44 protein-coding genes are annotated in these 56083 nt (G+C 68.1%); 16 read left to right on the plus strand and 28 right to left on the minus strand.

Annotated features, from left to right (window positions below):
• Positions 1-8: 8 nt before the first annotated feature.
• The 8 genes from TSH20_RS12320 to TSH20_RS12355 all read right to left on the minus strand — a co-directional run bounded on the left by TSH20_RS12320 (position 9) and on the right by TSH20_RS12355 (position 9032).
• Entirely contained in the window at positions 9-1034 is a 1026-nt protein-coding gene (locus TSH20_RS12320) for a TRAP transporter substrate-binding protein (RefSeq protein WP_109075014.1), read from the minus strand.
• Positions 1035-1104: 70 nt separating this feature from the next.
• Positions 1105-2133: a Zn-dependent oxidoreductase gene (locus tag TSH20_RS12325; protein WP_109075015.1), complete on the minus strand. Its 1029-nt coding sequence runs from the start codon at positions 2131-2133 to the stop codon at positions 1105-1107.
• 39 nt (positions 2134-2172) lie between these two features.
• Positions 2173-3621, minus strand: coding sequence for a mannitol dehydrogenase family protein (locus TSH20_RS12330; protein ID WP_247874462.1), 1449 nt, complete (start codon positions 3619-3621; stop codon positions 2173-2175).
• A gap of 248 nt (positions 3622-3869) precedes the next feature.
• Entirely contained in the window at positions 3870-4628 is a 759-nt protein-coding gene (locus TSH20_RS12335) for a GntR family transcriptional regulator (RefSeq protein WP_109075017.1), read from the minus strand.
• A 284-nt stretch (positions 4629-4912) separates the two neighbouring features.
• On the minus strand, positions 4913-5746 hold the full coding sequence (locus tag TSH20_RS12340; RefSeq protein WP_109075018.1) for an ABC transporter permease subunit: 834 nt from the start codon (positions 5744-5746) through the stop codon (positions 4913-4915).
• A gap of 12 nt (positions 5747-5758) precedes the next feature.
• Positions 5759-6661, minus strand: coding sequence for a sugar ABC transporter permease (locus TSH20_RS12345; RefSeq protein ID WP_109075019.1), 903 nt, complete (start codon positions 6659-6661; stop codon positions 5759-5761).
• Positions 6658-7740 (minus strand): ABC transporter ATP-binding protein, encoded by a 1083-nt coding sequence (locus tag TSH20_RS12350; protein ID WP_109075055.1) that lies wholly within the window; start codon positions 7738-7740, stop codon positions 6658-6660. The genes TSH20_RS12345 and TSH20_RS12350 overlap by 4 nt, the downstream gene beginning before the upstream one ends.
• A 101-nt stretch (positions 7741-7841) precedes the next feature.
• On the minus strand, positions 7842-9032 hold the full coding sequence (locus TSH20_RS12355) for an extracellular solute-binding protein (RefSeq protein WP_109075020.1): 1191 nt from the start codon (positions 9030-9032) through the stop codon (positions 7842-7844).
• A 464-nt stretch (positions 9033-9496) separates the two neighbouring features.
• On the opposite strand from TSH20_RS12355, the gene ppc reads away from it, so the two are divergent.
• Both ppc and TSH20_RS12365 read left to right on the plus strand, forming a co-directional pair.
• The gene (ppc, locus tag TSH20_RS12360; RefSeq protein ID WP_109075021.1) at positions 9497-12268 is read left to right on the plus strand and encodes a phosphoenolpyruvate carboxylase; all 2772 of its coding nucleotides are present in this window, start codon (positions 9497-9499) and stop codon (positions 12266-12268) included.
• Between the two features lie 282 nt (positions 12269-12550).
• Positions 12551-12748, plus strand: coding sequence for a hypothetical protein (locus TSH20_RS12365; protein WP_109075022.1), 198 nt, complete (start codon positions 12551-12553; stop codon positions 12746-12748).
• A gap of 84 nt (positions 12749-12832) precedes the next feature.
• Here TSH20_RS12365 and TSH20_RS12370 read toward each other — a convergent pair whose 3' ends face one another.
• Positions 12833-15469, minus strand: coding sequence for a methyl-accepting chemotaxis protein (locus TSH20_RS12370; RefSeq protein WP_109075023.1), 2637 nt, complete (start codon positions 15467-15469; stop codon positions 12833-12835).
• A gap of 334 nt (positions 15470-15803) precedes the next feature.
• Here TSH20_RS12370 and TSH20_RS12375 point away from each other — a divergent pair, with 334 nt between their 5' ends.
• From TSH20_RS12375 to TSH20_RS12385, 3 genes are read left to right on the plus strand one after another with little or no spacing between them, the layout of a single operon-like run.
• A complete protein-coding gene (locus TSH20_RS12375; RefSeq protein ID WP_109075024.1) occupies positions 15804-16940 on the plus strand; it encodes an FIST N-terminal domain-containing protein in 1137 nt (378 codons plus the stop codon).
• Between the two features lie 4 nt (positions 16941-16944).
• On the plus strand, positions 16945-20874 hold the full coding sequence (locus TSH20_RS12380) for a PAS domain S-box protein (RefSeq protein WP_109075025.1): 3930 nt from the start codon (positions 16945-16947) through the stop codon (positions 20872-20874).
• Complete coding sequence (locus tag TSH20_RS12385) at positions 20871-22001, plus strand: two-component system response regulator (RefSeq protein ID WP_109075026.1); 1131 nt, start codon at positions 20871-20873, stop codon at positions 21999-22001. Before TSH20_RS12380 ends, TSH20_RS12385 begins: the two co-directional genes overlap by 4 nt.
• Before the next feature lie 15 nt (positions 22002-22016).
• Here the strand turns inward: TSH20_RS12385 and TSH20_RS12390 are convergent, their stop codons facing one another.
• A complete protein-coding gene (locus tag TSH20_RS12390; protein ID WP_109075027.1) occupies positions 22017-22808 on the minus strand; it encodes a DUF2076 domain-containing protein in 792 nt (263 codons plus the stop codon).
• 377 nt (positions 22809-23185) lie between these two features.
• Between TSH20_RS12390 and TSH20_RS12395 the strand changes: the two genes are divergently transcribed.
• From TSH20_RS12395 to TSH20_RS12405, 3 genes are read left to right on the plus strand one after another with little or no spacing between them, the layout of a single operon-like run.
• Positions 23186-23863: a chemotaxis protein CheX gene (locus TSH20_RS12395; RefSeq protein ID WP_247870637.1), complete on the plus strand. Its 678-nt coding sequence runs from the start codon at positions 23186-23188 to the stop codon at positions 23861-23863.
• Positions 23844-25739: a PAS domain S-box protein gene (locus TSH20_RS12400; protein WP_109075029.1), complete on the plus strand. Its 1896-nt coding sequence runs from the start codon at positions 23844-23846 to the stop codon at positions 25737-25739. The genes TSH20_RS12395 and TSH20_RS12400 overlap by 20 nt, the downstream gene beginning before the upstream one ends.
• Complete coding sequence (locus tag TSH20_RS12405) at positions 25736-26137, plus strand: response regulator (RefSeq protein ID WP_109075030.1); 402 nt, start codon at positions 25736-25738, stop codon at positions 26135-26137. The genes TSH20_RS12400 and TSH20_RS12405 overlap by 4 nt, the downstream gene beginning before the upstream one ends.
• A gap of 22 nt (positions 26138-26159) precedes the next feature.
• Here TSH20_RS12405 and TSH20_RS12410 read toward each other — a convergent pair whose 3' ends face one another.
• From TSH20_RS12410 to gloB, 12 genes are all read right to left on the minus strand, one after another.
• Positions 26160-27968, minus strand: a complete 1809-nt coding sequence (locus tag TSH20_RS12410; protein WP_109075031.1) for an ABC transporter ATP-binding protein — start codon at positions 27966-27968, stop codon at positions 26160-26162.
• Between the two features lie 241 nt (positions 27969-28209).
• Positions 28210-30327 (minus strand): YgiQ family radical SAM protein, encoded by a 2118-nt coding sequence (locus TSH20_RS12415; protein ID WP_109075032.1) that lies wholly within the window; start codon positions 30325-30327, stop codon positions 28210-28212.
• A gap of 199 nt (positions 30328-30526) precedes the next feature.
• A complete protein-coding gene (locus TSH20_RS12420; RefSeq protein WP_109075033.1) occupies positions 30527-31774 on the minus strand; it encodes a TCR/Tet family MFS transporter in 1248 nt (415 codons plus the stop codon).
• A gap of 234 nt (positions 31775-32008) precedes the next feature.
• A complete protein-coding gene (locus TSH20_RS12425; RefSeq protein ID WP_109075034.1) occupies positions 32009-32584 on the minus strand; it encodes a TMEM175 family protein in 576 nt (191 codons plus the stop codon).
• Between the two features lie 17 nt (positions 32585-32601).
• Positions 32602-33318 (minus strand): YoaK family protein, encoded by a 717-nt coding sequence (locus tag TSH20_RS12430; protein ID WP_109075035.1) that lies wholly within the window; start codon positions 33316-33318, stop codon positions 32602-32604.
• A 453-nt stretch (positions 33319-33771) separates the two neighbouring features.
• Positions 33772-34635 carry a phosphate ABC transporter ATP-binding protein PstB gene (gene pstB / locus TSH20_RS12435; RefSeq protein WP_282183496.1) on the minus strand — a complete coding sequence of 288 codons (864 nt, stop codon included), beginning with the start codon at positions 34633-34635 and terminating at the stop codon, positions 33772-33774.
• Between the two features lie 2 nt (positions 34636-34637).
• Positions 34638-35519, minus strand: coding sequence for a phosphate ABC transporter permease PstA (gene pstA / locus TSH20_RS12440; protein ID WP_109075036.1), 882 nt, complete (start codon positions 35517-35519; stop codon positions 34638-34640).
• Positions 35520-35524: 5 nt separating this feature from the next.
• Complete coding sequence (gene pstC / locus TSH20_RS12445) at positions 35525-36508, minus strand: phosphate ABC transporter permease subunit PstC (RefSeq protein WP_109075037.1); 984 nt, start codon at positions 36506-36508, stop codon at positions 35525-35527.
• Between the two features lie 108 nt (positions 36509-36616).
• A complete protein-coding gene (gene pstS, locus TSH20_RS12450) occupies positions 36617-37684 on the minus strand; it encodes a phosphate ABC transporter substrate-binding protein PstS (RefSeq protein ID WP_109075038.1) in 1068 nt (355 codons plus the stop codon).
• A 186-nt stretch (positions 37685-37870) separates the two neighbouring features.
• Positions 37871-40480 carry a methyl-accepting chemotaxis protein gene (locus tag TSH20_RS12455; RefSeq protein ID WP_247871603.1) on the minus strand — a complete coding sequence of 870 codons (2610 nt, stop codon included), beginning with the start codon at positions 40478-40480 and terminating at the stop codon, positions 37871-37873.
• Positions 40481-40763: 283 nt separating this feature from the next.
• Positions 40764-41369 (minus strand): glutathione S-transferase N-terminal domain-containing protein, encoded by a 606-nt coding sequence (locus TSH20_RS12460; protein WP_199232105.1) that lies wholly within the window; start codon positions 41367-41369, stop codon positions 40764-40766.
• Between the two features lie 95 nt (positions 41370-41464).
• Positions 41465-42232: a hydroxyacylglutathione hydrolase gene (gene gloB, locus TSH20_RS12465; RefSeq protein WP_109075040.1), complete on the minus strand. Its 768-nt coding sequence runs from the start codon at positions 42230-42232 to the stop codon at positions 41465-41467.
• A gap of 54 nt (positions 42233-42286) precedes the next feature.
• Between gloB and TSH20_RS12470 the strand changes: the two genes are divergently transcribed.
• Entirely contained in the window at positions 42287-43111 is an 825-nt protein-coding gene (locus tag TSH20_RS12470; RefSeq protein WP_109075041.1) for a methyltransferase domain-containing protein, read from the plus strand.
• Here the strand turns inward: TSH20_RS12470 and TSH20_RS12475 are convergent.
• Complete coding sequence (locus tag TSH20_RS12475) at positions 43096-44322, minus strand: methyl-accepting chemotaxis protein (RefSeq protein WP_109075042.1); 1227 nt, start codon at positions 44320-44322, stop codon at positions 43096-43098. The two genes, TSH20_RS12470 and TSH20_RS12475, sit on opposite strands and share 16 nt — an antisense overlap.
• 199 nt (positions 44323-44521) lie before the next feature.
• On the opposite strand from TSH20_RS12475, the gene TSH20_RS12480 reads away from it, so the two are divergent.
• Complete coding sequence (locus TSH20_RS12480) at positions 44522-45070, plus strand: alpha/beta hydrolase (RefSeq protein WP_109075043.1); 549 nt, start codon at positions 44522-44524, stop codon at positions 45068-45070.
• Positions 45071-45161: 91 nt separating this feature from the next.
• The gene (locus tag TSH20_RS12485) at positions 45162-46214 is read left to right on the plus strand and encodes a 4-(cytidine 5'-diphospho)-2-C-methyl-D-erythritol kinase (protein ID WP_109075044.1); all 1053 of its coding nucleotides are present in this window, start codon (positions 45162-45164) and stop codon (positions 46212-46214) included.
• 7 nt (positions 46215-46221) lie between these two features.
• Here the strand turns inward: TSH20_RS12485 and TSH20_RS12490 are convergent, their stop codons facing one another.
• From TSH20_RS12490 to TSH20_RS12500, 3 genes are all read right to left on the minus strand, one after another.
• Positions 46222-46524 carry a hypothetical protein gene (locus tag TSH20_RS12490; RefSeq protein WP_247871385.1) on the minus strand — a complete coding sequence of 101 codons (303 nt, stop codon included), beginning with the start codon at positions 46522-46524 and terminating at the stop codon, positions 46222-46224.
• Positions 46525-46529: 5 nt separating this feature from the next.
• A complete protein-coding gene (locus tag TSH20_RS12495; RefSeq protein ID WP_109075046.1) occupies positions 46530-47603 on the minus strand; it encodes an ABC transporter substrate-binding protein in 1074 nt (357 codons plus the stop codon).
• Positions 47604-47708: 105 nt separating this feature from the next.
• The gene (locus TSH20_RS12500; RefSeq protein WP_109075047.1) at positions 47709-48941 is read right to left on the minus strand and encodes a Bcr/CflA family multidrug efflux MFS transporter; all 1233 of its coding nucleotides are present in this window, start codon (positions 48939-48941) and stop codon (positions 47709-47711) included.
• A gap of 336 nt (positions 48942-49277) precedes the next feature.
• Here TSH20_RS12500 and TSH20_RS12505 point away from each other — a divergent pair, with 336 nt between their 5' ends.
• Positions 49278-50273: a BMP family ABC transporter substrate-binding protein gene (locus TSH20_RS12505; RefSeq protein ID WP_109075048.1), complete on the plus strand. Its 996-nt coding sequence runs from the start codon at positions 49278-49280 to the stop codon at positions 50271-50273.
• A 21-nt stretch (positions 50274-50294) separates the two neighbouring features.
• Here the strand turns inward: TSH20_RS12505 and TSH20_RS12510 are convergent, their stop codons facing one another.
• A complete protein-coding gene (locus TSH20_RS12510) occupies positions 50295-51488 on the minus strand; it encodes a pentapeptide repeat-containing protein (protein ID WP_109075049.1) in 1194 nt (397 codons plus the stop codon).
• Between the two features lie 291 nt (positions 51489-51779).
• Here TSH20_RS12510 and msrB point away from each other — a divergent pair, with 291 nt between their 5' ends.
• The 3 genes from msrB to TSH20_RS12525 all read left to right on the plus strand — a co-directional run bounded on the left by msrB (position 51780) and on the right by TSH20_RS12525 (position 53685).
• Positions 51780-52211: a peptide-methionine (R)-S-oxide reductase MsrB gene (msrB, locus tag TSH20_RS12515; RefSeq protein WP_109075050.1), complete on the plus strand. Its 432-nt coding sequence runs from the start codon at positions 51780-51782 to the stop codon at positions 52209-52211.
• Positions 52212-52452: 241 nt separating this feature from the next.
• Positions 52453-53016, plus strand: a complete 564-nt coding sequence (locus TSH20_RS12520) for a hypothetical protein (RefSeq protein ID WP_109075051.1) — start codon at positions 52453-52455, stop codon at positions 53014-53016.
• A 42-nt stretch (positions 53017-53058) separates the two neighbouring features.
• Positions 53059-53685, plus strand: coding sequence for a hypothetical protein (locus TSH20_RS12525; RefSeq protein WP_109075052.1), 627 nt, complete (start codon positions 53059-53061; stop codon positions 53683-53685).
• Between the two features lie 7 nt (positions 53686-53692).
• Here TSH20_RS12525 and TSH20_RS12530 read toward each other — a convergent pair whose 3' ends face one another.
• Complete coding sequence (locus tag TSH20_RS12530; protein ID WP_109075053.1) at positions 53693-54388, minus strand: response regulator; 696 nt, start codon at positions 54386-54388, stop codon at positions 53693-53695.
• A gap of 204 nt (positions 54389-54592) precedes the next feature.
• On the opposite strand from TSH20_RS12530, the gene TSH20_RS12535 reads away from it, so the two are divergent.
• The gene (locus TSH20_RS12535; protein WP_109075054.1) at positions 54593-55999 is read left to right on the plus strand and encodes a PLP-dependent aminotransferase family protein; all 1407 of its coding nucleotides are present in this window, start codon (positions 54593-54595) and stop codon (positions 55997-55999) included.
• The last annotated feature ends 84 nt before the right edge of the window (positions 56000-56083 follow it).

Here is a 56083-nt window from a genome sequence, read left to right on the forward strand (position 1 = left end):
TCTCCCCCTCACTTCACCGCGAGGATTTCGTCGTAGATCGGCTTGATCTCCGGCGACAGCGCGGCGACGACGGCCGGGCGGCCCTTCTCGGCGAAGGCGGCCTTGTCGACGGTGATGAACTCCATGCCCTTGGCCTTCAGGTCGGCCGCCAGCTTGGTCTCGTCCTCGATGAACAGCTTGCGCTCGGCGGCCTGGGCGGCCTTGGCGGCTTCCATGATCGCGGCGCGCTGCTCGGCCGGCATCTTGTTCAGCTTCTTCGACCCGCCGACCAGATAGATCCAGCTGATGACGTGCTCCGTCAGGTTCACGTATTTCTGGACCTCGTAGAAGCTCGCCGACTTGATGAGGGCCAGCGGGTTCTCCTGCGCCTCGATGGTGTCGTTCTGCAGGCCGGTGAAGACCTCCGAGAAGGCCATCGGCGTCGGCTTGGCGCCCAGCCCCTGCCAGAAGGACACGAACAGCGGCACGTTGGGGACGCGCATCTTCAGGCCGTTCAACTCGTCCGGCGACTTGATCGGGCGCTTGCTGGTCAGGTTGCGCGGGCCGCGGGCGAAGTAGGTCAGCGGGACCAGCTGGGTCTTCTGCTCGATGGCGTCGGCGATCTTCTTGCCCGGCTCGCCGGTGACGACCTTGTCGAGATGGTCGAGATCGCGGATGGCGTAGGGAACCGCCAGCAGCGCCGCGGCCGGCGCCCAGTTCTGCAGCGACTCACCGGTGATGGTGAAATCGATGGTGCCGAGCTGGATGCCCTTGATCAGGTCGGTTTCCTTGCCGAGCTGCTCGTTGGGGAACACCTTGACCTCGACCGCGCCGTTGGTGCGCTTGGCGACTTCCTCGGCGAAGACCAGCGAGGCCTTGTGCCAGACATTGTCCTCGTTGGCGAGGTGCCCGAGCTTCAGCGTCGTCTTGGCCTGGGCGCGGACGATGGCCGGCGCGGCGATGCCGCCCAGCAGCGTCGCACCGGCGGCGATGCCGGCGCCGAGGCCGATGCTTTTCGCCAGCGTGCGGCGGGAGATCGGGGTCTTGCTGTTCATCCTGGTGTTCCTCCGTTATGGGCGGCTCCGGTCCGCCATTGTTCGCTGGTGGATGCCGTTTGCCCGGCGGTCAGCTTTCGAAGTCGAGCTGGACCTTGATCGTGCTGGACGGGTCGGTCTCGATCAGGGCGAAGGCGCTCGCCGCGTCGGCGATCGGGAAGACCTGGGTGATCATCGCCGCCGGCTGCAGCTTGCCGCTCTCCAGCCAGTCGATCACCTGGGGCAGCAGGCGGCGGTTCAGGCGGGAACCGACCAGGGTCAGCTCCTTCTTCACGATCTCCTGCTGGCTGATGTTGCAGGGGGCGGGTGAGAAGCCCAGCAGGCCGATGCGCGCCGCCGGGCTGGCAAGGCGGCAGGCCTCCTCCAGCAGGGACGGGACGCCGGCGCCGTCGATCACCACCGTGGGCCCAAGCCCCTCATTCTCGTCGCGCACCGCGTCGGGCACCGACACGCGCGACGAGTTGAGGACCACGTCGGCGCCGAACTCCTTCGCCCGCTCCAGCCGCTTATCGTCCAGGTCGGCGACGATACAGCGGGCGCCGTGCAGCTTGGCGACCTGCACCACCGTCAGCCCGACTGTCCCGGCGCCATAGACCAGCAGCGTGTCGTCGGCGCCGATGCCGGTGCGCGACAGCACGTTCGCGGCGATGGACAGCGGCTCCGCCAGTGCGGCAAGCGAGAAGGGCAGGTCGGAGCGCACCTTGATGGCGTTGGCCGCCGGCACCACGACATGGTTGCGGAACCCGCCGTCGCGATGGACGCCGAACACCTCCAGATTGGCGCAGACATTGGTCCGCCCGGCGCGGCAGGCATAGCAGCGGCCGCAGGACACCACCGGATCGACCACCACATGGTCGCCGACCGCGACGTTGCCCACGCCGTCGCCCACCGCCTCGATCGTGCCGGCGAACTCGTGGCCGATGACGCGGGGATAGACCGCGAAGGGGTTGGAGCCGTGGTAGATGTGCAGGTCAGACCCGCAGATCCCGGCGCGCCGGACGCGGACCAGCACCTCGCCGGCCTTGACCGGCCCGGCATCCGGGGCGTTTTCGGGGCGGAGCGCCAGCACATGCGGCTTTTCGACGGTCAGGGCAACCACGGGAACACTCCCTAAAGAAGATGTCGCTGTGAAGCGGGGTCAGGCGGTGGCGGCGACCACGGCGCGGGCGCCCTCGGCGAACAGGCGCTTGAGCGCAGCGGTGACCGGTCCGGTGAAGCGCGGGTCGCGCGGCAGATCCTCGCCAAACACTGCGGTCAAACCGAACAGAGCCTCGGCCAGCCGGTTGGGGTTGCCGGCGGTGGAGGCAGCGATTTCCGCCAGACGGGTCGCCAGCGGGTCGCGCACGTCGATGGGCTTGCCGGCCTCGTCGGTGCCGGCGACGTAGCGCATCCAGGCGGCGACCGCCAAGGCCAGCCGGTCGATCGGCTGATCGGCGGCCAGCCGGTCGCGGATCGGATTCAGCAGGCGCTGCGGCAGCTTCTGCGTGCCGTCCATGGCGATCTGCCAGGTGCGGTGGCGCAGCGCCGGATTGCGGAAGCGGGCGATCAGCGCGTCCTTGTACTGCTCCATATCCGCACCGGCAGGCATGTGCAGCGTCGGCCCGGTCTCCCGGTCCATCAGGTTGCGGACCAGCGTGGCGAAGGCGGGATCCGCCATGGTGTCCGACACCGTCTCATAGCCCGCCAGATAGCCCAGATAGGCGATGGTGGAGTGGCTGCCGTTCAGCAGCCGCAGCTTCATCGTCTCATAGGGGTGGACGTCGGCGACCAGTTCGACCCCCACCGTCTCCCAGGCCGGGCGGCCGGCGGGGAAGCGGTCCTCGACCACCCACTGGGTGAAGGGCTCGGTTACCACCGGCCATGCATCCTGCACGCCCAGCGACTGCGACACGCGGGCACGGTCGGCCTCGGTGGTGGCCGGAACGATGCGGTCGACCATGCTGTTGGGGCAGGCGACGGACTCCGCCACCCAGGCGCCGAAATCGGCACCGCGCAGCTCGGCGAAGCGGCACAGGATGCGGGCGACGGTGTCACCGTTGCTCGGCAGGTTGTCGCAGCTCAGCACGGTGAAGGGTGGCAGCCCGGCGGCGCGGCGGCGGGACAGCGCTTCGGCCAGGAAGCCGATGGCGGTGCGCGGCTTGGCCGGATTGTCCAGGTCGTGGCGGATGTCGGGATGGTCCTCGTTCAGCGCACCGGTCGCCGGGTCGTGGCAATAGCCCTTCTCCGTCACCGTCAGGGTGACGATGCGCACCGACGGGCGGCACATCCGCTCCAGCACCGCTTCCGGATTCTCATGCGCCACCAGCAGTTCCAGCAGGCAGCCGATCACCCGCAGCCGCTCCCCCTCCGCGTCGCGCACGGCGACGGTGTAGAGCCCATCCTGTGGCTCCAGTGCATCGCGGGTGTCGGGGCTGCGCAGGCTGACCCCGGCGATGCCCCACGCCCCGAACTGCGTCTCCAGCAGCGCGTCGGTGTAGGCCGCCTGATGGGCGCGCTGGAAAGCGCCGACGCCGAGATGGACGATGCCGATCTCCAGATCCCTGCGGTCGTAACCGGGCCGCGCCACCGTCGCCGGCAGGGTGGCCAATGTGGAGGCGTCAAGGCGCCGGGACGGGGCACCGGAAGGAGAAGAGGACGATGCGGGCGTTTGCATGGGAACTGTTTCCTTCCTGGCGAGCTGCGGGCTCGCATTCTTGTATGGTAGTATGTCACGAATGTTGGGGATGGGCAATCCGGATTGTTCCCTGGGCGAACTGATCTCCCCGACCGCGCCGTCGATGGAGACGGACGAACCATGCCGGACCGCCCCTCACCGTCCCCTGAAAGCTGGGCCGATCAGCGCGCTCCGGCAACCCTCGCGCGGCCCGCATTTCGGGAGGCCGCCTTCTGGGGAGGCGGGGGTGCGGCGTCATCCAGGGTGAACAGGTCGGGGAACTTGCCCTCCAACTCGGGCAGGGAGGTCAGGATTTCGCGCAGATGCAGGCCCATCGCCGCTTCCGCCTTGACGGGGTCGCGGGCGACGATGGCCTCTAGCACCGCCTGATGCTGCGAGATCAGCCGGCGGATCGGCGTGGCGTAGGGAACGCTGAGATAACGGACGCGGTCCATCTGGGCCTTCGTCTCCTCGACGATGCGCCACGCATACTCGCACTCCGCCCCAATGGCGATGGTCCGGTGGAAGGCTTCGTCCAGTTCCAGGAAGCGCACCGGAACCGGTTCGTCGGCGATGTCCCACTGGGCCTTCAGGTTGTCGCGCAGTTCGGCGATACCGGCCGGCGTGATGGTTTCGCAGGCCTTGCGCACCACGGCGGTCTCCACCGCCTCGCGCACGAAGCGGGCGTCGAGCACCTGCTTGACCGAGATCTTGACGACGAAAGTCCCGCGCTGCGGCCGGATGGTCAGCAGTCCCGACTCGCTCAGCTTGATGAAGGCTTCGCGCACCGGCTGGCGGCTGACGCCGAGCTGATCGGCGATCTCCTGCTCGGACAGGGCTTGACCGGGACGGAACTGCATCGTCACGATGGCTTGGCGCAGCACCCGGTACACGCGCCGCGCGATCGGTTCGCCGGATTCCACGTCGATCTTGTTCAGCATCGGCACGTCATGGTTTATGGCGCCTCGAAACCGGCCCGAAGGTCCGGAGCGAAAATCTGGTCTATCAGGATACTACCATACCAAGCCAGCGGCAAGAGTATTTCCCGCCGCCCCGACTTGGCATGGTACGGATTTGTCAACGAAAGCTCTTTCCAGCCAAACAGTCCCTACCAGAGTTCCACAAATAAACCGTCGGCCTGTGCCGACAGAAATTGTGGGGACCGACTGCAAGACCATGATGCCGGCATCATGGTCTTGAGTGGAGCCGGGCCGTAACCCCAAGCTTACGCTGCGGGACGCTTGCCGCGGCCGACGATCTGGGTCGGGTTGACGAAGCGCAGGGCGACGATCAGCCAGACCAGCGTGGTCGCCATATAGATGACCGCCATGGCGTCGATCGACTGCACCGCCCGAACACCGGAAGCGAACACCGCATAATAGAGCGCCACCACCAGCGTCTGGCTGCCGGGCCCGGAGACCAGGAAGGTCAGCTCGAACATGCCGATGGTCCGCACCAGCACCAGCAGCAGCGCCGCCAGCACGCCCGGCATCAGCATCGGCACCAGCACATGGACGAACATCTGGAAGATGTTGGCGCCGAAGACGCGGGCGGCCGCCTCGGTGCGGGGGTCGATCTGCTCGATGAAGGGGATCATCACCAGCACCACGAAGGGTACGGTGGGCACCAGATTGGCCAGGATGACGCCGGTCAGCGTGCCGCCGAGCCCCGCCTTGTACAGCACCGTCGCCAGCGGGATGCCGTAAGTGATCGGCGGAACCAGAAGGGGCAGAAGCAGAAGCAGCATCACCGCCCGCTTGGCCGGGAATTCGCGCCGAGCCAGCGCATAGGCGGCCGGGACGCCGAGCAGGCCGGACAGCAGGACCACAGCCCCGACCGCCTGGAAGGTGACCCACAGCACGTCTCCCAATTGGAACTCGTCCCAGGCGGCGAAATACCAACGGGTCGTGAAGCCCGCCGGGATCCAGGTGCCGAGCCAGCGCGTCGCCACCGAAGAAGTCAGCACCGAGGCGATCAGCCCCATCAGATTGATGAGGAACAGCCCGATCACCGCCCAGACGGCGAAGACCCACAGGCGGGACATGATGGATTTCTGCATTGCCGCCTCTCCTTAGCCTTTGGCGCCCGCGGCGGGGCCGCGGTAGAACAGCGAGCGGCAGCCGAGAACCGCCACGACCACCAGCAATTGGACCGCCCCCATGATCATCGCGATGGCCGAGGCCATGGAGTAGTCGTACTCCTCGAACGCGGCCTGATAGGCTGCGATGGAGATGACACGCGTGGCGTTGGCCGGATCGCCGACCAGCACCGCCGACGGCAGCACCGAGTAAGCCTGGACGAAGGACAGGCAGAAGGTGATGGCGAGGCCGGGGATCAGCAGCGGCAGGAAGACCTCACGGAAGCGGGCGGCCGGCCCGGCGCCCAGCGTCGCCGCCGCATTCTCCAGCGACGGGTCGATGCCGGTGACATAGGAAAGCGTCAGCAGGAAGGTGAAGGGGAAGCCCGTCAGCACCAGCGAGATGAAGACGCCCCAATAGCCGTTCAGCACCGAAATCGGGGTGGACAGCAGCCCGACCGCCATCAGGATCCGGTTGAACCAGCCCTGCGGCCCGAAATAAAACAGCATGCCTTCGGCGACCAGCACGGTGCCGAGCGTGATCGGCAGCACCAGCAGGGTGGTCAGCAGCCGCTGGCGCCGCATCAGCCGCACCCGGAAGGCGATGGGGATCGCGATCAGCAGGTTCAGCAACGTCACCGGGAAAGCCAGCCGCAGCGTCTTGAAGATGGTGCCGTAGAGGAACGGATCGCTGAAGAATCTGGCATAGTTGCCGAACAGCGACCCGTCCTTCGGCTCGAAGGACAGCATCAGCCCGTACAGGAACGGGTAGATGAACAGCCCCAGGATCAGCGCCACGCAGGGCAGCACCAGCAGGGTCGCCCCGTCGATGCCGCGGGCGGCCAGCCGCTGGCGCAGTGTCGGGCCCTCGGCGCGGCCTTCCATGACGGCGCTCATCGCGCGTCACCGAACACCAGCACGCGGCCGGCATCGGCGCCGAGCCGGATGGCGGCACCCCGTTGCAGCGGATAAGGGGAGGCGAAATGCAGCTCCGTCCCCGACGCGGTGACGCCGACGCCGTGGAAGCCGCGACCACGATACTCCACCGCCTCCACCCGCACCGGAATGCCGGCGTCGGTGCCGGTCGGCTCAAGATCGTCGGGGCGGATCGCCGCGACGGCCGCCTTGCCGGCGGATGTCCCACCCGTGGGCGCGGCCCGCATCCGGCCGCGGATCACCGTGCCTTCGATGTCGAGCAGGGCATCCTCGCCCTCCGTCCCGACCAGTTCGCCGTTGAGGCGGTTGCGGAAGCCCATGAAGTCGGCGACGTCGAGATGGGCGGGCAGGGCGTAAAGTTCCGCCGGGGTGCCGACCTGCCGGATGGCGCCGTCGCGCAGCACGACGATGCGGTCGGCCAGCGACAGCGCCTCTTCCTGGTCGTGGGTGACGTAGATGGTGGTGGAGCCGAGCGACTGGTGGATTCGGCGGATTTCCTGGCGCATCTCCAGCCGCAGCTTGGCGTCCAGATTGGAGAGCGGCTCGTCCATCAGCACCAGCGGCGGTTCGACCACGATGGCGCGGGCGATGGCGACGCGCTGCTGCTGGCCGCCCGACAGCTGGCCGGGCAGCTTTTCCGCCTGGGATTCCAGGCGCACCGCAGCCAGTGCGGCGTCGACGCGCTTTTCCAGTTCCGGCTTCGGAACGCCGCGCATGCGCAGGCCGAAACCGATGTTCTTGCGCACGGTCATGTGCGGGAACAGGGCGTAATTCTGGAAGACCATGCCGAAACCGCGCTCTTCCGGTCGCAGCACGTCGACCCGGCGGTCGTCCAGCATGATGCGCCCGCCGCTGACGGGCAGCAGGCCGGCGATGCAGTTCAGCGCGGTGGTCTTGCCGCAGCCCGACGGGCCGAGCAGGGCGATGAACTCGCCCCGCTCGATGGTGAGGTCCAGCCCTTTCAGCGCCGTGAAGGCGTCGAACTCCCGCCTCACTCCCTGAAGGTGCAGTTGCTTGAAGGTGGTGGGTCCGACGTTCATTCCGGGGTCCTGTGGCTGGATGGAGCGCTGCCGCATTTTGCGCCCTCTCCCGCCCCGGGAGAGGGCTTGTGAATGGGGCGCTGTCGTCAGCTGGAACGCTGTCACTTGCCCTTGCGCGCGCCGATCTCCTCGTCCCAGCGGCGGAAGGCCTGGACCAGCTTGTCGGCGGCGAGCGGCAGTTCGATGGGGTGGTCGGCGATCAGCTTGTCGTAGGACGGGCGGCCGAACTCCGCGATGGCGTCCTGGCTTTCCTTCGGCGCCATGGCGAGCGTCACGCCCTTCACCGCCGGGCCGGGATAGAAATAGCCCTCGTCATAGGTGTAGGCCTGCTGTGCCGGGGTCAGAAGGTGATTCATCAGGTCCAGGATGACGGCCAGCTTTTCCGCCGACACGCCCTTGGGGATGCACATGTAATGGGCGTCGGCGACCCAGCGGAAATTCTCCACCGCGAAAACCTCGGCCGACTTCGGCACCACGCCGAGCACCCGCGGGTTGATGTCCCAGCCGGTGGTCGAGACGATGATGTCGAGCGACCCTTCGCCCAGCGCCTTCATGGTCGGGGTGGTGCCGGCCGGATAGGCTTCGATGGTCTCGCCCAATTCGCGCAGGTAAGCCCAGGTCTTCTCCCAGCCATTGACGGGATCCTTGGGATCCTTGTCGCCCAGGATGTAGGGCAGCCCCATCAGGAAGGTGCGGCCGGGGCCGGAGTTGGCCGGGCGGGCATAGGCGAAGCGCTTCGGGTTCGCCTTCGCCCAGGCCAGCAGCTCCGCCGCCGTCTTCGGCACCTGCTTCACCCGTTCCGGCGCATATTCGAACAGCGGGCCGGAGGGATAGTAGGTGACGACGACGCCCTGGCCTTCGGCGAGGCCCTGCATGCGGGCGGCGGGCTCCAGATAGATGTCGGACAGCTTCGGCAGGTCACCGGCGCGATCCGGCAGCAGATTGATCCACAGCTTCTGGTCGATGCCGGCCGACAGCACGTCGGTGCCGGTCAGCACCAGATCGATGTCGACCCGGTTGGCGTCCTGCTGCGCCTTCAGCTTGCCGGGAAGTTCCGGTGCCGGCGCCTTGGAGAAGACGATGCGCGAGACCCAGTCGGGCTTGGCTTTGCGGTAATTCTCGATCGCCTTCTGGGTCAGCGCCAGATTGCCGGCGACGTCCACCACGTTCAGCGTGACCGGACTCGCCGGCTTCTGCAAGGCCGCGAAAACCGGCCGGCCGGCGGCCAGTAAACCGGCGGTGCCGACGGAGGCCGCAAGGAAGCCGCGTCTCGAAATCCCGAGGTCGATCATTGGAAGGTCCCTCCCGTTCAAGGCATTTTTTTGGGTGTGGCCGGCAAGCTGGAAGCGGCCGGCGCACCAGGGGCCCGGCCGGACTGCAATCGATGTAGCGGAAGATGCGGATAATTCGTAACCCGTGCAAATGCTAGTATGGTAGCCGGGTGCCCGCAAGCCGAAACTCGTATGGTAGTGCTGCGCGCGTGCGATTTTGCGCAGGAGGCGAGGAGACCGGGCGGGCCGACGCGCATGCCCTTATGCGACGTCGCATTTCTCAGCGCTGCGAATTATGGAAATCATTTCGCACCAGCACACGGACGGTTGAAACTTCTGACAGAATGGGCATGCTGTCGCCGATGGTCTGACCACTTCGCGTGCAGGGGGATTCTCCTGCCCGGACTTTGATCATCCCCATTCAAGTATCCAGCGTTCGCGCATCGACCCGTATCCGTCCATCCTCGACCAGGAAACCGTCGCCCATGTCCGCCATCCTGCTGCAGGAAAGTTCCGAGACGAAGGACCAGCCGCTCCGCGAAGATATCCGCCTGCTGGGGCGCATCCTGGGCGACACCGTCCGCAGCCAGGAGGGGGAGGCGGTGTTCGACATCGTCGAGCGGATCCGCCAGACCTCCATCCGCTTCCACCGTGAAGAGGACCAGGGCGCCCGCAAGGAGCTGGAGGCGATCCTGAACAGCCTGTCGCCGCCGCAGACTGCGCGGGTGGTGCGGGCCTACAGCTTCTTCTCGCACCTCGCCAACATCGCCGAGGACCAGCACCACATCCGCCGCACCCGCGCCCATGCGCTCGCCGGGTCGGCCCCGCGCGAAGGCACGATGGCCCATGCGCTGGACGAGGCGGCGAAGGCCGGCGTCACCACCCAGCAGCTGAAGGAGTTCTTCGACGGCGCGCTGGTCAGTCCGGTGCTGACCGCCCACCCGACCGAGGTCCAGCGCAAGAGCATCCTGACCGTGCAGATGGCGGTCGCCAACCTGCTGGCGGAGCGCGACCACGGGCCGATGACGCCGGAGGAGGAGGAGACCAACCTCGAATCGCTCCAGCGCGCCGTGCTGACGCTGTGGCAGACCGCGATCCTGCGCGCCACCAAGCTGGCGGTGACCGACGAGGTGGCGAACGGCCTGACCTTCTACGACTACACCTTCCTGCGCGAGATGCCGCGCTTCTACGCCCAGCTGGAAGACCATCTGCGCAAGACCGACCCGTCCTGGGCGACGACGGAGCTGCCGTCCTTCCTGCGCATGGGCAGCTGGATCGGCGGCGACCGTGACGGCAACCCCTTCGTCACCGCCCCCGTCCTGCGTCAGGCGATGCGGATGCAGAGCACCCGCGCCCTGCAATTCTATCTGGATGAACTGCACACTCTGGGGTCGGAGCTGTCGCTGAGCACCCGCGTCATCGACGTGTCGGAGCCGCTGCGCCAGCTGGCCGAACGCTCGCCCGATCCCTCGCCGCACCGCAAGCTGGAACCTTATCGCCGCGCCATTTCCGGCCTTTATGCGCGGGTCGCCGCGACCCTGCGGACGCTGGACGGGCTGGAGGCGCCGCGCCACGCGGTGGGCGACGCACCGCCTTACCTGACCCCGGCGGAGTTCCGCGCCGACCTCGACATCATCGACCGCTCGCTGACCGTCAACGGTTCGGCCGCACTCGCCAAGGGTCGGCTGCGCCACCTGCGACGGGCGGTGGACCTGTTCGGTTTCCATCTGGCCAGCATCGACCTGCGCCAGAACTCCGACGTGCATGAGCGGTCCGTGGCGGAACTGCTGTCCTTCGCCGATGCTGGCGTGGATTACAAGGCGCTGTCGGAGGACGAACGGATCGAGCTGCTGGTCCGCGAACTGGAGACCAACCGTCCGCTCGCCTCGCGCTACGCCGATTATTCGGAAGAGACCGGGTCCGAACTGGACATCCTGCGCACCGCCGCCGAATCCCGCGCCCGCTTCGGCGCCGATGCGGTGGTGAACTGCGTCATCTCAAAGACCGACGGCGTGTCGGACATCCTTGAGGTCGCCGTCCTGCTGAAGGAAGCCGGGCTGCTGCGGCCGAAGGAAAAGGCGCTGGACCTGAACATCGCGCCGCTGTTCGAGACCATCGGCGACCTGCGCAACTGCGCCGCCACCATGGACCGGCTGCTGTCGATCCCGACCTACCGGCGCTTCCTGGAAAGCCGCGGCAACCTGCAGGAGGTGATGCTCGGCTATTCGGACAGCAACAAGGACGGCGGTTTCCTCACCTCCGGCTGGGAGCTGTACAAGGCCGAGATCGCGCTGGTCGAAGTGTTCGCCAAGCATGGCGTGCGGCTGCGGTTGTTCCACGGCCGCGGCGGCTCGGTCGGCCGCGGCGGCGGCCCCAGCTATCAGGCGATCCTGGCCCAGCCGGCCGGCGCCGTGCAGGGCGCCATCCGCATCACCGAACAGGGCGAGGTCATCGCCGGCAAATATTCCAACCCGGAGGTCGGCCGCCGCAACCTGGAGACGCTGGCCGCGGCGACGCTGGAAGCCACGCTGCTGCACCCGGAATCGGCCGCCCCCTGTTCCGATCAGTTCCTCCAGACCATGGAAGAGCTGTCGGAGCACGCCTTCAAGGCCTATCGCGGGCTGGTTTACGACACCGAGGGCTTCGAGAAGTATTTCTGGGAGTCGACGGTGATCGGCGAGATCGCCAATCTGAACATCGGCAGCCGTCCGGCGTCGCGCAAGAAGTCGACCAGCATCGAGGATCTGCGCGCCATCCCCTGGGTGTTCAGTTGGGCGCAATGCCGCCTGATGCTGCCGGGCTGGTACGGCTTCGGATCGGCGGTGAAGGCGTATCTGGCCCAGCATCCCGACGGGATGGAACGGCTGCGCGCCATGCACCGCGACTGGGGCTTCTTCAGCACGCTGCTGTCCAACATGGACATGGTGCTGTCCAAGTCGAACATCGCCATCGCGTCGCGCTATGCCGGGCTGGTGTCGGATCCGGCGCTGCGCGATGCCATCTTCTCCCGCATCCGGGCGGAGTGGCAGGACAGCATCGACGCCCTGCTGGCGATCACCGGCCAGACGGCCCTGCTTGAGAACAACCCGCTGCTGGCGCGGTCGATCCGCAACCGCTTCCCCTATCTGGACCCGCTGAACCATGTCCAGGTCGAGCTGCTGAAGCGCCACCGCACCAGCGACAGCGGAGAGCAGATCGCCCGCGGCATCCATCTGACCATCAACGGCATCGCCGCCGGCCTGCGCAACAGCGGCTGACCGTCTTACCGCACCGCAGCACCGCGCGGCTTTCCGCCACACCGTTGCCCACGAATGCGCCTTTCCTCCACCGCGAGGAAGGGCGCATTTTGTTTGCAGACGAATGGCTTGGTCCGACTTGCCCTTTTCTTGTGCGATGCACGATCAACTCTTCGGCAGCGCAAAACAAGCGGCGGTTTTCGGGGTCCTGGCCAAAATAAGTCACGAGATATCGGCCGAAAATCCAAGTTGATCGCCCCTGAATATTTTGATACCTCATGCCTCCCCGAGAGGAGAAATGGTATGACCACCCAGTCACAACAGCAGCAGATGGCCCAGCAGCAACAGGCGCGGGCCGGCATCGACACCCAGGGCGGCACCCCCAGCACCCAGGGCGGCGCCACCGACACATACGAGGAATTCTGCGGTGGCGCCTGCGGCGCCGGTGCCGGCGCCGCGGTGATCTGGCGGCCGATCATGGTGGAGCCGCGTCGCCGCTGATCGACCATCTTGGCATAAGAAAAGCCCCTCTCCGGTAAAGGACGAGGGGCTTTCCTTTTGTAGCCTATCGGTTCTGAGGACCGGTCAGCCCGCCCGCATGCGGTTGACCAAGCCGTCGACCTGGGACCCCAGCGACCGCACCTCGTCGGCGACGGTGGAGGAGGCGGTCAGCACGCGGGTGGCGGATTCGCCGGATTCCGCGGCGGCGCGGGCGACGGAGTCGATGTTGCGGCGGACATGCTGGGTGCCGTCGGCGGCCTCGCCCACATTGCGGGCGATCTCGCGGGTGGCGGCACTCTGCTGCTCGACCGCCGCTGCGACGGTGGCGGCGATCTCGTTGATCTCGCGGATGGTGCCGGCGATGGATCGGATGGCATCCACCGCCTCCTGGGTCACCGACTGCATCGCCTGGATCTGGCTGGAGATCTCCTCCGTCGCCTTGCCGGTCTGGTTGGCGAGGCTCTTGACCTCCGACGCCACGACGGCAAAGCCCTTGCCGGCCTCCCCGGCGCGGGCGGCCTCGATCGTCGCGTTCAGCGCCAGCAGGTTGGTCTGGCTGGCGATGTCGTTGATGAGCTGCACCACCTCGCCGATCTTGTTGGCGGACTGCGACAGTCCCTCCACCGTGCGGTCGGTGCGTTCGGCCTCGGTCGCGGCCTTGCGGGCGATCTGGCTGGAGGCGTGGACCTGGCTGCCGATCTCCTGGATGGAGGCGGACAGCTCCTCCGTCGCGGCGGCGACCGCCTTGACGCTGCCTTCGGCCTGCTGCGAGGTGCTGGCTGCGGTGGCCGCCTCGCCGGTGGTGGCCTCGGCGTTGCGGCTCATGCGCTGGGCCATGTCCTGCATTTCGCCGGCGGCGCGGGCGACGCGGTCGAGCACGCCGCGCACGCTGCTCTCGAAATTCTCGGCCATCTCGACCATGGCGCGGCGGCGTTCGCCGGCGGCACGGCTGCGCTCCGCCTCGGCACGGGCGTTGGCGGCGCTCGCCTCGTTGGCAGTGTCGCGAAACACCATCAGGGCCCGGGTCATGTCGCCGATCTCGTCGGAACCGGCAGCGGGAATCGGCGCGTTCAGGTTTCCGGCGGCAATCGCCCGCATGGCATCGGACAGCTGGCTGATGCGCGCGACGATGTTGCGGCCGACGACGAACCAAGCCAGCGCGGCGGCACCGATCAGGCTCGCGACCGCGAACAGGATCAGCATCTTGCGGCCGGCCGACAGCGCATCGGTCGCCCCGGCGGCGGCGGTGTCCGCCTCCTGCTTCATCGCGGAGATCTGGTCGTCGATCATGCCGGCGAACTGCCGGGCGATCTGGCGATTCTCCGCCAGGACCTTCACGTTCTCTTCGGCGGCGGCGAGTTCCGAGCGGCGCAGCTTGAACAGGCTGGTGTCGCCCTTGCCGAAGCCGGCCAGGACCTCGGCGCTCTTGACCAGCTTCGGCAGCCCGTCGTCGCCGGTGACCTGCAGCGCCTTCAGCCGCTCCTCCATCGCCTTGGCGGCGGTGGTGAAGCGGGTTTCCAGCATCGTCAGCCGTTCGGCGCTGGGCGCCTGCGTCGCCTCGTTCAGCGCGCCGACGGTGGCGGCGGCATAGGTCGACAATTCCAGATAGCTGCGGAAACGGGCCAGCCCGTCGCCCAGCAGATCCTGCATGGAATCGCGGGTCTGCGAGCGGACATTGACGCTCGACAGCTTGATTTCCGCCTTCAGCCGCATCAGCGGCGATTCCATCTGCTCCAGCAGGGATGCCTGCCGGCGTGCGGCGTCGGCCAGGACATCGGCCGTCTTCTGGCGCAGGGCCTCCCGTTCGGCGCTGCCCATCGGCAGTTCCAGGGCCTTGCGGCGCATGTCGAAGATGCCGGTGGCGCCGTCGCCCAGCTGGAAGAAGGCGTCCAGACCGTCGGAGGCCTCCTTGCTCAGGCGGCTGCCGATCTGCGCGGTGGCGCTGACGATGCGGGCGGCCGCTTCCAGGTAGCTCTGCTGGTGCTGGGTGATGGCAAAGGCGGTCTCCGCATTCCCGGCGCGGGTCAGGGACTCCGACGCCACGCCCAGGTCGCCGCGCACTTCAAACATGGTGATCAGAGAGCGGACGGCGTCGCCCAGCGCGTTCATGTCGCGCTCGGTGCTGTTGTCCAGCGTCTCGCCCTTGCTGCGCAGGGTGGCGCCGGCCCGCTCGGTCAGCGGGGCGAGGTTGGACAGGAAGGCATCGTATGATTTCGCCAGATCGACGGCCATCGCCTCGCGCGTGCCGCGGACGGACAGGCGCTGGTCGGCCGCGGCGTTGCCATGCTCCAGCGTGGCGATCAGCCCTTCGGTCTTGCTGCGCAGCTCACCGATCCGCGGGTCGCCGGACCGGTGGGAGGCCAGTTCCTCCACCAAGGCGCCCAGCGCCTTGCCGTTGCCCATGATCTCGCCATAGACGCGCTCGCGCTCGCTCTGGCTTTCCGCCGCGGCCAGCACCGGGGCGGCGGCGGCGATGCCGCTGCTTTCACCGGACAGGCGCTTCGCCAGTTCCATCTCCGGCAGGCCGGTGCCGACGATCTGCGTCAGTGGCCTTTCCACCGCCGAGAAGGACGTCAGCCCGACGATGCTGGCGGCGACCGTCATGCCGGCCATACCGGCGAAGGCGAGCAGAAGCTTGCCGCGTACGCCCATCCGTCTGCTGCGTGGGGTGCCGTCCTGGCGGTTCGTCCTCATGGTGTCGTCGCGCGCGTCCATCGTCATATGCGTCCTGCTCCCCGGAAAATGCGTCAGATCGGGCTTTTTGCCCGTTTTGTTCGTTCCTGCCGGCCGCAGACCGCTCCCCCACTCCCGGAGATTGGCACCGATCCGCACTGCTTGGCAGACCAACCATACCGCAGGGTGGTTGACAGATCCTTACGGGGGAACTCTCATTTTCTGCCATTCCGGGTTCTAACCATTTTGGATTACGGCCACCCGACGGCCGATGTGGCGTGCGTCATTATGACCATCCGCCACCCCCGAACGTTATAGGGCCTCTCCCCGACTCCGGCCGCGTGATAGTCTGCCCCGGAAATCATCGGCGAGGGGGAGTGGCATGCGGGTCTGGCAGGCGGCGTTCGCACCTCCGGCGGCGGAGCTGTCTCCGCAACCGGCCGATCTCGTCCTGGTCTTCGGTTCATTCGACATCTTCGACGGTCCGGACCTCGCCGCCCGGTTGGCCTCCGCATTCCCCGGCGCGGTGATCGCCGGATGCAGCACGGCGGGCGAGATCGCCGGCGACGCCGTGCTCGACGGGTCCTGCACCGTCACCGCCATCCGCTTCGACCGTGGCGGCGATGCGGTCGCGGTCGAGGCCGACATCGCCTCCGCCGACGACAGCCAGCAGGCGGGAGAAATGCTGGGAGAGGCGCTTGCCTCCCGGCCCGGTCTGGCGGGAGTCCTGCTGTTCGCCCGCGGCGTCGGCGTGAACGGCAGCGCGCTGATCGACGGGCTGTCCTCGCGCCTGCCGGCGGGCCTTCCTGTGTCGGGCGGGCTGGCCGGCGACGGCGGCGCCTTCGTCCGCACGATGGTGCTGGGGCCGTCCGGCGTGTCCGACAGCCGGGCGGTGGCGGTCGGGCTTTACGGCGGGAGCCTGCATCTCGGCCTCGGCTCCGTCGGCGGGTGGGAACCGTTCGGGCCGGCACGCAAGGTGACGAAGGCCGTCGGCAACCTGCTGCTCCAGCTGGACGGCGAGCCGGCGCTGAACGTCTACAAGCGCTATCTCGGCGACTATGCCCGCGACCTGCCGGCGTCGGGCCTGCTGTTTCCGTTCGAGCTGCTGAACGGCAACCATGATTCGGTCGGGCTGATCCGCACCATCCTCGGCATCGACGAGGCGGCCGGCGGCCTGATCCTGGCCGGCACGGTGGAGGAGGGCTTCTTCCTGCGGCTGATGCACGCCAGCACCGACGGGCTGGTCGACGGGGCGGAACAGGCCGGCGCCATCGCCGCCGCTGGTGCGGCTGAGGCGGCGGCAGGCGACCGGCTCGCCCTTCTGGTCAGCTGCGTCGGCCGCAAGCTGGTGATGGGCGACCGGGTGGAGGAGGAGGTGCAGGCGGTGGCGGACCGGATGGGACCCGGCACGGTGCTGGCCGGCTTCTATTCTTATGGAGAGATCGGGCCGATGCGCGATCTGGTCGATTGCCGGCTGCACAACCAGACGATGACGGTCGCCCTGCTGACGGAACGCTGACCGCATGCACCGCCTGCTGCAAAGCCAGTTCAAGCGGGTGCTGGGCCTGCCGACCGCCGAGGCGGCGGACGCCGTCCTGGCTGAGCTGAAGGCGCTCGCCGGCACCCCCGGCCTGTCGGCCGACGCGGCGCGGATGCTGGGCTCGCTGCCGGCGCTGTTCGCCCGCATCGGCCAAAGCTATGAGCAGGCCGACCGCGACCTGACGCTCAGGGCGCGCAGCCTGCAGCTGAGTTCGGAGGAGCTGGCCGACACCAACGAGCGGCTGCGGCGCGAGGCGGCGGCGCAGGCCCATGCCATCCGCCGGCTGCGCGGCATCGCCAACAGCCTGCTGCGGGCGGACGGCCGCCCCGAATTGCCGGATTCCGCCGACAGCGGCCCGACCGACAGCCTGGAACGGCTGAGCCAGCTGATGGCCGGACTGGTGGAGGAACGCTCGGCGGCGCAACGGGCGTTGGAGCAGCAGAAATTCGCGCTCGACCAGCATGCCATCGTCAGCATCACCGACCACCGCGGCATCATCACCTACGCCAACGACAAGTTCTGCCAGATCAGCGGCTTCAGCCGCGAGGAGTTGCTGGGCCGGTCGCATCGCATCGTCAATTCCGGGCGCCATCCCTCCGGCTTCTTCGCGGAAATGTGGCACACCGTCATGGATGGGCAGGTCTGGCACGGCGAGATCTGCAACCGCACCAAGGCGGGCGAGGAGTATTGGGTCGCGGCGACCATCGTCCCGCTGCTGACCGCCGACGGCCAGCCGCACCAGTACATCGCCATCCGCACCGACATCACCGAACGCAAACGGATGGAGGCGGAGCTTGAGGACAGCCGGCGCTTCCTGCAGAGCATCACCGACAGCATGGGCGAGGGCGTCTTCTCGCTGGACCGCAACGGCTTCTGCACCTTCCTGAATCCGGAAGCCGAACGTCTGCTGGGCTGGTCGTTGGCGGATCTGCGCGGCATCACCCTGCATGACGCCGTGCATTACAAGGACGGGCAGGGGCGGCCGGTCTCCGGCGCGGACTGCGCGGTGCTGAACACCGTCCGGCGTGGCGAGATCCATCGTTCGGAAACCGACCATTTCGTCCGGCGCGACGGCACCATCTTCCCGATCGCCATCACCGCGGTGCCGCTGCGCGAGGATGGCCGCATCGTCGGTTCCGTCACCGTCTTCCAGGACATCACCGAACGCCAGCGCATACTAACCGCTCTGCAGGAAAGCGAGGAGCGGCTGACGGTGGCGCTCGACGCCTCCAACACCGGGCTGTGGGACTGGAACCCGGTGACGGACCACGCCTATTTCTCCGACCGCTGGCTCGGCATGCTGGGCTATGCCCCCGGCGAGCTTCCCGGCAACGGCTCCACCTGGCTCGGGCTGCTGCACGAGGGCGACCGGGAGCGCGTGCTGGCGACGCTGGAGGAGCATGTGGCCGGACGCGCCGCGGTCTACGAGGTCGAGTTCCGCATGCGCCACAAGTCGGGTGCCTGGGTCTGGATCCTGTCGGCCGGCAAGGTGACGGAGCGCGATGCGGACGGCCTGCCCACCCGCATCACCGGCATCCACAAGGACGTGACCGACCGCAAGCGGACCGAGGACGAACTGGCCCGCGCCAAGGAGGAGGCCGACCGCGCCAACCGGCAGAAGAGCGATTTCCTGGCCAACATGAGCCACGAGATCCGCACGCCGATGAACGCGGTGATCGGGCTCAGCCACCTGATGATGAAGACGGAGCTGACGCCGCGTCAGCGCGACTATCTGGACAAGATCCACGCCTCCTCGCGCAGCCTGCTCGGCATCATCAACGACATCCTCGACTTCTCGAAGGTCGAGGCCGGAAAGCTGACGATCGAGGCGATCCCCTTCCACATCGGCGACGTGCTGCAGGAGGTGGCGACGGTCGTCCTGCCCAAGGTGCGGGAAAAGGGGCTGGAGCTGATCGTCGACCTGCATGGCGGCGTGCCGGGCACGCTGGTCGGCGACCCGCTGCGGCTGGGGCAGGTGATCCTCAACCTCGTCTCCAACGCCGTGAAGTTCACGGAGCGGGGCGAGGTGGTGGTGACGGTGGACGGGCGCATCGGCACCGGCGACGATTACCGGCTGGAGGTCGAGGTCTGCGACACCGGGATCGGCATGTCGCCGGAACAGGCGGCTGCGCTGTTTCGGCCTTTCACCCAGGCCGACAGCTCCACCACGCGGCGCTTCGGCGGGACCGGGCTGGGGCTGGCGATCTGCCGGCAGCTGGTGGAACTGATGGGCGGCGGGGTGTCGGTGGAAAGCCGGCCGGGGGAAGGCAGCATCTTCCGCTTCGCCATCCGCTGCCGCGTCGCGGCCGGTGACACCGCCGACGACCGGCTGCCGCGCCACCTGATGGAGCGCCGGGTTCTGGTGGTGGACGACAGCGACGCCGTGCGCTCCATCCTGACCGACATGCTGGAACGCTTCGGCCTGACCGTGGAATCGGTCGGCGATGGCTGGTCGGCGCTGCGCCGGCTGGAGGAGGGGCAGGCCGGGGCGAAGCCGGCGGTGGAGCTGGTGGTGCTGGACTGGCGCATGCCGGACCTCGACGGGGTGGAAACGCTGCGCCGTCTGCGCGCGCTGCCCGGCGCCCAGCCGCCGGTGGTGATGACCACCGCCTATGGCGGCGATGGGGGGCAAGGGGCACTCGATGGGGCGCTGGGAGAAACGGCCGGCCCCGCCGGGCCGGTCACCGCCGTGCTGGAAAAGCCGGTGACGCCGTCCGCCATGTTCGATTCGGTGATGATGGCGCTGGGCGGGGCGGCCCGGCCCGCCGATACCGCACGCCGGGCGAACGACCCCACCCAGTCGACGGAGCTTTCGGCGCTGGTCGGGCGCAGCGTTCTGCTGGTGGAGGACAATCCGGTCAACCAGCAGGTCGCCTGCGGCCTGCTGGAACTGGTCGGCATCGAGGCGACCGTGGTCGGCAGCGGCGAGGAGGCCCTGCAATGCCTGCGCGAGGTGAAGTTCGACCTCGTGCTGATGGACGTGCAGATGCCGGGGCTCGACGGGTATGAGACGACGCGGCTGATCCGCCGCGAACTGGAGCTGTCGAGCCTGCCGATCATCGCCATGACCGCCCACGCCATGGCCGGCGACCGCGAACGCTGCCTCGATTCCGGCATGAATGACCATGTCTCCAAGCCGATCGATCCGGACACGCTGTATGCGGCGCTCGCCCGCTGGCTGAAGCCGGTGCGCGGGATCGGGGCTGCCGCAGCCGGAGCGGCCGCGATGCCGGCCGCCGCCGTATCGGCCGCCCCGGCCCTGCCCGACAGCCTGCCGGCGCTCGACCTTGCCGTCGCCCGGCGCAATGTGAACGGCAACCTCGCCCTGCTGCGCCGGATCCTGACCGATTTCGCCGCCACCCACGAGGGGGAGGCCGTGCGCCTGGCCGCCGCGGTGCGGGAGGAGCGCTGGAAGGACGTGCTGCGGCTGTCCCACACGCTGAAGGGAACCGCGGCCACGATCGGCGCCATGGACCTGTCCGCCCTGGCCGGACGGATCGAAGCCGGTGCGATGACGGTGCCGCCCGTCCTGGAAGACGGGGTGCTCGACCGGCTGGCCGACGCGCTCGCGCTGGTGGTGGAGGGGATCGGCACCCTCGGGCGGCCGGCGGCGGACAGCGTTCCGGCGGCGGAGCCGCCGATTGCGCCGCCATCCTCGGCGGCCGGGCTTCCGCGCGACCTGCTGCGGGCCGCGCTGCCGCTGGCCGACCGGCTGGGCGGTCTGCTGATCGCCGGCGACCCGGAAGCCGGCGATTTGGCCGATGCGCTTGCCCGCCTGCTGACCGGCAGCCCGGTGGCGCAAATGGCGGAGCGGGTGAACCGCCATGCCGGCGCCTTCGATTTCGACGACGCGGCCACCGCCCTGACCGAACTGCGCGACCGCCTGCGTGACTGGAGAGAGACCGCGACATGAGCCTGCCGAACCCGGTCGGACTGCCGAACGGCGACAAGCCGCGCATCCTGGTCGTCGACGACGAGCCGATCAACCTGAAGGTCATGGCCGACCTGCTGCGCGACAGCTATGGCCTGATCGTGGCGAAGGACGGGCCGCAGGCGCTCGCCCGTCTGGCCGGCGACCCGCTGCCCGACCTGATCCTGCTGGACGTGATGATGCCGGGCATGGACGGGGTTGAAGTCTGCCAACGGCTGAAGGAGGATGCCCGCACCCGCGACGTGCCGGTGATCTTCATCACCGCCATGGGTCAGGTCCATGACGAGACACGCGGGTTCGAGGTCGGGGCGGTCGACTACATCACCAAGCCGATCTCTCCGCCGGTGGTGCTGGCGCGGGTCCGCACCCACATCGCGCTCCGCGAGGCGCGGCGCGCGCTCGCCGACCAGAACCGGCAGTTGGAGGACCGGGTGGCGGAGCGCACGCGCGACCTGCTGCGCGCCCAGGACGCCACCATCCGCGCCATGGCCTCGCTGGCGGAAACCCGCGACAACGAGACCGGCAACCACATCCGCCGGACCCAGAACTATGTGCTGGCGCTCGCCCTGCATCTCAGCCGTGATCCGCGCTATGCCGGCCGGCTGGACGAGGAAACCATCGAGCTGCTCTACAAATCGGCGCCGCTGCACGATGTCGGCAAGGTCGGCATCCCGGATTCGATCCTGCTGAAGCCGGGCAAGCTCAGCGACGACGAATTCCATGTGATGAAGACCCACGCCGCGCTGGGCCACGACGCGATCTTCGCCGCCGAAGGGCAGGCGGAGATCGCGTTGGCCGGCGAAAGCTCCTTCCTGCGCATCGCGCGGGAGATCGCGCACGGCCACCACGAGCGCTGGGACGGCACCGGCTATCCCCAGGGACTGGCGGGGGAGGCGATCCCGCTGTCGGCCCGGCTGATGGCGGTGGCCGACGTGTACGACGCGCTGATCAGCCGCCGCTGCTACAAGCCGCCCTTCCCGCACGAGAAGGCGGCGGCGATCATCCGCGAAGGCAGCGGCAGCCATTTCGACCCCGCCGTGGTCGCTGCCTTCACCGCGCTTGAGGACGAGTTCAGGGATATTGCCAGCCGGTACAGTGACGAGGAGTAACGGCGCGGTCCCCCGCTAAATCCAGGAATCGTCCCCACCACCGCTGCCGCCGTCGTCGAAGGACGAATCGTCGTACGATGCATCGTCGGCCGGCGGCGGATCGGGGTTGTAGGAGACGTCCTGCGCCGCATCCGGCGCCGTGTCGGCCTGCGGTCCCTGGTCGTCACCATAGTAATTGTTGTTGATGACGGTCTCGTTGATCGTCTCGCCGCCCAGAGGCTGGGCCATCGCCGTGCCGAAGGGGCCGGGCGAATGATGTAGCAGGGAGGAGATGGCGCTCGCCGCCAGCATGCCGCCGGCCACCCCCGCCGCGGTCTGCGCCGCGCTGGCGAAGAACCCGCCGCCGCGCGGGGCCATGCCCGGCTGCGGGAAGGGGGGAGGGCTGTATTGCTGCTGCGGATAGGCGGCACCCGGCGCGGCACCCCACGGGCTGCGGCCGGCAACCGGCTGGCCCTGCGCCGGCTGGGAATAGGACCGGGCAGGGGGAGGTTCGGCACTGCGGCCCCAGGGGCTGCGGCCGATGCCGAGCGCGTTCGACAGGAAGCTGCCGCCGGATTGCGCCGGCTGGGCCGGGCGGTCGCGCAGTTGCCGCTCCAGTTCCTCGATCCGGGTCTGGGCTGCGGTCAGCGCCTGCTGCTGCACCAGCACCGTCTGCGCCATGTAATAGGACGACAGCGGCTGGTCCTGGACCGACCGGCGGATGAAGTCCTCCGCTTCGGCGTCGCGCGGCTGGGATTGCTGCTGCGTTTCCACCTCGCGCAGGCGGCGGAACAGGTCGGACAGAAGCGTGCGTTCCTCGGGGGTCATCGACGTCTCCTAACATGGCGCCCGTCGCAAGGGGCGCCACCCCTTGATGTGGAGTCACCATCCCCCGCCGGACAGGTCCCCCACCGGGAGGTTCCATCCTTGGAGCCTGTCCCGTCCCCACAACGCGGCATCGGTCACTTGGTTTCGCATCACTGGAAATATTACGCAAAAGAGTCGAGGACTTGCCGAACGTTCCGAACGTGGTTCTTTGGACGGTTGATCGTTGGCCTGACCATTGTGGGAAGTGAGGCGGCTATATCGGCTATGGCGTCGCCGGCGTAACATATGACATTGACGGGGGTGCCTTTTTCCAGGCCGATAGGCCACATTCGTGATGCGACCGCCCGGCGGCGCCGGTTGTGAAGCCGAGACCAAGAATGAACAGGCGCCGAGCGATGGTGGAACTGACCGACCTGGAGCGCGATGCGCTGACCGAGTTGGTGAACATGGGGGTCGGTCGCGCCGCCACCCATCTCAGCCGCATGGTCAACGACCAGGTCCTGCTGTCCGTGCCGACCGTGGACATCGTCAGCCGGCAGGAGGCGTCGGATTTCCTGACCGCGCGCGAACGCCACGGGCTGGTGGCGGTGGAGCAGCAGTTCCAGGGCTCCTTCGACGGCCGTGCCATGCTGATCTTTCCGGAGGCCAACAGCCTGGAACTGGCCCGCGCGGTCCTGGGCGGCGAGCTGACCCTGGCGGAGATCGTCGATCTGGAACAGGACGCCCTGGCCGAAATCGGCAACATCATCCTGAACGGCTGCCTGGTGGTGGTCGCCAACGCGCTGAGGGACCGGCTGACCATCTCGCTGCCGGCGGTTCTGCGCGGCGACGGCGCCAACATCCTGACCGACAAGGCCGGAGGCGCGGACGAGCTTGTGCTGTTCCTATACATCGATTTCACCATCCGCAGCCGCAGCATCCGCGGTTACATCGCCCTGCTGATGGGGGTATCGTCCCTGCAGTCGCTGAAGCAGTTGATCCACGCCTTCATCGAAGGCATCGCCGCCGAAGAACCCTCATCCGCCGGAACGTCGCATGGCTCCCAGATTGCCTGAACAACCCACCTGGGCGCTCGATGTCCTTGGCGCGCTGGATGCGGGCATCCTGCTTCTGGACCGCCATTGCCGCGTCCTCTACTGGAACGGCTGGATGGAGCAGGCCTCCACCCTGACGGCCAGAGAGATCCTGGGGCACGACCTGTTCGATGCCCTGCCGAACCTGCGTGAATCGCGCCTGCACATCGCCGTACGCGATACGCTGGCCACCGGCGCGCCCGGCGTCCTGTCGCACACGCTGAACCCGATGCTGTTCCCGCTGCGCCTGCCCGACGGGCGGCGGATGGTCCACAATGTTGTGATCCGCCCGCTGCCGTCCAACGCGTCGTCGCCCCATTCGCAGTCGGCCGGCAGCGAGGCACGCTGCCTGATCCAGGTGACCGACGTCACCGCATCGGTGAACCGCGAGCGGGTGCTGCGCGAGCAACGCGACGCCCGTTACCGCGCCATCGTCGACACCGCCCCCGACGCCATCATCACCACCGACACCCGCGGCATGGTGCAGTGGATGAACGGCACCGCCACCCGCCAGTTCGACTACCGCCCGGACGAGCTGATCGGCCAGAGCGTCAGCGTGCTGCTGGGCGACGACGCGCCCGACTGGATCGCCATGGCGGAGCGCAGCGGACTGGGCGCCAGCGGCATGGACGCCGCCACCCAGCCGGTGGAACTGTCCGGCCGGCGCCGCGACGGCAGCCACATCGACCTTGAGCTGTCGATGGCGCGCTGGGAATCGGAAGGTCGCAGCTTCATCACCGGCATCCTGCGCGACATCACCGAACGCCGCCGCACCCGCGAGGAGCTGCGGACCAGCGCGCTCGCCATGCGCCAGCTGGCCGAACAGACCAAGGCGACGCTTGACGCGCTGCCGGCCTTCATCGCCGTGCTCGACCGCTCCGGCCATATCGTCTCGGTCAACCGCGCCTGGGCGGAAGCAGGGCCGGAAACCAGCTTCCTCGGCCAGGGCTGCATCGTCGGCGACGACTATCTCGACCATTGCGGCCGCGGGGAAACCGCCGACCCGCGGGCGGACGGCGTGATGGAGAGCTTGCGCACGCTGCTGAACGAGGGCGGCCCGCCGGTGTCGGCCGAGTACGTCACCAACACCCAGCACTGGTTCCGCTGCCTTGCCGCGCCGATGCCGGCCGGTCCCTTCGGCGGCACGGTCCTGATGCACATCGACGTGACGGAGATCAAGTCGATGGAGGCGGCGCTGCGTAAGCTGGTCGGCCAGAAATCGACCCTGCTGCGCGAGGTCAACCACCGCGTCAAGAACAGCCTGCAGCTGGTGTCCAGCCTGCTGACGCTGCAAACGCTCAGCCTGCCCGACGAAGGGGTGCGGGTGCATTTCCAGGATGCCCGCAGCCGCATCGAGGCGATCGCCCGCGTCCACAACCGCCTTTACCAGGCCGACCAGTTCCAGACCATCGAGTTCGGCACCTACCTGAACGAACTGTGCGAGGATCTGGCGCGTGCGTCGGGCGGAGACAGCATGTGCGATATCGTCGTGCGGTCCGACGTGATCGACCTGCCGATCGACCATGCCGCGCCGCTCGGCCTGATCGCAAACGAGCTGATCACCAACGCGGTCAAGCATCGCGGCAACGGTCCGGCGCGGGTGACGGTGACCTTCATGCGCGAGGCCGACGACCTTGCCCTGACCGTTTCCGACCGCGGGCCGGGCCTGCCGTCCAACTTCGACATCCGCAAGAGCCGCAGCCTGGGCATGCGCCTGGTCTCCAGCCTCGCCGGCCAGATCCGGGCCAGCGTCGACATCGACACCACGCCGCAGGGCACCACCTTCCGCATCGAACTGCCGGTGCCGGACGAGGTGCCGCTTCTCGAAGCGACGTCCACCGAGGAGATCGGGGGATGAAGATCCTGCTGGTGGAGGACGAGGTGCTGATCGCGCTGGAACAGCAGCTCTATCTGGAGAATGTCGGCCACAGCATCATCGGCCCGGCGATCACCGCGACGGAGGCGGTGGAGATCGCCACCGCCGACAGGCCCGATCTGGCGCTGGTCGACGTGCATCTGGGCATGGGCACCAACGGCATCGACGCCGCGCGCGGGCTGACGAAGCTGGGCGTGCCCTGCCTGTTCATCACGTCGTTCCGCGACGAACTGAAGAAGGACGGTCCGCTGACCGGCATCGGCTGTCTGCCCAAACCCTTCACAGAAAGCGGCCTGATCGCCGCGGTCGACGTCGCCCGCGCGATCCTGGCGGGGGAGACGCCGCGCAACGTGCCGCAGACGATGGAACTGTTCGTGTGAGGGGAGGGGGCGATCCCCTCCCTCAGCCCCCGATCCGGCGGATCGGCTCCGGCGCCGACTGCTGTTCGAACAGGCGGCGGTAGAGCCCGCCCGCCCGGTGGAGCAGGGCGGCGTGGCTGCCTTCCTCCACAACCCGGCCCTGGTTGAAGACCAGGATGCGGTCCAGCGTGCGGACGGTGGACAGGCGGTGGGCGATGATGATGGCGGTGCGGCCCTGCATCAGCCGCTCGATCGCCTCCTGGATCAGCGCCTCCGATTCCGAATCCAGGCTGGAGGTCGCCTCGTCCAGGATCAGGATCGGCGCGTCGGCCAGGAAGGCGCGGGCCAGCGCCACCCGCTGACGCTCGCCGCCCGACAGCTTGACGCCGCGCTCGCCGACCAGCGTCGCATAGCCCTTCGGCAAGCGGGCGATGAAGTCGTGGGCGTTGGCGAGCTTGGCCGCCCGCTCGATCTCCGCCATCGACGCGCCGGGGCGGCCATAGGCGATGTTCTCCGCCAGCGTGCGGTGGAACAGGATCGGCTCCTGCGGGACGATGGCGATCTGCGAGCGCAGCGACTGTTGGGTCGTCGCCGCGACCTCCTGCCCGTCGATCAGCACACGGCCGTCGGTCACGTCATACAGGCGCTGGATCAGCTTGACGAAGGTGGTCTTACCCGACCCCGACGGCCCGACCAGTCCGACCCGCTCCCCCGCCTTAATGGTCACCGACAGGTCGCGGTAGAGGGGGGTGGTGTGGCCGCCATATTGGAAGGTGACATGATCGAAGCGCACCTCGCCCGCGCCGATGCGGATCGGCGTCGCGTCCGGCCGGTCCTCCACCCCCAGCGGTTCCGCATGGATCGCCACCAGCTCCTCCATCTCGTTGACGGAGCGCTGGAGGTGGTTGATGTGCATGCCGATGTCGCGCAGATAGCCATGCACGACGAAATAGGTGGTCAGCACATAGGCGACGTCGCCCGGCGTCGCCTGCCCCCGCCACCAAAGCCACAGCGCCGTCGCCACCACGCTGCTGCGGATCAGCAGCAGAACCACCAGCTGCACGGTGCTGTGGCGGGTGTGGCGGGTCCAGGTGCGGTGGGTGCGGCGGCTCCACTTGTCGACCACGCCGGCCAGCCGGTCATCCTCGCGCGGCTCGGCACCGAAGGCCTTGACCACCGCGTTGCAGCCGATGGCGTCGGCCAGCGTCCCACCCAGTTTCGTATCCCAGGCATTCGACAGCCGGGCGGCCGGCGCGATGTAGAGGGTGGAGAACATCACCGTCATCGCGATGTAGACCGCGGTGCCGAGCGCTATGACCAGCCCCATCGCCGGCCAGTGCAGCCCCAGCGTCACCATCGTGCCGATCAGCACGACCAGCGACGGCCACAGCGCCAGCAGCAGCGTGTCGTCCAGCGTGTCGAGCGCCCACATGCCGCGGGTGATCTTGCGCACCACCGACCCGGCAAAGCTGTTGGCGTGCCAGTCGGTGGAAAAGCGCTGGATGCGGTGGAAGCTGTCCTGGCCGACATCGGCCATGATGCGCAGGGTGAAGGGGATGACGCCACTCCAGGCGAGATGGCGCATCACCACCATGCCGACGCCCAGCGCCACCATGGCACCGAAGGCGGTCAGGGCCGCATGCAGCGCCGCGTCGCGGTCGCCCGGCAGCAGGGTCAGGGCATCGACCAGCCTGCCGGCGAACAGCGGCATGAAGACGTCGGCCAGCGTCGCCAGGGCGATGGCTCCGGCGATGCCGACGGCCAGCGGGGTCTGGCGGCGCCAGTGACGGAAGGTGAAGGCCAGAACGCTGCGGATGGCGTTCGGGCGCGGGGTGCGTTTGGACAGAGCCATGGGTTCCAACCGGGGCAGGGCCGGCCACGCAGGCGGCGGCGCCGCCAAAAGCAGCGTTGGGGGGAAATGCGGCAATGATCGCCCTCTCTCCCCCGGGGAGAGGGAGGGGACCCACGCCGGAGGCGTGGGGAGGGTGAGGGGGATGCGTGGCAGGACGTTGCGAAAATCCCCGCCGTGCATCCCCCTAACCCTGACCCTCTCCCCAGGGGGGAGAGGGGAATGGGGCGTGCGCCCTTTACCGTCACCGGCCCTTCAAATTCGTCTGGCGCGGCTTCATGCCGGAAGGCTTACCTCCAGCCCCAGCCGGCTTCGCCCCCGGCGGCTTGCCAACCGGCGGCACCACGCGGCGGCCCTGGCCGGCCTGCTGGGTGAGGAAGGACTTGCACTTCGGCCCCTTCTCGCGCGGCTTGGCGGTGGCCCCGACCGGCTGCCAGGCCGGGATCAACTGCTCCTCGCCCGGTCCGATCAGGTCCTCGCGGCCCAGGCGCTTCAGCGCCTCGCGCAGGATCGGCCAGTTCTCCGGATCGTGGTAGCGCAGGAAGGCCTTGTGCAGGCGCCGCTGCTTCAGCCCCTTCGCCGACGACACCATCTCCGACCCGACGCGGCGAACCGGACGCAGGGGGTTGCGCTCGCTGTGGTACATCGCGGTCGCCAGCGACATCGGCGAGGGCAGGAAGGTCTGCACCTGATCCGCCTTGAAGCCGTTCCGCTTCAGCCACAATGCGAGGTTCATCATGTCCTCGTCCGTGGTGCCGGGGTGGGCGGCGATGAAGTAGGGAATCAGGTAGAGCTTCTTGCCCGCCTCCTTCGCCGCCTTGTCGAACATCCGCTTGAACTCGTCATAGGCGCCCATGCCGGGCTTCATCATCTTCGCCAGCGGACCCGGCTCGGTGTGTTCCGGCGCGATCTTCAGGTAACCGCCGACATGGTGGGTCACCAGCTCCTTGACATATTCCGGATTGCGCACGGCGAGGTCGTAGCGCAGCCCCGACGCGATGTGGATCTTCTTCACCCCCGGCACCGCGCGGGCCTTGCGGTAGAGCTGCACCAGCGAGGAATGGTCGGTGTTCAGATTCTTGCAGATGTCCGGGAAGACGCAGGACGGGCGCCGGCAGACGGATTCCGTCTCCTTGTCCTTGCAGGCGAGGCGATACATGTTGGCGGTCGGCCCGCCCATGTCGGAGATGACGCCGGTGAAGCCCTTGGTCTTGTCGCGGATATGCTCGATCTCGCGCAGGATGGAGCCTTCCGACCGGCTCTGGATGACGCGCCCCTCATGCTCGGTGATCGAGCAGAAGGAACAACCGCCGAAGCAGCCGCGCATGATATTGACCGAGAAGCGGATCATCTCCCAGGCCGGGATGCGCGCATCGCCATAGGACGGATGCGGCGCCCGCGCATAGGGCAGGTCGTAGACGCCGTCCATCTCGTTGGTTTCCAGCGGGATCGGCGGCGGGTTCAGCCACACGTCGCGGTCGCCATGGCGCTGGACCAGCGCGCGGGCGTTGCCGGGATTGCTCTCCTGGTGCAGCACGCGGCTGGCATGGGCGTAGAGCACCTTGTCGGCCGTCACCTGCTCGAAGCTGGGCAGGCGCACCGCCATGCGGTCAGCCCCGGCGGCGCGCGGCGACACCGGCGCCGACGGATCGTCGATGGAGCTGCTGTCGACCACCGTCCAGCCTTCCGGCAGGGAAGACCGCATGATGGCAGTGCCGCGGATGTCGGTCATCGCCTTGGGCGACTCACCCTTCAGCGCACGCTGGGCGATCTCGATGATGGCACGTTCGGCATTGCCGAAGACCAGCATGTCCGCCTTGGAATCGACCAGGACGGAGCGGCGGATCTTCTCGCTCCAATGATCGTACTGGGCGATGCGGCGCAACGACGCCTCGATGCCGCCAAGGACGATGGGCACGTCCTTGTAGGCTTCGCGGCAGCGCTGGGAATAGACGATGACGGCGCGGTCCGGCCGCTTGCCGCCCTCGTCGTTCGGCGTGTAGCTGTCGTTGTGGCGCAGGCGACGGTCGGCCGTGTAGTGGTTGACCATCGAATCCATGTTGCCGCCGGTCACGCCCCAGAACAGCCGCGGCTTGCCCAGGATCTTGAACGGCTCCGCACTGCTCCAGTCCGGCTGGGCGATGATGCCGACCCGCAGGCCCTGCGATTCCAGCAGCCGGCCGATGATGGCCATGCCGAAGCTGGGATGGTCGATATAGGCGTCGCCGGTGACGACGATCACGTCGCACTGGTCCCAGCCCAGCCGGTCCATTTCCGCACGCGACATCGGCAGGAAGGGCGCCGCCTTGGGGCGCACGCTCCGGTCCGGGCGGTGGGCGAACAGGTTGGGGGCCGCGAGCATCGCGTTCTCCGGATCTCTATCAACAATGCGGATGGATAAGCCGACAGTCTTACCCTGTCGTCCGCCAAATTCCCACCGCTGATAACGCAGCGGAGCAATGGGACATTGTGCGGGGTGGCGCGACAGCTATGTGGGACGCCCCACAGCCGGTGCAAGGGCCGGCCATGGGGGTTGGGCACGGGGAAGGGCAGGGTGCCGTTCAGGCGGCGACACCGTCCGCCCCCACGGCCCGTCCATTGCGGCGAGCCACCACCCAGCCGATCAGCGCACCGGCCAGCAGCACCAGCGCCGCGATCAGGAAGGCTGCACCCGGAAGCGGGAACAGCGCTTCGCTGCCCACCGAAGCGGAATAGACCGCCCCGAAGAAGACCGGCGACAGGATGCCGGCGACGCTGGCCACGCTCATGTTGGCACCCTGCAGCTGACCCTGTTCCGACGGGCTGACCCGCTGCGTCATCAGCGACTGGATGGTCGGCATCGCCAAGCCCCACAGCGCGTTCGGCAGGATGGCGAGCGCGAACCAGCCGCCATTCGGCGCCAGCCCCATGCAGGCCAGCCCGACGGCCCCGCCGAACAGGCCGACGACCATCGTGCCGCGGTCGCCCAGCCATTTCACCATGCGCGACACCACCAGCCCCTGCATGACCATGTCGAGCGCGCCGACCACCGCCAGCAGAAGCCCGACATCCCAGGCGCTCCAGCCATAGCGATGCGCGGCATAGAGCACGAAAACGGCGGGGAAGACCTGATGGGAGACATGAAGCATGAAATTGACCATCGACAGACCCGACAGCTCCGGGTGCGAACGCAGCAGCCGCAGCGCCCCGAACGGGTTGGCCCGGCGCCAGGAAAAGGCCATGCGGTTTTCCGGCGGCAGCGATTCCGGCAGCACCACCAGACCATAGAGGAACGCCAGCCCGCTGAGCAGGCCCGCCCCCCAGAAGGGTGCCCGCGGCGAGATTTCGCCCAGCAGACCGCCCAGAAGCGGACCGGCGATGAAGCCGGCGCTGAATGCGGCGCCGATCAGGCCATAGGCGCGCGCCCGCTGCTCCGGCGGCGTCACGTCGGCCATATAGGCGAAGACGGTGGTGAAGCTGGAGGAGGTGACGCCGGCGATCGCCCGTCCGACCACCAGCCACCACAGGTTCGGTGCCACCGCCATCAGCACATAATCGGCCGCCAGACCCAGCGCCGACAGCAGGATCACCGGCCGCCGCCCGAACCGGTCGGATAGCGACCCGATCACCGGGGAGCAGAAGAACTGCATCAGCGCCCACAGCGCGATCAGCGCACCATTGATGGTGCCGGCCTGGGCGTCGGCTCCGACGAACTGCTCGATCAACGCCGGCAGCACCGGAATGACGATGCCCATCGCCACGATATCGAGCGCCGCGGTGACGAGAATGAAGGCCGTCGCGGCCTTGCGCGGACGAAGAACGGGAGACATGGAAAAGACCTTCAGGAACAACGAGGTTTAAGGCGCCCGAACAGGGCGCGGGCGCGCCCCGGCCAGAGAGGGCAGGCCGGGCGGCATCGCGCAATGAAGCATCATCATAGGATGCGCGCAGCCGGTTGTGAAGCGAATTATTTCCGATAGCGGATATGTTTTGCCGTCGCACGCGGTCAGGTCGGCTTGCCGATCGCCGCCATCGGCAAATCCCTGTATGCGCTGATCGCTTTGTCACCCCTCCAGGGTGCGCTCGATCCGGCGGTCAGGCACCAGCCACAACAGGATCACCAGGACGTACAGCAGGATGGACAGCCATTGCAGGATGAAGGCCGCCGGAATGGCCAACACATAGATGGCCAGGCTGATCTTGCCCTTCAGATCGGATCCGACGGCACGCGCCACGGCCGACTCCCGGCCGCCGCAGGCGATGATCGCATGTTCGGTCAGGCTGTAGCCGACCGCCGCCATGCCGAGGACGACGCCATAAGCCGCCGTCGCCACCGGCGAGAACGAACTGTCGTCGAGCCAGCGGATGACGAAGGGAACCAGCGACAGCCAGAACAGCAGAAAAAGATTCGCCCACAGAACCCGCCCGTCGATCCGCGTGGTCGCCTGCAACAGATGATGATGGTTGTTCCAGTACAGTCCGACATTGATGAAGGACAGCACATAGGCCAGCAGAATGGGAACACGCTCCGCCAGCGCGGCAAGACTGCCATCAACCGGCACCTTCAACTCAAGCACCATGATGGTGATGACGATTGCCAGCACCCCATCGGTGAACGCCTCCATCCGGCCGGCCTTCATGATCGATCTCCGGAGCGTCAGGCCGCTGCCGGCGCGGCGGCCACGGGGTGAAGCGCGCAGACTGCGGTGCCGGCCAGCACCAGAGCCCCCACGACGACCAGGGGAAGCACCAATCCGCTCTGCATCACCATGACGGCGCCGATGGCAGCCCCGAGAAAGATCGCCGCCACGCTGGCCAGCCGCCGGCCGAGGTTGAGGTTCGCCCCGCCGGCGAGGCTGGAATCGGCGGCCACCCCCGTCAGGGTCAGGGTCAGAACCGTCGTGGTCAGGTCGGGAACCTTCAATTGCCGGACGGTCCCGTTGCGGAAGCCCATGGCGAACCCGGTCAGGGCGATGATCGCATAGATGCCGAACGCCCTGGATTGCACCGCGGCATTCAGGTCGGCATCGAAGCCGGCAGCGACGACCGCCGCGATCCAGAACAGCGACGTTTCGAACAGCGCCGAGGCCAGCAGCCAGTGCCGCATCGGCCGTCCGGCCAGCGTCCTGCCGAGCCGGCCGGCGATCAGGGCGCCGGCAAGGAAGGAGACCAGCGCCGTCACCGCCGGCATGACCAGAAAGCCCGGCGTTCCCACCGCGGCAAAGCCGAGAAAGACGATGTTGCCGGTCATGTTGGCCGTGAAGACCTTGCCCAGCCCAAGAACGCTGATGGCGTCGACCAGCCCCGTCGTCACCGACAGGAGAAGCAGAAGCCATGGCAGGGGAGAAGTGCCACTCGCAGCCGGTGCGGACATTGCCGTCGCCTTCCCAATGTTTTCATGTGGGTGGAGCGACAAAGTCTGTCATCGACGCGACACCGGTCTTGTCGGTTCGCGGCCGGTTTGGAAAATTCTGCACATCCTGCGGATGCGGGAGGGCTATCGGCAGCGACACCGGCACCTTGGTGACGCAAATCTGATGGAGGACTGACAGTTCTATGTTGCGAGGGACTGACATTTTGACATTGCGCCTACAAACAAGAAACGCATAAGTTAGATTATGGAAATAACAGTCACCTGCGTCTATGCCGACACCCACATTATGGTGTTACAGTCGTGAATAGGCAGCGGCGTACCGTAAGGGATGCCGGGTAGCCTTCGGGGCCGTGGGGCGTGTCTCCCTCCCCAGCCGCTGCCGACTTCCAACACCTGAAATACAAAATGACGCCGGCCCTGCCCAAAAGCGGAAAGGACCGGCGGCGCAAAACGTCAGCCGAAGCGGCCGGTGATGTATTCGGACGTCTTTTCCTTGGTCGGGTTGGTGAAGATCTCTTCCGTGTTCCCGAACTCGATCAGCTCGCCCAGATACATGAAGGCGGTGAAGTTGGAGATACGGGCCGCCTGCTGCATGTTGTGGGTGACGATGGCGATGCAGTAGTCGGAGCGCAGCTCGTCGATCAGTTCCTCGCACTTGGCGGTGGAGATGGGATCGAGCGCGGAAGTCGGCTCGTCCAGAAGCAGGACAGACGGCTTCACCGCGATGGCGCGGGCGATGCACAGGCGCTGCTGCTGGCCGCCGGACAGGCTCATGCCGTTCTGGCGCAGCTTGTCCTTCACCTCGTCCCACAGCGCAGCGCGGCGCAGCGAGAACTCCACCCGCTCGTCCATGTCGGCACGGGACAGCTTCTCGTACAGCTTCACACCGAAGGCGATGTTGTCGTAGATCGACATCGGAAACGGCGTCGGCTTCTGGAACACCATGCCGACGCGGGCGCGCAGCAGGTTCAGGTCCTGCTTGGGCGACAGGATGTTGTGGCCGTCCAGCAGAACCTCGCCGGTGGCGACCTGCTTGGGATAGAGGTCGTACATCCGGTTCAGGATGCGCAGCAGGGTCGACTTGCCGCAGCCCGACGGGCCGATGAAGGCGGTGACCTGACGGTCATACAGCGGCAGCGAGATGCTCTTCAGCGCCCGGTAGCCGTCATAGAAGAAGTCCAGGTTGCGGACGCTGATCTTCTCGGGCAGGCCGGCACCGGCGATGGGACGATCGGCGGCGGTTCCGCCCATCATGCTGGGGGGCATCTGGCGGCTGCCGTGGGCGGGGCTGTTGGCGTCCATGTGGGTCATCGTCATGGTTACTTTCTCGTCGTGCCGAGACCGGCCAGCAGCCGGGCGCCGATGTTGAGGAGCAGGATGGCGACCGTGATCAGCAGCGCGCCACCCCAGGCCAGCTGGCGCCAGTCCTCATAGGGCGACATCGCGTACTGGAAGATGACCACCGGCAGGTTGGCCATCGGTGCGTTCATATCCGCACTCCAGAACTGGTTGTTCAGGGCGGTGAACAGCAGCGGCGCGGTTTCACCGCTGATGCGGGCGACGGCCAGCAGCACGCCGGTGATCATGCCGTTGCGGGCGGCGCGGTAGGCCACCATGGTGATGACCTTCCACTGCGGCGCGCCCAGGGCGGCGGCGGCCTCGCGCAGGCTGTTGGGCACCAGCTTCAGCATGTCCTCGGTCGTGCGGACGACGACCGGGATGACCAGCACCGCGAGCGCCATGGCGCCGGCCCAGGCCGAGAAATGGCCCATGCGGACGACCAGCACCTCGTAGACGAACAGGCCGACCATGATCGACGGCGCGCTCAGCAGCACGTCGTTGATGAAGCGCACCACCTCGGCCAGCTTGGTGCCACGGCCGAACTCCGCCAGATAGGTGCCGGCCATGACGCCGACCGGCGTGCCGACCAGTGTGGCGACCGTGGTCATGATGACGCTGCCGAAGATGGCGTTCAGCAGACCGCCCTCCCCGCCCGGCGGCGGCGTGTTCTCGGTGAACAGGCTGAGATTGATCGCCGACAGCCCGTTGTAGAGCAGCGTCCACAGGATGGCGACCAGCCAGAACAGGCCGAAGCCGGCGGCGCCCAGCGCCAGGGTCAGCGCCAGCTTGTTGGCAATGCGCCGGCGGTGATACAGCCCCCCGATGGGGGTCGCCAGCGTCGCGGAATTGGACATCGTCATGGGCCTCAGACTCCGGCCTTGCGCTGCAGGCGCAGCAGCATCAGCTTGGCGATCGACAGCACGGTGAAGGTGATCAGGAACAGGATCAGGCCCAACGCCACCAGCGAGGAGGTGTAGACGTCGCCGACCGCCTCGGTGAATTCGTTGGCGATGGAGGCCGAGATCGTCGTGCCCGGCGCCATGATCGAGGAGCTGATGCGGTGCGCATTGCCGATGACGAAGGTGACCGCCATCGTCTCGCCCAGCGCGCGGCCGAGGCCGAGCATGACGCCGCCGACAACGCCGGTGCGGGTGTAGGGCAGCACCACGTTCCACACCACTTCCCAGGTGGTGGCGCCCAGCCCGTAAGCGGACTCGCGCACCATCGGCGGCACCGTCTCGAAGACGTCGCGGGTGATGGAGGTGATGAAGGGCAGCACCATGATGCCCAGGATCAGGCCGGCGGTCAGGATGCCGATGCCGTAGGGCGGGCCCATGAACAGGTTGCCGATGCCGGGGATCTGGCCCAGCGTGTTGATCAGGAAGGGCTGGATGGTCGACTGCATGAAGGGGGCGAAGACGAACAGGCCCCAGATGCCGTAGATGATGCTGGGAATGCCGGCGAGCAGCTCGATGGCGACGCCGAGCGGGCGCTTCAGCCAGGCCGGGCACATCTCGGTGATGAACAGCGCGATGCCGAAGCTGACGGGAATGCCGACGGCCATGGCGATGATGGACGTGACCAGCGTGCCGTAAATCGGGGCGAGCGCGCCGAATTGCTCGGACACTGGGTTCCAGACTTCGGTCGCGACGAAGCCGAAGCCGAACGTGCGCAGTGCCGGAAGCGCGCCGTCGATCAGGGAAACCGTGACGCCGCCCAGGATCAGCAGGACGAGCAGCGCGAATGCGAGGGTGGCGTTGCGGAAGGCCGCATCCTGCAGGCGCTGGCGGCGGGCCCGTCGGGCGGTGGAGGCGTGTGCGTCGGTCAAGGTCAGCGCGATCTCGGTCATGGCCGCTCCGTGAGGCGTGCGGTGGGAACGGCGCAATTTCCGTTCCCACCGGCGATCATGCCCTCGGGCGAGCCGTCCGCCGGCCCACCCGAGGTCGGTTGGCCGTGGTTACTTGGCCGACGCGGTCCAGACCGGCTTGCCGTCGGCCTGGATGGTCTGCGCCCAGGTCTTCTGGACCAGCGACACCACCGAGTCCGGCATCGGGACATAGTCCAGCTCGGTCGCCATCTTGTCGCCGTTCTTATAGGCCCAGTCGAAGAACTTCAGCGCTTCGCCGGAAGCCGAGGCGTCCTGCGGGTTCTTGTACATCAGGATGAAGCTGGCGCCGGTGATCGGCCAGCTCTCCGCACCCGGCTCGTCGGTCAGCAGGACGTAATAGCCCTTGCTGTTCGCCCAGTCGGCGTTGGCGGCGGCAGCCTGGAAGGCCTCGATCTTCGGAGCGACGGTCTTGCCGTCCTTGTTCTGCAGGTCGAGGTGGGTGATGTTGTTCTGCTTGGCGTAGGCGTATTCGACGTAGCCGATCGAGCCGTCCGTCTGCTTGACCATGTTGGCCACGCCTTCGTTGCCCTTGGCGCCGATGCCGGCCGGCCACTGGACGGAGGTGTTGGCGCCGATCTGGGTCTTGAACTTCGGGCTGGTCTTCGACAGGTAGTCGGTGAACAGGAAGTTGGTGCCCGACCCGTCGGAGCGGTAGACCGGGGCGATGGCGGTGTTCGGCAGGTTGACGTCGGGGTTCAGCGCCTTGATCTGCGGGTCGTTCCACTTGGTGATCTCGCCCATGTAGATGTTGGCGAGAACGGTGCCCGACAGCTTCACTTCGCCGGCCTTAATGCCCTTCAGGTTCACGACCGGAACCACGCCGCCCATGATCATCGGGAACTGGATCAGACCGGCCTGCTCCAGCTCTTCCGGCTTCAGCGGCATGTCCGACGCGCCGAAGGTGACCGTCTTGGCCTTGATCTGCTTGATGCCGCCGCCCGAACCGATCGACTGGTAGTTCAGGCCCGTGCCCGTCTCCTTCTTGTAGGCGTCGGCCCACTTGGCATAGATCGGGTACGGGAAGGTGGCACCGGCGCCGGAGATGTCGGCGGCCGAGGCGACCGACAGCGGGGCGACCGACACGGACAGAGCGGCCAGGGCACCGAAGGCGGCGCAACGAACGAACGCCGAAGTCATGGTTTTCACGGCAAAACTCCCGATAGGTTTGGACGGTGTCGTTGGGTTGGAGAAATGCCCGGCCTCGGCCGGACGTCGTAACCCGCCTTCTTCGTCGCGGTGACCATAGCCGCCGCCAGTGACGGGTTTGTTTTGTTTACGTGTCAGTTTTATGAAACCGACCCGTTCTTGCCCGAAGCCGCCCGCTCATCGCGCGGCCCGGATTTCCTGGAGGAACAGATGCACGGATGAGCCGAGGCTGGTCGCCTCGTGCGACAGGCTTTCCGCCACCTGCAGCACGTCGCCGGCCTGGGTGCGCACCTTGGCCGCGGCCTCCGACAGGCCGGCGACATGGTCCGAGGCCGCCTGGGTGCCGACCGCGACGCGGTGGGAACTGTCGACGATGCTCGACGTGATCATCGCCTGTTCCTCCACCGCCGCGGCGATGGCCGAGGCATTGGTTTCGATGCGCTGGACGCTGCCGGTCATGGTCGCCACCACCTCCGCCGTTTCGCGGCTGGCCGCCTGGGTCGCGGCGATCTGGCGGGCGATCTCGGCGGTGGCCTGGGCGGTCTGGCCGGCAAGGGCCTTCACCTCCCCCGCGACGACCGCGAAGCCGCGGCCCATCTCCCCTGCCCTCGCCGCCTCGATTGTGGCGTTCAGCGCCAGCAGGTTGGTCTGGCCGGCGATCTCGTCGATCAGTCCGACGACCGTGCCGATCTCGCCCGCCGTGCTCGACAGGTCGGCGACGGTGGCCTTCACCTGCTCCGCCCCGGCGGCGGTGTCGCCGATGATCCGGGCCGATTCCCCGGTGCGCTTGCTGATCTCGGCGATCGACTGCGAGATTTCCGACGCGGCGGTCGCCACCTGCTGGATCCCCGCCGCCATCTCGCCGGACAGCTGCATGGCGGCCTCCGCCCGGTCGTTGGCGTTGGCGGCGATGTCGGTCAGCGAACGGGCGCGGGCGGCCATGACGCGGGCGGCCTCGGCCAGGGTCTCGACGCTGCTCAGCACGTTGCGTTCGAACTGGTCGGCGATCTCCAGCATGCTGGTCCGGCGGGCCGAGGCGGCGTTGCGGCGCTCGACCTCCACCTTCTCGTGCGCCTCTTCCATGGCGCGGGCATTGGCGATGAAGACGAACAGGGCGCGGGCCATGTCGGTGATCTCGTCGTTGCCGTCGGCCTTCTGCTCCACCGTCAGGTCGCCGCCGGCGACCCGGCGCATGGCGTCGGCCAGCGCCTCCATCCGGCCGACGACGCGGCGCCCGACATAAAGCGAGACGATCAGCCCGGCCAGCAGCACGCCGGCGGTCGCCAGTAGGAACTGGATTTCGTTGGTGCGCTCCAGCGCGTCATGGGCGGCGGCGGCCCCGTCGGCGGTCGCCCGCTCGGCCGATTGGACCAGCCCGTCGACCATGGCGGTCAGGGCGGCGCCGGTGCTGCGGTTGCTGTCGATCAGCGCGGCATTCTCGGCATAGGCCGCCAATTCGCCGCTGCGCAGAGCCAGGATGCCGTCGTCGCCGAAGCCAAGCGCCAGCAGCCGCTCCGCCAGCCGGCGGGTCTCCGCGCCCAGATCGTCGTTCGAGTCCTTCAAGGTGGCCCGGATCGTCGCCGCCAGCGGATCGAGCGTGCGGCGTGCAGTGGTCAGGCGGGCCGGCGTTTCCGCATTGCCGGCCTCAGCCAGCTTGCCGGCCAGCAGGTTGGCGTCGGCCATCAGGCCGCTCAGCACGGTGTAACGGTGCTGAGCGGCCGGCACGACGTTGGTTGACAGGTCCTGCATCCGCTCGGCGATGGCGTTGCCGGCCTCGGCGATTCGGCCGCGCGAATTGAGCATCAGCGGCAGCATGCGGGCGTTGGCGTCGCGGTCCAGCCGGACGATGTCATCGACGCCGGCCGCCAGCGATTCGGCCAGCTTGTACGCCTCCGCCTCCGGAATGCCGGGGGTGAGTTGGCGGACGCGGCGGGTATAGACGCTCTTGTCGCCGTCGCCATACGCCGCCAGCTCGTTGATCGCTGCCACCACCGGAGCCGCCGCCTCGCTCTTCGCCAGCGGACGCAACGCGCCCTGCAGGTCGGACAGCGCGGAGTCGAAGTCGGTGGACAGCGACATCACCTTCGACCGGTCGGTCTCGAACGCGCCGATCAGCAGCGATTTCGCCAGGGCGGCTTCCGCCCCGCGCAGCTGGAACAGCGGGATCACCGTCTGCCCCAGCTCGGCGCCGATCACCGCGGAGGATTGCGAGGTCGCCTCGACCATCGCGGCGATCGCCTGGGCCAGCTGCTCGCGCGACGCCTGCATGTCCGGCTTCAGCGCGGCGAGCAGCTTGGCATGAATGTCGCTCAGCTCCGCCAGCCGACCGCTGCGCTGTTCCTGCAGAGTGAGCCGCCGGCCGGTGGCCGTCCCCAGCGCGTCGATGGTGCCGAGCAGCGAGCGGGCGGTGCCGGTCAGTTCCGCGACGCGATCCGCATCGCCCCCAGTATGACCATACCCGTCCGCCAGCCGGACGAGCTGCCCGTCCAGCGCCCCGCGCTGTTCCGCCACCGCGCTGCGCAGCCGGCCCAGATCCTCCTCGGAGGTCGCGGCGTCGATCAGCGGCCCCAGCGCCAGCACCCGCGCCGTCGTGGTGGCAAGGCCATGGGCGGCGCTGAGCACCGGCACCTGCGTGCCGGTGATGTCGGCGACATGGCCGCGGACGGCGCCATAGGACATCCAGCCCACCACCGCGGCGATGCAGGGAAGTGCCGCCACGGTGCCGAAGGCGATCAGCATCTTCGACTTGATGCCGGACCGCCGGCGCTGGTCGACTGGCTTTGCCATAAGGGCCACCCGTGGCTTGGAGGTTGTCCGTGCCGCGCCCGCGGTTCTCCGCGAGCCGGCCGGCGCCATGGGTAGCCCTTCTGGTTGGATGAATCGGTGACGCTTCGATGAAGTTTTCGCGACGCACAATCGAAAGATCGCTGGAGACGGGAAATCATCCGTCGCGTAGCCGGCCATGGTGAATCGAACGTAAACGGCGCCGAATAGAAAAGCGGCGCCCGACCCTGCCGGACGCCGCTCTACTGCACGTATGCCGCGTAAAAGCTTGGCCCAGCGGCCCGCGTTACACCGGCGGCGCCGTCCGCCGCAGGCCGTCGCGGTCGGAGGCCTTGGCGAACCATGCGGTCAGCGCCGGCCGACCCTCGCGCCAATCCTCATGCCCGAAGCGAAAATCGAGGTAACCGAGCGCCACCAGCACCGCCAGCGTGCCGATGGTGGCATCGCCGTCCAGCGAGGCAGCCTCGGCCTCCAGGAGATCGAGCGAGCGGGCGACCGCCTTGCGCTGGCGTTCCATCCAGTTGGCGGATTTCTCCCCGTCCGGACGCATGGACTCCAGCCGGCGCAGGATGGCGGCGTCGCAGATGCCGTCGGCGATGGCCTGCAGCCGCAGCGCAGTCCAGCGGGCCGGGCCCGCCTGCGGAAGCAGCGGCGCCCGGTCGCCCAGCGAATCGAGATACTCGACGATCACCGGGCTGTCGAACAGGGTGGTGCCGTCTTCCAGTGTCAAGGCCGGCACCTTGCCCAGCGGGTTGTCCTTGGGCAGGTCGGTGTCGGCCGACCAGGGATCGGTCGTCACCCGCTCCACCCGGTCCTCCAGCCCGCGTTCGATCAGCACCATCATCACCTTGCGCACATAGGGGGATGTGGCGCTCCAGCGCAGCTTCAACATGGACGCTCCTTACGCTTCTGATTGGCCGCTTCGGTTTGGTTGACGACAGGCTAGCGGCAGGCCGGATCGCCGGTCCACCGCCGGGCCGGCAACCCTCATCCCCGGAAATGGTCCTTGCGCCGGCGCAATTCGGCGAACACCTCCACCGACGGGGCGCCGGACATGCCGATGGCGGATTGGACACCGGGATCGTCGGCACGCAGGAAGGGGTTGGTGCGGCGTTCCATCCCGATGGTGGTGGGAATCGTCGGCTGGTTTCGCTCGCGCAGGGCCGCGACCTCCTCCATCCGCTGCTGCAGGGCGACGTTGTCCGGATCGACGGTCACCGCGAAGCGGCCGTTCGACTGGGTGTATTCGTGACCGCAATAGACGCGGGTCGAATCGGTCAGCGACCGGAGGCTTTGCAGCGAGTCCCACATTTGGGCCGGAGAGCCTTCGAACAGCCGGCCGCAGCCGAGCGAGAACAGCGTGTCGCCGCTGAACAGGGTTTCCGCCGCCTCGAACCAGAAGGCGATATGGCCGCTGGTGTGGCCGGGAACCGCGAAGACGCGGGCGGTCTGTTCGCCGAACACCGTGCGGTCGCCGTCTCCCAGCATCACGTCCAGGCCGGGAATGCGGTGGGCATCGGCGCGGGCGCCGACCACGCTGGCGCGATAGCGGGCCTTCAGCGCCTCGGCGCCGCCGATATGGTCGTCATGGTGGTGGGTCAGGAAAATGTGGGTGAGGGACCAGCCCCGCCGCTCCAACTCGGCCTGCACCGGGGCGGCGTCGCCGGGATCGACCACACCGACCTTGCCGGATGCCGCGTCGCGCAGCACATAGATATAGTTGTCGGCGAAAGCCGGAACGAGAATGACCTCCACGGCAGCGGACTCCCTGCTGTTGCGATACGAAACCCGTGTTACGCTTGGGATACCATGTACACAGATATCGTCGATCTGAGGGAGTTCTACGAGTCCGGATTGGGGCGCACCGCCCAGCGGATGATCCGCCGGCGCATCCGCACCATCTGGCCGGACGTGCGCAACCAGATCGTGCTCGGCGTCGGCTACACCACCCCGTACCTGCGTCCCTTCATGGGCGAGGCCGACCGGGTGGTGGCGGTGATGCCGGCCAGCCAGGGCGTCAGCTTCTGGCCGGCGGAAGGGCCGGGCATGGTGGCGCTGGGCGACGAGGCCGACCTGCCCTTCGGCGACAACACCATCGACCGCGTGCTGTTGGTCCACGGCCTGGAAGGCACCGAACAGCTGCGGCCGATGATGCGCGAGATCTGGCGGGTGCTGGCCGGCGGCGGCCGGGTGCTGGCGGTGGTGCCGAACCGCCGCGGCCTGTGGGCGCGCGCCGACTGGACGCCCTTCGGCCACGGATTCCCCTATTCCGCCTCGCAGCTGAAGCAGGTTCTGCGCGACACCATGTTCGTGCCGGAACGCACCCGCCACGCCCTGTTCATGCCGCCGCTGCGCTCGCACTTCCTGCAGAAGACCGCGCCGGCCTGGGAAGAGGTCGGCGGGCGCTGGTTCAAGGCCTTCGCCGGGGTGACGATGATCGAGGCGTCGAAGCAGATCTTCGCCGGCGTGTCGCGCCGCGCGGCGCAGCAGCCGGTGAAGCGCCGGCTGATCGTGCCGCTGCCGGGCGGTGCGGCGCCTGCCGCCCGCAGCGGCAGCGCCCGCACCACCATCGCCGGAGCCACCATACCCGGTGGCGACTCCGTCGACTGCCAGCAGCCTTATCCCCGGACCTGACGCAGCACGTCGGTGATCCGGCCGCTGATGCCGCTGCCCAGGGTGCCGGCCCGCTCCGCGATGGTTCGGCTCAGCGTCGTCAGTTCCTCCAGCGTGCGCGTCACCCCGCCAAGCGTCTGTTCGGCATCGCCGATCCGCTGCTCCGCCGCCATGGCATCCTGGCGCGACTGGTCGAGCGAGCGTGCGACGTCCGAGGTCAGGGCCGCCTGCTCGTCGATGGCGGCGGCGACGGTGCCGTTGATCGCCTGGATCGAGCCGATGGTGGAGTGGATGCGGCCCAGCGCCTCGTCCACCGCGGCGGTCTCCTTCTGCAGGTTGGCGACCTGATCGGCGATCTGCTTGGTGGCGTCGGCAGTCTGGCGCGACAGCGCCTTGACCTCGTTGGCGACGACGGCGAATCCACGCCCGGCCTCGCCCGCCCGCGCCGCCTCGATGGTCGCGTTCAGCGCCAGCAGGTTGGTCTGGCTGGCGATGGCGTTGATCAGCTTCACCACGCTGGCGATCTGCTCGGCGGCGGAGCGCAGCGAGTTCATCACCGTGGTGGCGCGGTCGCTGTCCGACGCCGCGGCAAGGCTGATCTCCCGCGCCCTGCCGGTGTCGCCGGAGATCTGGTCGGAGGTGGAGGCCAGCCGGTCCAGCATGCCGGCGATGGCGCTGACCGACCCGTCGACGGCACGCGCCGCACCGGCGGCATCGGCGGCCTGCCGCAGCCCCTCCGTCCCGGCCGAACGGACGGCGGCGACCGCCGATTCCAGCTTGCGGCCGGCCTCGGCCAGTTCGGCGGCGAACCCGCCGACCTCACGCTCCACCCGCTCGGACAGGTCGCGCGTCAGGGCGAGGCGGCGCGTCTCCGCCGTTTCGGCCCGCAAGGTCGCCACCACCCAATGACGGGCGAGGCGGGCGAAGCGGCGCGCCTGCTCCGTCGGGCCGGCGACGGCGAGCGCACCGACCCGGTCGCCGTCCAGATCGATGGCGATGGCATAGCCTTCCCGCATGGCGCCGCCGGACTTGGCCGCCTCGTCCCGGCTGACGGCGCGCTCGTCCAGGCGGCGGGCCATGATGTCGGTGCCGGCCGGATGGGTGGTGCCGATCCGCTCCCGCGCGGTGGAGGCGACGACGCTGCCGCCCTGACCGACGAAGGACACGACGGAATCCAGTTCCCGCCCGATGGACTCGCAGAGTTCCTGTGCGATGGTGGCGCTGATGTCCAAGACGTTTCTCCCCTTCTTCCCGTTTATGGTTTTCCGTCATCATTCCATGACGACGCCCGATGCTCTCCCCGCGGCCCCGCTCACGGCACCCTCGCTCACGGCACCCTGGAATGCCGATCCACCTCGTGGAGAGAATTCCCCGATTCGCAGGTAACCTTCCGACACTACACGCAACATTTACGAACGAAGAGTTGAAAGAATGACGCAGCCGACCATTCTGGTGCTTCCCGGCCTCGGCAACTCCGGTCCCGACCACTGGCAGACCTGGCTGGAAGGCCGGCTGCCGGCCCTGACCCGCGTCGATCTCGGTGATTGGGACGCGCCGGAGCCCGACCGGTGGGTCGAACGGCTCGACCATGCAGTCCGCTCGGACCCCGGCCCGGTGGTGCTGGTCGCGCACAGCCTGTCCTGCATCCTGGTGGCGCGCTGGGCGACCGCCGGCGATGCCGCGCACAAAGTCGCCGCCGCCCTGCTGGTCGCCCCGCCCGACGTCGAGTCGCCTGGGACGGTGCCGGTCGAGGCCTGTCGTTTTGCCCCGGTGCTGGCCGATCCGCTGCCCTTCCCCACCGTGGTCGTCGGCAGCCGCAGCGATCCCTACTGCAGCGCCGCCCGCGCCTGCGGCTTCGCCGCGCTGTGGGGCGCCGACTTCATCGACGCCGGCGAGGCCGGCCACATCAATGCCGAAAGTGGTCACGGCCCCTGGCCGATGGGCGAGACGCTGCTGAAGGACATGCTCGCCCAGATCTGAATAAGGCCTCTGAACCGCACCCTTGCCGCTGCGGGCGAAAGGGTGCGACACAGGGAGCGTCGTCGCGCGCCCGCCAGCGGATTTGGAGCTTATGACCGGCACTTCCATCGTCGAGGCCGCCCCGGCCAAGCTGAACCTCTACCTGCATGTCACCGGCCGGCGCGCCGACGGCTATCACGAGCTGGACAGCCTCGTCGCCTTCGCCGAGTTCGGCGACAGCATCGCCCTGACGCCGGCCGCCGCGCGTGTGGCGCTGCGCGGAGCCGACCTGCCGCCGGCCGGCCCGCGTCTGGCCATCGCCGGTCCATTCGGCCCGGCTTTGATGGGCGAGAACCCGGCGAACAATCTGGTGATGCGCGCCGCCCACGCGCTGGCCGCCCGGCTGGGCCGCGAGGCCGATGTGATGGTCGCGCTGACCAAGGCGCTGCCGGTCGCATCGGGGATCGGTGGCGGATCGGCCGACGCCGCCGCCTGCCTGCGGGCGCTCGCCCGGCTGTGGGGAGTGCCGCCCGACGACCCGGCGCTGTTCGCGGTCGCCGCCGGGCTGGGTGCCGACGTGCCGGTCTGCGTCGCCGGGCGCAGTTGCTATTTCAGCGGCATCGGCGACGTTCTGGACGAGGCGCCGGACCTGCCGGAAACCCATGTGGTGCTGGTCAATCCGAACGTACCGGTGCCGACCCCGGCGGTGTTCAAGGCGATGGCCGCTACCCGCGCCAAGAGCGGCGCCGCCTTCTCCGCCCCCGCCCGCTTCACCCGCAATCCGGCCGACGCGGCCGACCTCGCGGCGCTGCTGCTGGAGCGCACCAACGACCTGACCGCCCCGGCCCTGACGGTGGCGCCGGTGATCGCCGAGGTTCTGGCGGCGCTGGAGCGCAGCGCCGGTTGCCTGCTGCCCCGCCTGTCCGGCAGCGGCGCCACCTGCTTCGGTCTCTACGCCACGGCGGCGGCGGCGGAATCTGCGGCGAAAACCATCGCGGCGACGGCGCCCGGCTGGTGGGTGAAGCCGACCCGCCTGCTCCCCACCCCGCCCGGCGCCCCCGCCCTGCCGCGCGGCATCGTCGCCGATCCCGTTGCCGCCCAACCCGCCAGCGTCCCGCCGCCCGCCGCGCCGTTCCCCGACACCGGCGGCTGGGGCGTCGGCTGAGACCGGCTCACGCCCGCATGTAGCTCCAGCCGTCCGCCTGCGCCTCGGCGATGTCGAGGACGCCGGCGGTGACCACCGTCAGCCCGTCGGCGGTCCGGCCGGTCTTCGCCAGCGTGTTGCCGCAGACGCGCAGGTGCCGGTCGGTCTCCGCATCCGGGCTGTCGAGCGCCGCGGCGACGGCGCCCGCATTGACGACGATGCGCACCTCCGCATCGGGCCGGGCCTTCAGCAGGTTGCGGACATTGTTCCGCGCCCGCTCCAGCGCGGCCGGCGTGGGCGCATGGATGACCAGCCGCAGGTTGGAGGTCATGGCGGTCACTTTCCTTTCGCCGCATCATGGAAGGAGAAGTCGAACAGCGTGTCGACATCCACCGGCTCGGTGATCTGGTTCAAGGACTGCTGGAAAGCCTGCATCTTCTTGGTGGAATCCAGGATCACCCGCGGGTCGTCGACGAAGGTCGTCGCGTCGGAGGTCAGCGCCGCCCGCATCACGTCGCGCTCGACCAGCCCCTTGCCGATGATGTCGGTCACCAGCTCCGCCGTGCGGTCCGGGTTGGACTTGGCGAAGGCGGTCGCGCGGATGTGCAGCTTGACCAGTTCGGCCACCGCGTCGCGGTTCTTGGCAATGGCGTCTTCGGTCACCGCCAGCACGGCGCCCGGCTGCTTGGGGAACATGGTGCCGGCCTTGGCGATGATGGCGGCCTCCTGCAGGCGCGACTTCACCAGCGTCAGGATCGGTTCCAGGATCGAGGCGCCGTCGATGGCCCCGGTCAGCAGCGCCTGCTGCAAGGGCTGCTCGCCCATGCCGACGATCTCGACATCGTCGGGGGCGATGTGGGCGACCTCCGCCATCCAATAGCGCAGAACGGTGTCCGGCACCGATCCGGCCGGCAGCGAGCCGATCTTCGGCCGCCGGCCATTGGCGGCGCGGAAGGCCTTGACCCCTTCGGCCGGGTTGGCGGCGCCGGCCATCGCCTTGGCCAGCGGACCGCGGCCGATCAGCGCCACCTGATCGATGACGTTGGCGGCGACGACCTTCAGCTTCACCCCCTTCGACCGGGCGATCAGCGCCGGGCCGATGCCGACATAGGCGACGTCCAGCGTGCCCGAGGCGAGCGCCTGGATCATCGCCGGCCCCGACTGGAAGCTGGTGGTCTGCAGGCTCAACCCGGCATCCTTGGTCCATCCCTCGCCCGTGATCACGTAAAGCTGGGTCATCGGGATGATCGGAATGTAGCCGACGCGCAGGGTCGTCGCCGCAAAGGCCGGCAACGGCAGCGACGCGGTGGCTGCGGCAATGCCCAGCGCTGCGGCACCCACCAGAAGATCGCGGCGGGCCACGGGGCGGGCGGAGTTGAAAAGCGGCTTCGGCGGCGGGGTCTGCGGCATGTCGGGTCTCCTTTTGCCGCGAGAGCCTAGTCCGCCCGGCCGCGGAATTCAATTCACGCCGAACCCCGACAGCCCCAATCCGTATTTTACAAAATGCTCCTGTTTTTACGCTCCCGCCGGCAACCGGCGGCGGAAAGGACGGATCAGCCATAGGTTCAGCGCCAGGCCGACCAGGGCGCCTCCCCCGATCACCGCCGCCATCGGCATGGCCGTGCCGTCGGCCATCAGCCCGACCGCCCAGCCCGAAACCGCGCCGCTGCTGAACTGCAGCATGCCGGCGAGCGCCGATGCGGTGCCCGCCATCTGCGGGAAGGATTGCAGCGCGCCCGCCATGGAATTGGCGAAGCAGAATCCGGTCAACGACATGAACAGAAACAGGCAGCCGACCAGCCCCCACAACCCGCCCCAGCCGCCCATCACGCAGGCGACCAGCAAAATGCCGCTGGCTGCCGACAGCCAGACGCCGATACGCAGCATCATGTCGGACCCGAAGCGCATCACCGCGCGGCTGTTCAGCGTGTTGACGATGATCATGCCGACGATGTTCAGCCCGAACAGGAAGCCGTAATTCTCCGGCCGGACGCCGAACAGCTCGATATAGACAAAGGGCGAGCCGGAAATGAAGGCGAACATCCCCGCATAGATGAAGGACGAGCCGATCGCATAGCCGAGATAGCGGCGGTCGGTCAGCAGCTTGCGGTAGGACTCGGCCAGCACCATCGGGCGCAGGCTGGTGCGCCGCGACTCCGGATGGGTTTCCGGCAGGCTGGCGAGGGCCAGCATCGCGACGGCGCCGAAGGCCGCTTGCGCCCAGAAGATCCAGCGCCAGTTGGCCCACACCAGGATCTGGCCGCCGATCAGCGGCGCGATGATCGGGGCGGCGCCCATCACCAGCATCATCATCGACAGGACGCTGGCCGCGCGGTCGCGCTCGAACACGTCGCGGATCATGGCCCGGACCAGCACCGGCCCGGCACAGGCCCCCACCGCCTGCACGAAGCGCCAAGCCGCCAGATGGCCGACATCGACGGTCAGCGAACAGCCGACGCAGCCGACGGCATAGAGAAGGATGCCGGTCGCCACCGGGATCCGCCGGCCGAACCGGTCGCTCAGCGCCCCCCACAGCAATTGCCCGACGCCGAAGCCCAGGAAGAAGGCCGACAGGGTCCATTGCACCTGATCCTGCGCCGCATGCAGCTCGCGGCCGATCGCCGGCATTCCGGGCAGATACATGTCGGTGCCCATCGGTCCGAACGACATCAGCACGCCCAGCGCCGCGATGAAGAACGGGCTTTCGGCAGGCGAACGGGAACGAACGGCGGCAAGGCGCGCGAACATCAGCAAATCCAAATGTGAAAAGGGGGAGGGGAAATCGACCGGACGGAGTCCGCAGCTTTTAAGCTGCGCCGTCCCCTGCCGGACGCAAAGTCCCGTCTCGGCATGGCTGCCTTGAGTAACCTGCGATGGAATGCCGCCGCGACAATCCGCGCCCTGGCGGAACCTTGGCCGCCCCTTGGCCGCCCCTTGGCCGAGCGTCGACCGGTTGTCGCCCGCTTCGCTGCACGCCCTCGCGCCGGGATGGATCGCGGCGCAACAAAATTCTGGTTCGGACCGCAATTCCATGCCTAAAATTGAATCCGGATGAAGGGCTTCCACCCAGCCAGAGGCCGCGCCATGCCGCACCCGACCCGCCGGTCGATCCTGTTCTTCGGTGCCGCCGGAACCGCTCTGGCGCTGCTTCCGCAACCCGCCCATGCTACGGCGATCCAGCCCGGATTGGTCTATGCGGCGGGGCAGAAGTTCGACAAGAGCTTCAACGAGGGGGCCTTCGCCGGGGCGGAACGCTTCAAATCGGCCACCGGCATTCCCGTCCTCGAATATCTGCCATCCACCCCCGCCCAGTTCGACCAGGCGGCGGCATCGCTGCTGCGGCGCGGGGTGACCGATCTGATCGCCATCGGCTTCTATTACGCGACGCCGCTGGCCCGGCTGGCCCCGGCGCACCCGGCGGTGCGCTTCACGCTGATCGATGCGGTGGCGGAGGGGCCGAACATCCGCAGCGTCACCTTCAAGGAGCAGGAGGGATCCTTCCTGGTCGGCGTGCTGGCGGCGCTGGCCTCGAAAAGCGGGACCGTCGGCTTCATCGGCGCGCTCGACATTCCCTTGATCCGCAAATTCATCGCCGGCTTCGAACAGGGCGCCCGCCATGCCCGCGGCGACGTCAGGGTGCTGGTGAATTTCGTCGGCACCACGCCGGCGGCCTTCAACGACCCGGCCAGCGGGGCGGAGGTGGCGCGCAGCCAGTTCCAGCGCGGGGCCGACGTGGTGTTCGCCGGGGCCGGGGTTTCGAACTTCGGCATCTTCGCCGCGGCGGACGAAGCCAAGCGGCTGGCAATCGGCGTCGACAGCAACCAGAACTACCTCTACCCCGGCACCATCCTGACCTCGATGCTGAAGCGGGTCGATCTGGCGGTGGCCTCGAGCCTCGAAGCGGCACGCCAGGGCACTTGGAGCGCCGGCACGGTGGCGCTGGGGCTTGCCGAGGGGGCGGTCGATTACGCGGTGGACGAAAACAACCGCGACCTCGTGACCCCGGAGATGGTCAATGCGGTGGAAGCCGCCCGCCGTGGCATCGTCGCCGGCCGCATCCCCGTCGCCGACGGAAGCTGAGCCGCTTTTACGCCGATGCCCCTATGCCGGCGCCTCGAAGGGCTGCCAGCCGCGGGCGGCGGACAGGTCGGCGCCCTTCAGCGTGGCGAAGCTGGTCTTGATCGCCGTCAGGTCGGTGCCGCGCAGCACCACGCCGGCAAGGCTGGCGTCGCGCAGATCGGCGCCGTTCAGCCGGGCCTTGGCGAAGCTGGTCGGCCACAGCCGGCTGCCGTCGCCGCTGAGATCGACCTTGCGGAACTTGGCCCGCCACAGCTTGGCCCCGGCCAGATTGGCGCCCTCCAGGTTGCAGCCGGACAGGTCGGCGCTGGTGAAGTCGGCATCGCGCAGATCGCTGTAGGACAGGTCCGCCATCATCAGCTTGGCGCCGGAGAAATCCGCCCCGCGCAGACCGCAGAAGCGCATCACCGCCCCACACAGCAGCTGGTTGGCGAAATTGTAGCCGCGCAGGTCGATCCGCTGCAACTGGATGCGGTCGCCCCCCTTGCCCAGCTTGTCGACCCAGATCTGGTGCTCGGCGATCAGTTCGCTCATCCGGGCCGCGGTGGTGGTCAGGCCGGTGCCGTCCACGTCGACGCCGTGCCGCTCCAGCGCCGTGCGCAGTTCGTCGTTCAGCCGGGCGCCGCACATCAGCACGCCGTCCAGCGTCGTCTTGCGCATGGTGGCGCCGGTCAGGTCCGCCCCGATCAGGATCGCGCCGCTGAGATCGCTGCCGCTGAAATCGACGCCGGACAGGTCGCTGCCGCTGAAATCGCACTGCGCCATCCGGCAATCGGTCAGGATCGCCTTGGACAGGCTGCAGCCGACGAAGGTGGTGGTGCCGTCGCTGTTGCCGGCCGCCCTGAATTCGCCGGCGTCCAGCACCATGCCGCGGCGCAGGTCCGCACCCTGCAGATTGGCGTTCTGCAGCTTGGCGCCGTCCACCCTGGCCCCTCGCAGGTCGGCGCCCTGCAGCTGCGCGCCGGTCAGGTCGGCCTTCGACAGGTCGGCGCCGTAGAGATCCGCCTTGGACAGCAGCGTCCCGACCAGACGTGCCCGCGCAAGGCTGGCCCCGGTCAGCTTGGCGCCCGACAGGTTGACGCGGTTCAGGCCCAGTCCGCCCAGTTCGTAGAAGCTGAGATTGGCGCGACGCCCCTTCCCTGCCGGATCGCGCAGCAGCCATTGCTGGTGCCGCACCAGCGCATCGCGAACCGCCCGGAGGTAGCGTTCATCCATCATGCGGCGCGTCTATGCCCCGGCATTGCCGTCCCGGACACGCTGTCCCGGACTGTTGGCGTCCAGGATGTTACCGAAACCGATTCAATTCCGAAAGGTACCAGCGGTCGAACCTTCGCCGGATCGGCAAGAATCTTTTGTCGCAGACGCACGTCCTGTCCGATATAGGCCGCCCCGCCGGTCACGACCGCGTGATGGCCGCGTGATGGCTGCCTTGCCCGGCTTGGGTAGGCGGGATTGCAGACCAATATAGGTGGCTCAGGATACCGACCATCAGCATGGGAGACCGGCGGCATGCCCGAATCGGAAAAGACGCAATCGGCGAAAGGCGAGCAGGCCAGAAGCGAACAGGAGTGGAAGCGGGAGCTGTCGCCCAACCAGTACAAGGTGCTGCGCGAACACGCGACGGAATATCCCGGCACCAGCCCGCTGAACGACGAGAAGCGCCATGGCGTCTATCGCTGCGCCGGCTGCGGCCAGCCGCTCTACGCCAGCGACACGAAGTACGAGAGCGGGTCGGGCTGGCCCAGCTTCTGGGAGCCGCTGCCCGGCGCCGTCGAGACCTCCACCGACCACAAGCTGGCCTACCCGCGCACCGAGGTTCATTGCGCCGCCTGCAAGGGCCATCTGGGCCATGTCTTCGACGACGGGCCGCAGCCGACCGGCAAGCGATACTGCATGAACGGCGTCGCCATGAGCTTCGAACCGGCGGAAAACACCGACTGACCGGCCGGACTATGACCGGGTGCCGGGGTTACTCCGCCTGTTCGGCATCCGGTCATAAACCCTCCCAAAAAAGGCGGGTTTACTCTTATTTCGGCTAAAAATGACAACCTCGGCTTGGAGCGCGATGGTATGATCCGCCCCGTGCGACGGGTTGTCGCGAGGGCATCGCGGCCCTTCGCCCGCCGTGGCACGATGCGTCGGTACACCGGCGCAGGCATTCGGTGCGGCTGGCGGAGGGCGAATGGTCATTTCGGCCGAATTCCTGGGGATACTGCTTCTGATCGCCAGCGCCGCCGCGCTCGGACTGTCCATCGTCGTCGATGTCGGCCGCGTCAGCGCGGAGAAAACGCGCGAGGCGATGAACCAGCGCCAATACGACAAGAAGCGCGCCGCGCTCGCCGAATGGCGCCAGAAGACGGAGCGCAAGCGCGTCGACCTGACCACGCTGCAGGCCCGCCTGACCGAATTCAACGGCCGGCGCCAAAAGGCGCTGACCGAATTACGGGCGCTGGAATTTTCAAAGATTGAGCTTGTCCACGAACTGGGCGACCAGGACAGCGACGGCGACGTCTATTGGGCGCAGCTGGCCGCCGGGCCCAATTTCAACGAGCTGGACCGCAAGGACATCGTCTTCTCCCGCCAGATTTGGGAATACCGCAACGTCGCCCACATCACCGCCCCGTCCGCCGAACAGGCCCACGGGACGGTCCGGACCAGCTTTTCCCAGCGCAATGGCGTGATCTGCTCGCCGGTGGTTCCGCTGGCGCTCGCCCCCGACCCCGAGGCGGAGGCGTCCGCGGCATGAGGGGGGCGGCATGAGGGGCGGCAGCATGAAGAGGACGGCCGCATGACCGGCATGATGCTGTATTTCGCGCTGGGCCTGATGGTGCTGACCGTCCTGTCCAACCGCTACTGGCGCCGCCAGCTTGTGGTGACGCGGCTCGCCATGTCCAAGCTGAAGGAGAAGGTGGACGACGTGACCAAGGAGGTCGCCGACGTCGCGTCCGACTACGCCCAGCTGGCGCATCACCATGCGGAGATGGAAAAGCGCGTGCAGAAGGCCGAGATCGACATGCAGGCCGCCATCCTCGAGCTTGACAAGAAGAAGTCGTCGGCGATGCAGCGTTATTTCGTCTTCGACCGCAACGAGCCGCGCCCCGGCCGCTTCTGGGAGGTCGCGGTCCGCTGCCACCCCACCGGCGTCAGCCTGTCCGACCAGCGGGGCTATCGCGGCTGGTCCGGGGTCCGCCGCTACCTGCTGGTCGCCGATGGCGACCGCGAGGCGCGCGAACGGGTCGCCGCCCGCTATCCTCGCAAGGCCGGCTTTGAAATCGTCGAGGTCGCCGGTTGCCGGCTGAACGGCCTGACCGTCAACCGCATCTCCGAACTCAGCACCTTCCGCAAGCCCGGAAAGCCGGAGGAAGACGGCGCGGCCGCCCGCCCGCAGCGCCGGGCCACATCGGCACAATCCTGACCGCAGCCTAATCCACCGCAGCCTGGAACATGTAGCCCATGCCGTGCACGGTGACGATGCGGCTGGGATCGGCCGGATCGGGCTCCACCACGCGGCGCAGGCGGCGGACCAGCCGGTCGATGGAGCGGTCGTAGGGCACCGAATCGCCGCGCAGGGTGAGGTCGAGCAGATCGTCCCGGCTCAGCACCCGCCCCGGATTCTCGACGAAGGCGGCGAGCAGTTCGAACTCAGCGGAGGTCAGGCGCGCATCCTCGCCATGGGGATCGCGCAGGCGGCGCTTGTCCAGATGCAGCTCCCACCCGTCGAACCGCTTCACCCGTCCACCGGCCGGCCGGGTCGGCTTGGCGATGCGGCGCAGCAGGCTGCGGGTGCGGGCCAGGATTTCGCGCGGTTCGAACGGCTTGGTGATGTAGTCGTCGGCGCCCAGTTCCAGCCCGATCAGCCGGTCCATCCGGTCGGACCGTCCGGTGATCAGGATGATGCCGATGTTGGAGGTCCCCCGCAGTTCCCGCGTCACCGCCAGACCGTCCTTGCCCGGCAGCCGGATGTCCAGCAGCAGCAGGTCGATCCTTCCGCGCGCCAGCAGCGCCGACAGCTGGTCGCCGTCCCGCGCCAGCATCACCCGATAGCCCTCCCCTTCCAGGTAGGCCTTCAGGGTCTCGCGGGTGATGGGATCGTCGTCGACCACCGCGATGGTGTGCATTGTCCCCCGTGCCGGACTGCGATGGGTGGCGGATTGTCTGCCACGCCCCATACCGAAGCTATCGGTTCCTCTAACTTGATACAAGATGCGGCGTAACGGACTTGCGCAAGGCGTTTCCGGATTGTTCGGCTTTTCCCTGCCCTGCCGACGGGGACAATCGCGTGGACCTTGCCAGCGGGTCGGGACAATGCCACATTTGTATTCATGACAAATTGGACCCCGAACCTGGAGGGCCGTCCCGGCCCGCTCTATCGCGTCATCGCCGACGCACTGGCCGACGACATCGCCGACGGTGTTCTGCCGGTCGGCACCCGGCTGCCGACCCACCGCGACCTCGCCTTCCGCTTGGGCGTGACGGTCGGCACGGTGACGCGCGCCTATACCGAGGCGGAAAAGCGCGGGCTGATCGGCGGAGAGGTCGGGCGCGGCACCTTCGTCCAGGGCCAGCGTGCGCCGGCCACCCCCCTGCCGCTCGGCTGGCCGCCGGCCGGCGAGACCTCGGCCGGCCCTGCGATCGTCAACATGACGACGGTCCATCCCGAACATGCGATCGCCGTGCAGACTTTCGGCCAGACGCTGACGGCCATCGCCGCCTCCGGTCATGCCGCGGCGCTGATCGGCTACGGCCCCCATGCCGGCCTGCCCGACCACCGCGCCGCCGCCGCGTCCTGGCTGGAACGCCAGCACCGCGTCAAGGCCACCCCGGACTCGGTGCTGCTGACCACCGGTGCGCAGAACGCGCTTGCCGTGACACTGGCTGCCGTCGCCCGCCCCGGCGACGTCATCCTGGCGGAACGGCTGACCAACATCGGCACCAAGGCGCTGGCCGCCACCCAGGGCTATCACCTGGAAGGCGTCGCCATCGACGAACACGGGCTGGTGCCCGACGCCTTCGACAGCGCCTGCCGCCGGCTGGGGCCGAAGGCGGTCTATCTGGTGCCTACCCTGCAGAATCCGACGGCGGTCGTCATGCCCACCGCCCGCCGCCGCGAGATCGTGGAGATCGCCCGCCGCTATGGCGTGATCCTGATCGAGGACGACGTGTTCGGCTTCATGGTTCCGGATGCCGTGCCGATGCAGACCATGGCGCCGGACATCACCCTCTATGTGTCCGGCGTGTCGAAAAGCCTCGCCGCCGGGCTGCGGCTGGGCTTCGTCGTCGCCCCTCCGGAACTGCGCTCCCGCGTCGAGACCGCCATCCGCGCCCTGCAATATTCCGCCCCTGCCCTGCCGGCGGAGGTCGCGACGCGCTGGATTCAGGACGGCACCGCCGACCGCATCGTCGCCACCCAGCGGGAGGAGGATTTGGCCCGCCAGCGGCTCGCCCGCTCCATCCTGCCGGCCGAAACGGTCTATGGCCATCCGGCGGCCCAGCATCTGTGGCTGGTCTTGCCCGAACCCTGGCGGCGCGAGGATTTCATCGGCGAGGCCCGCCGCCGCGGGGTGATCGTCACCGGCGCCGATGCCTTCGCCGTCGGCCGCGCCAGTGCCCCCCATGCAGCGCGTGTCAGCCTGTGCATGCCGCGCAGCCGTGACGAGGCCGCCCGTGGCCTGCGCGCACTGGCCGACGCGATCGACGCGCCGGCGGCGGCGATGCTGTCCATCGTATGAGCAACTGTCTTGTTCATGTGTTGGTGGGAATGGCTGCCAGTGCGTCACGGACCCGAGCGTTGAGAATTGTCAGCATTTTGTGGA

The sequence above is a fragment of the Azospirillum sp. TSH20 genome (genome assembly GCF_003115935.1).
In the GTDB taxonomy this organism is placed as follows: Bacteria; Pseudomonadota; Alphaproteobacteria; order Azospirillales; family Azospirillaceae; genus Azospirillum.

Bases quoted from the DNA above. Each gene is read 5' to 3' on its own strand.
- TSH20_RS12320 (WP_109075014.1), bottom strand. From the start codon at position 1,034: ATGAACAGCAAGACCCCGATCTCCCGCCGCACGCTGGCGAAAAGCATC.
- TSH20_RS12335 (WP_109075017.1), bottom strand. From the start codon at position 4,628: ATGCTGAACAAGATCGACGTGGAATCCGGCGAACCGATCGCGCGGCGC.
- TSH20_RS12340 (WP_109075018.1), bottom strand. From the start codon at position 5,746: ATGCAGAAATCCATCATGTCCCGCCTGTGGGTCTTCGCCGTCTGGGCG.
- TSH20_RS12345 (WP_109075019.1), bottom strand. From the start codon at position 6,661: ATGAGCGCCGTCATGGAAGGCCGCGCCGAGGGCCCGACACTGCGCCAG.
- TSH20_RS12350 (WP_109075055.1), bottom strand. From the start codon at position 7,740: ATGAACGTCGGACCCACCACCTTCAAGCAACTGCACCTTCAGGGAGTG.
- TSH20_RS12355 (WP_109075020.1), bottom strand. From the start codon at position 9,032: ATGATCGACCTCGGGATTTCGAGACGCGGCTTCCTTGCGGCCTCCGTC.
- ppc (WP_109075021.1), top strand. From the start codon at position 9,497: ATGTCCGCCATCCTGCTGCAGGAAAGTTCCGAGACGAAGGACCAGCCG.
- TSH20_RS12365 (WP_109075022.1), top strand. From the start codon at position 12,551: ATGACCACCCAGTCACAACAGCAGCAGATGGCCCAGCAGCAACAGGCG.
- TSH20_RS12370 (WP_109075023.1), bottom strand. From the start codon at position 15,469: ATGACGATGGACGCGCGCGACGACACCATGAGGACGAACCGCCAGGAC.
- TSH20_RS12375 (WP_109075024.1), top strand. From the start codon at position 15,804: ATGCGGGTCTGGCAGGCGGCGTTCGCACCTCCGGCGGCGGAGCTGTCT.
- TSH20_RS12380 (WP_109075025.1), top strand. From the start codon at position 16,945: ATGCACCGCCTGCTGCAAAGCCAGTTCAAGCGGGTGCTGGGCCTGCCG.
- TSH20_RS12385 (WP_109075026.1), top strand. From the start codon at position 20,871: ATGAGCCTGCCGAACCCGGTCGGACTGCCGAACGGCGACAAGCCGCGC.
- TSH20_RS12390 (WP_109075027.1), bottom strand. From the start codon at position 22,808: ATGACCCCCGAGGAACGCACGCTTCTGTCCGACCTGTTCCGCCGCCTG.
- TSH20_RS12395 (WP_247870637.1), top strand. From the start codon at position 23,186: ATGAACAGGCGCCGAGCGATGGTGGAACTGACCGACCTGGAGCGCGAT.
- TSH20_RS12400 (WP_109075029.1), top strand. From the start codon at position 23,844: ATGGCTCCCAGATTGCCTGAACAACCCACCTGGGCGCTCGATGTCCTT.
- TSH20_RS12405 (WP_109075030.1), top strand. From the start codon at position 25,736: ATGAAGATCCTGCTGGTGGAGGACGAGGTGCTGATCGCGCTGGAACAG.
- TSH20_RS12410 (WP_109075031.1), bottom strand. From the start codon at position 27,968: ATGGCTCTGTCCAAACGCACCCCGCGCCCGAACGCCATCCGCAGCGTT.
- TSH20_RS12415 (WP_109075032.1), bottom strand. From the start codon at position 30,327: ATGCTCGCGGCCCCCAACCTGTTCGCCCACCGCCCGGACCGGAGCGTG.
- TSH20_RS12420 (WP_109075033.1), bottom strand. From the start codon at position 31,774: ATGTCTCCCGTTCTTCGTCCGCGCAAGGCCGCGACGGCCTTCATTCTC.
- TSH20_RS12425 (WP_109075034.1), bottom strand. From the start codon at position 32,584: ATGAAGGCCGGCCGGATGGAGGCGTTCACCGATGGGGTGCTGGCAATC.
- TSH20_RS12430 (WP_109075035.1), bottom strand. From the start codon at position 33,318: ATGTCCGCACCGGCTGCGAGTGGCACTTCTCCCCTGCCATGGCTTCTG.
- pstB (WP_282183496.1), bottom strand. From the start codon at position 34,635: ATGACGATGACCCACATGGACGCCAACAGCCCCGCCCACGGCAGCCGC.
- pstA (WP_109075036.1), bottom strand. From the start codon at position 35,519: ATGACGATGTCCAATTCCGCGACGCTGGCGACCCCCATCGGGGGGCTG.
- pstC (WP_109075037.1), bottom strand. From the start codon at position 36,508: ATGACCGAGATCGCGCTGACCTTGACCGACGCACACGCCTCCACCGCC.
- pstS (WP_109075038.1), bottom strand. From the start codon at position 37,684: ATGACTTCGGCGTTCGTTCGTTGCGCCGCCTTCGGTGCCCTGGCCGCT.
- TSH20_RS12455 (WP_247871603.1), bottom strand. From the start codon at position 40,480: ATGGCAAAGCCAGTCGACCAGCGCCGGCGGTCCGGCATCAAGTCGAAG.
- TSH20_RS12460 (WP_199232105.1), bottom strand. From the start codon at position 41,369: ATGTTGAAGCTGCGCTGGAGCGCCACATCCCCCTATGTGCGCAAGGTG.
- TSH20_RS12470 (WP_109075041.1), top strand. From the start codon at position 42,287: ATGTACACAGATATCGTCGATCTGAGGGAGTTCTACGAGTCCGGATTG.
- TSH20_RS12480 (WP_109075043.1), top strand. From the start codon at position 44,522: ATGACGCAGCCGACCATTCTGGTGCTTCCCGGCCTCGGCAACTCCGGT.
- TSH20_RS12485 (WP_109075044.1), top strand. From the start codon at position 45,162: ATGACCGGCACTTCCATCGTCGAGGCCGCCCCGGCCAAGCTGAACCTC.
- TSH20_RS12490 (WP_247871385.1), bottom strand. From the start codon at position 46,524: ATGACCTCCAACCTGCGGCTGGTCATCCATGCGCCCACGCCGGCCGCG.
- TSH20_RS12495 (WP_109075046.1), bottom strand. From the start codon at position 47,603: ATGCCGCAGACCCCGCCGCCGAAGCCGCTTTTCAACTCCGCCCGCCCC.
- TSH20_RS12500 (WP_109075047.1), bottom strand. From the start codon at position 48,941: ATGTTCGCGCGCCTTGCCGCCGTTCGTTCCCGTTCGCCTGCCGAAAGC.
- TSH20_RS12505 (WP_109075048.1), top strand. From the start codon at position 49,278: ATGCCGCACCCGACCCGCCGGTCGATCCTGTTCTTCGGTGCCGCCGGA.
- TSH20_RS12510 (WP_109075049.1), bottom strand. From the start codon at position 51,488: ATGATGGATGAACGCTACCTCCGGGCGGTTCGCGATGCGCTGGTGCGG.
- msrB (WP_109075050.1), top strand. From the start codon at position 51,780: ATGCCCGAATCGGAAAAGACGCAATCGGCGAAAGGCGAGCAGGCCAGA.
- TSH20_RS12520 (WP_109075051.1), top strand. From the start codon at position 52,453: ATGGTCATTTCGGCCGAATTCCTGGGGATACTGCTTCTGATCGCCAGC.
- TSH20_RS12525 (WP_109075052.1), top strand. From the start codon at position 53,059: ATGACCGGCATGATGCTGTATTTCGCGCTGGGCCTGATGGTGCTGACC.
- TSH20_RS12530 (WP_109075053.1), bottom strand. From the start codon at position 54,388: ATGCACACCATCGCGGTGGTCGACGACGATCCCATCACCCGCGAGACC.
- TSH20_RS12535 (WP_109075054.1), top strand. From the start codon at position 54,593: ATGACAAATTGGACCCCGAACCTGGAGGGCCGTCCCGGCCCGCTCTAT.